The 57070-nt window shown below is 63.9% G+C and carries 53 protein-coding genes, 3 tRNA genes and 1 pseudogene (1 of these 57 only partly in view); 31 read left to right on the top strand and 26 right to left on the bottom strand.

What is annotated here, in order from left to right:
- Nucleotides 1-54: 54 nt before the first annotated feature.
- Together QNN98_RS01155 and QNN98_RS01150 are read right to left on the bottom strand one after the other, a co-directional pair.
- Nucleotides 55-711 carry a histidine phosphatase family protein gene (locus QNN98_RS01155; RefSeq protein ID WP_227925909.1) on the bottom strand — a complete coding sequence of 219 codons (657 nt, stop codon included), beginning with the start codon at nt 709-711 and terminating at the stop codon, nt 55-57.
- Nucleotides 712-2232, bottom strand: a complete 1521-nt coding sequence (locus QNN98_RS01150) for a CCA tRNA nucleotidyltransferase (protein WP_283995995.1) — start codon at nt 2230-2232, stop codon at nt 712-714.
- Between the two features lie 143 nt (nt 2233-2375).
- On the opposite strand from QNN98_RS01150, the gene QNN98_RS01145 reads away from it, so the two are divergent.
- The 6 genes from QNN98_RS01145 (at nt 2376) to QNN98_RS01120 (ending at nt 9065) form a co-directional block, all read left to right on the top strand.
- Nucleotides 2376-2906 (top strand): NUDIX hydrolase, encoded by a 531-nt coding sequence (locus tag QNN98_RS01145; protein ID WP_227912310.1) that lies wholly within the window; start codon nt 2376-2378, stop codon nt 2904-2906.
- A 72-nt stretch (nt 2907-2978) separates the two neighbouring features.
- On the top strand, nt 2979-4640 hold the full coding sequence (gene murJ, locus QNN98_RS01140) for a murein biosynthesis integral membrane protein MurJ (protein WP_283995994.1): 1662 nt from the start codon (nt 2979-2981) through the stop codon (nt 4638-4640).
- A 162-nt stretch (nt 4641-4802) separates the two neighbouring features.
- Nucleotides 4803-6296 (top strand): discoidin domain-containing protein, encoded by a 1494-nt coding sequence (locus tag QNN98_RS01135; RefSeq protein ID WP_227925913.1) that lies wholly within the window; start codon nt 4803-4805, stop codon nt 6294-6296.
- 184 nt (nt 6297-6480) lie between these two features.
- Complete coding sequence (trxB, locus tag QNN98_RS01130; RefSeq protein ID WP_227925914.1) at nt 6481-7521, top strand: thioredoxin-disulfide reductase; 1041 nt, start codon at nt 6481-6483, stop codon at nt 7519-7521.
- 26 nt (nt 7522-7547) lie between these two features.
- Nucleotides 7548-7874, top strand: coding sequence for a thioredoxin (gene trxA, locus QNN98_RS01125; protein ID WP_227912318.1), 327 nt, complete (start codon nt 7548-7550; stop codon nt 7872-7874).
- Nucleotides 7875-7880: 6 nt separating this feature from the next.
- Complete coding sequence (locus QNN98_RS01120; protein ID WP_227912319.1) at nt 7881-9065, top strand: peptidoglycan-binding protein; 1185 nt, start codon at nt 7881-7883, stop codon at nt 9063-9065.
- 143 nt (nt 9066-9208) lie between these two features.
- On the opposite strand, the gene QNN98_RS01115 is transcribed toward QNN98_RS01120, so the two are convergent.
- Nucleotides 9209-9877, bottom strand: coding sequence for a class I SAM-dependent DNA methyltransferase (locus tag QNN98_RS01115; protein ID WP_227925915.1), 669 nt, complete (start codon nt 9875-9877; stop codon nt 9209-9211).
- Nucleotides 9878-9971: 94 nt separating this feature from the next.
- Here QNN98_RS01115 and QNN98_RS01110 point away from each other — a divergent pair, with 94 nt between their 5' ends.
- Both QNN98_RS01110 and QNN98_RS01105 read left to right on the top strand, forming a co-directional pair.
- The gene (locus QNN98_RS01110; protein ID WP_283995993.1) at nt 9972-10712 is read left to right on the top strand and encodes a class I SAM-dependent methyltransferase; all 741 of its coding nucleotides are present in this window, start codon (nt 9972-9974) and stop codon (nt 10710-10712) included.
- Between the two features lie 50 nt (nt 10713-10762).
- The gene (locus QNN98_RS01105) at nt 10763-11986 is read left to right on the top strand and encodes an oxamate carbamoyltransferase subunit AllG family protein (protein WP_283995992.1); all 1224 of its coding nucleotides are present in this window, start codon (nt 10763-10765) and stop codon (nt 11984-11986) included.
- Between the two features lie 2650 nt (nt 11987-14636).
- On the opposite strand, the gene QNN98_RS01100 is transcribed toward QNN98_RS01105, so the two are convergent.
- The 8 genes from QNN98_RS01100 to rpmH all read right to left on the bottom strand — a co-directional run bounded on the left by QNN98_RS01100 (nt 14637) and on the right by rpmH (nt 20595).
- Nucleotides 14637-16040 carry a ParB/RepB/Spo0J family partition protein gene (locus QNN98_RS01100; protein WP_283995991.1) on the bottom strand — a complete coding sequence of 468 codons (1404 nt, stop codon included), beginning with the start codon at nt 16038-16040 and terminating at the stop codon, nt 14637-14639.
- A gap of 103 nt (nt 16041-16143) precedes the next feature.
- On the bottom strand, nt 16144-17031 hold the full coding sequence (locus QNN98_RS01095; RefSeq protein WP_442860315.1) for a ParA family protein: 888 nt from the start codon (nt 17029-17031) through the stop codon (nt 16144-16146).
- A 417-nt stretch (nt 17032-17448) separates the two neighbouring features.
- Nucleotides 17449-18081: a 16S rRNA (guanine(527)-N(7))-methyltransferase RsmG gene (gene rsmG, locus QNN98_RS01090; protein WP_227912330.1), complete on the bottom strand. Its 633-nt coding sequence runs from the start codon at nt 18079-18081 to the stop codon at nt 17449-17451.
- Between the two features lie 38 nt (nt 18082-18119).
- The gene (locus QNN98_RS01085) at nt 18120-18677 is read right to left on the bottom strand and encodes a Jag family protein (RefSeq protein WP_227925920.1); all 558 of its coding nucleotides are present in this window, start codon (nt 18675-18677) and stop codon (nt 18120-18122) included.
- Nucleotides 18674-19636 (bottom strand): membrane protein insertase YidC, encoded by a 963-nt coding sequence (gene yidC, locus QNN98_RS01080; RefSeq protein WP_227925921.1) that lies wholly within the window; start codon nt 19634-19636, stop codon nt 18674-18676. Before yidC ends, QNN98_RS01085 begins: the two co-directional genes overlap by 4 nt.
- Before the next feature lie 9 nt (nt 19637-19645).
- Nucleotides 19646-20017 (bottom strand): membrane protein insertion efficiency factor YidD, encoded by a 372-nt coding sequence (yidD, locus tag QNN98_RS01075; protein ID WP_283995990.1) that lies wholly within the window; start codon nt 20015-20017, stop codon nt 19646-19648.
- Nucleotides 20014-20394 (bottom strand): ribonuclease P protein component, encoded by a 381-nt coding sequence (rnpA, locus tag QNN98_RS01070; RefSeq protein WP_283995989.1) that lies wholly within the window; start codon nt 20392-20394, stop codon nt 20014-20016. Before rnpA ends, yidD begins: the two co-directional genes overlap by 4 nt.
- A gap of 63 nt (nt 20395-20457) precedes the next feature.
- The gene (gene rpmH / locus QNN98_RS01065) at nt 20458-20595 is read right to left on the bottom strand and encodes a 50S ribosomal protein L34 (protein WP_022892375.1); all 138 of its coding nucleotides are present in this window, start codon (nt 20593-20595) and stop codon (nt 20458-20460) included.
- Between the two features lie 467 nt (nt 20596-21062).
- Between rpmH and dnaA the strand changes: the two genes are divergently transcribed.
- The 12 genes from dnaA to QNN98_RS01005 all read left to right on the top strand — a co-directional run bounded on the left by dnaA (nt 21063) and on the right by QNN98_RS01005 (nt 34058).
- Nucleotides 21063-22481 (top strand): chromosomal replication initiator protein DnaA, encoded by a 1419-nt coding sequence (gene dnaA, locus QNN98_RS01060; RefSeq protein ID WP_227912338.1) that lies wholly within the window; start codon nt 21063-21065, stop codon nt 22479-22481.
- A gap of 603 nt (nt 22482-23084) precedes the next feature.
- A complete protein-coding gene (dnaN, locus tag QNN98_RS01055; protein WP_227912340.1) occupies nt 23085-24209 on the top strand; it encodes a DNA polymerase III subunit beta in 1125 nt (374 codons plus the stop codon).
- Between the two features lie 50 nt (nt 24210-24259).
- A complete protein-coding gene (gnd, locus tag QNN98_RS01050; RefSeq protein WP_283995988.1) occupies nt 24260-25171 on the top strand; it encodes a phosphogluconate dehydrogenase (NAD(+)-dependent, decarboxylating) in 912 nt (303 codons plus the stop codon).
- Between the two features lie 53 nt (nt 25172-25224).
- Nucleotides 25225-26409: a DNA replication/repair protein RecF gene (recF, locus tag QNN98_RS01045; protein ID WP_283995987.1), complete on the top strand. Its 1185-nt coding sequence runs from the start codon at nt 25225-25227 to the stop codon at nt 26407-26409.
- An 82-nt stretch (nt 26410-26491) separates the two neighbouring features.
- A complete protein-coding gene (locus QNN98_RS01040) occupies nt 26492-26950 on the top strand; it encodes a DciA family protein (RefSeq protein ID WP_283995986.1) in 459 nt (152 codons plus the stop codon).
- 296 nt (nt 26951-27246) lie between these two features.
- Nucleotides 27247-29292 (top strand): DNA topoisomerase (ATP-hydrolyzing) subunit B, encoded by a 2046-nt coding sequence (gene gyrB, locus QNN98_RS01035; protein ID WP_283996243.1) that lies wholly within the window; start codon nt 27247-27249, stop codon nt 29290-29292.
- 70 nt (nt 29293-29362) lie between these two features.
- The gene (gene gyrA / locus QNN98_RS01030; RefSeq protein WP_227912350.1) at nt 29363-32020 is read left to right on the top strand and encodes a DNA gyrase subunit A; all 2658 of its coding nucleotides are present in this window, start codon (nt 29363-29365) and stop codon (nt 32018-32020) included.
- The gene (locus tag QNN98_RS01025; protein ID WP_227912352.1) at nt 32017-32526 is read left to right on the top strand and encodes a DUF3566 domain-containing protein; all 510 of its coding nucleotides are present in this window, start codon (nt 32017-32019) and stop codon (nt 32524-32526) included. The genes gyrA and QNN98_RS01025 overlap by 4 nt, the downstream gene beginning before the upstream one ends.
- Nucleotides 32527-32638: 112 nt before the next feature.
- Nucleotides 32639-32712, top strand: a tRNA-Ile gene (locus QNN98_RS01020).
- Nucleotides 32713-32757: 45 nt separating this feature from the next.
- Nucleotides 32758-32877 carry a DLW-39 family protein gene (locus tag QNN98_RS01015; protein ID WP_227912355.1) on the top strand — a complete coding sequence of 40 codons (120 nt, stop codon included), beginning with the start codon at nt 32758-32760 and terminating at the stop codon, nt 32875-32877.
- A 67-nt stretch (nt 32878-32944) separates the two neighbouring features.
- Nucleotides 32945-33017 (top strand) — tRNA-Ala (locus tag QNN98_RS01010).
- Nucleotides 33018-33137: 120 nt separating this feature from the next.
- A complete protein-coding gene (locus QNN98_RS01005) occupies nt 33138-34058 on the top strand; it encodes a DMT family transporter (RefSeq protein WP_283995984.1) in 921 nt (306 codons plus the stop codon).
- Nucleotides 34059-34178: 120 nt separating this feature from the next.
- On the opposite strand, the gene QNN98_RS01000 is transcribed toward QNN98_RS01005, so the two are convergent.
- Nucleotides 34179-35180 carry a hypothetical protein gene (locus tag QNN98_RS01000; protein WP_227912357.1) on the bottom strand — a complete coding sequence of 334 codons (1002 nt, stop codon included), beginning with the start codon at nt 35178-35180 and terminating at the stop codon, nt 34179-34181.
- 151 nt (nt 35181-35331) lie between these two features.
- Between QNN98_RS01000 and QNN98_RS00995 the strand changes: the two genes are divergently transcribed.
- Both QNN98_RS00995 and QNN98_RS00990 read left to right on the top strand, forming a co-directional pair.
- Nucleotides 35332-35874, top strand: coding sequence for a peptidylprolyl isomerase (locus QNN98_RS00995; RefSeq protein WP_227912358.1), 543 nt, complete (start codon nt 35332-35334; stop codon nt 35872-35874).
- Between the two features lie 218 nt (nt 35875-36092).
- Nucleotides 36093-36797: a rhomboid family intramembrane serine protease gene (locus QNN98_RS00990; protein WP_331461510.1), complete on the top strand. Its 705-nt coding sequence runs from the start codon at nt 36093-36095 to the stop codon at nt 36795-36797.
- A gap of 378 nt (nt 36798-37175) precedes the next feature.
- Here the strand turns inward: QNN98_RS00990 and QNN98_RS00985 are convergent, their stop codons facing one another.
- Nucleotides 37176-37427, bottom strand: a complete 252-nt coding sequence (locus tag QNN98_RS00985; RefSeq protein ID WP_227925928.1) for a cell division protein CrgA — start codon at nt 37425-37427, stop codon at nt 37176-37178.
- A gap of 191 nt (nt 37428-37618) precedes the next feature.
- Between QNN98_RS00985 and QNN98_RS00980 the strand changes: the two genes are divergently transcribed.
- The 3 genes from QNN98_RS00980 to QNN98_RS00970 are packed head-to-tail and all read left to right on the top strand — an operon-like array spanning nt 37619 to nt 39258.
- Entirely contained in the window at nt 37619-38410 is a 792-nt protein-coding gene (locus QNN98_RS00980; RefSeq protein WP_283995983.1) for a class E sortase, read from the top strand.
- A gap of 1 nt (nt 38411) precedes the next feature.
- Complete coding sequence (locus QNN98_RS00975; RefSeq protein ID WP_227912362.1) at nt 38412-38582, top strand: hypothetical protein; 171 nt, start codon at nt 38412-38414, stop codon at nt 38580-38582.
- A gap of 4 nt (nt 38583-38586) precedes the next feature.
- Nucleotides 38587-39258, top strand: coding sequence for an aminodeoxychorismate/anthranilate synthase component II (locus tag QNN98_RS00970; RefSeq protein WP_227925929.1), 672 nt, complete (start codon nt 38587-38589; stop codon nt 39256-39258).
- On the opposite strand, the gene pknB is transcribed toward QNN98_RS00970, so the two are convergent.
- From pknB to QNN98_RS00935, 7 genes are read right to left on the bottom strand one after another with little or no spacing between them, the layout of a single operon-like run.
- Nucleotides 39255-41114: a Stk1 family PASTA domain-containing Ser/Thr kinase gene (pknB, locus tag QNN98_RS00965; RefSeq protein ID WP_227925930.1), complete on the bottom strand. Its 1860-nt coding sequence runs from the start codon at nt 41112-41114 to the stop codon at nt 39255-39257. The two genes, QNN98_RS00970 and pknB, sit on opposite strands and share 4 nt — an antisense overlap.
- A gap of 2 nt (nt 41115-41116) precedes the next feature.
- The gene (locus tag QNN98_RS00960) at nt 41117-42925 is read right to left on the bottom strand and encodes a protein kinase domain-containing protein (protein ID WP_283995982.1); all 1809 of its coding nucleotides are present in this window, start codon (nt 42923-42925) and stop codon (nt 41117-41119) included.
- Nucleotides 42922-44361: a peptidoglycan D,D-transpeptidase FtsI family protein gene (locus tag QNN98_RS00955; protein ID WP_227912366.1), complete on the bottom strand. Its 1440-nt coding sequence runs from the start codon at nt 44359-44361 to the stop codon at nt 42922-42924. Before QNN98_RS00955 ends, QNN98_RS00960 begins: the two co-directional genes overlap by 4 nt.
- Nucleotides 44358-45770 carry an FtsW/RodA/SpoVE family cell cycle protein gene (locus QNN98_RS00950; RefSeq protein ID WP_227912367.1) on the bottom strand — a complete coding sequence of 471 codons (1413 nt, stop codon included), beginning with the start codon at nt 45768-45770 and terminating at the stop codon, nt 44358-44360. Before QNN98_RS00950 ends, QNN98_RS00955 begins: the two co-directional genes overlap by 4 nt.
- Nucleotides 45770-47311 carry a PP2C family protein-serine/threonine phosphatase gene (locus QNN98_RS00945; protein WP_349643196.1) on the bottom strand — a complete coding sequence of 514 codons (1542 nt, stop codon included), beginning with the start codon at nt 47309-47311 and terminating at the stop codon, nt 45770-45772. Before QNN98_RS00945 ends, QNN98_RS00950 begins: the two co-directional genes overlap by 1 nt.
- Nucleotides 47312-47313: 2 nt before the next feature.
- Entirely contained in the window at nt 47314-47796 is a 483-nt protein-coding gene (locus tag QNN98_RS00940; RefSeq protein WP_227912425.1) for an FHA domain-containing protein FhaB/FipA, read from the bottom strand.
- A 2-nt stretch (nt 47797-47798) separates the two neighbouring features.
- Nucleotides 47799-48530 carry an FHA domain-containing protein gene (locus QNN98_RS00935; protein ID WP_283995981.1) on the bottom strand — a complete coding sequence of 244 codons (732 nt, stop codon included), beginning with the start codon at nt 48528-48530 and terminating at the stop codon, nt 47799-47801.
- 447 nt (nt 48531-48977) lie between these two features.
- On the opposite strand from QNN98_RS00935, the gene QNN98_RS00930 reads away from it, so the two are divergent.
- Nucleotides 48978-49060, top strand: a tRNA-Leu gene (locus QNN98_RS00930).
- 165 nt (nt 49061-49225) lie between these two features.
- On the opposite strand, the gene QNN98_RS00925 is transcribed toward QNN98_RS00930, so the two are convergent.
- The gene (locus QNN98_RS00925; RefSeq protein WP_227912426.1) at nt 49226-49588 is read right to left on the bottom strand and encodes a DUF5997 family protein; all 363 of its coding nucleotides are present in this window, start codon (nt 49586-49588) and stop codon (nt 49226-49228) included.
- An 80-nt stretch (nt 49589-49668) separates the two neighbouring features.
- On the opposite strand from QNN98_RS00925, the gene QNN98_RS00920 reads away from it, so the two are divergent.
- The 3 genes from QNN98_RS00920 to QNN98_RS00910 all read left to right on the top strand — a co-directional run bounded on the left by QNN98_RS00920 (nt 49669) and on the right by QNN98_RS00910 (nt 51333).
- A complete protein-coding gene (locus QNN98_RS00920; RefSeq protein ID WP_227925933.1) occupies nt 49669-50451 on the top strand; it encodes a LysR family transcriptional regulator substrate-binding protein in 783 nt (260 codons plus the stop codon).
- 47 nt (nt 50452-50498) lie between these two features.
- The gene (locus QNN98_RS00915) at nt 50499-50876 is read left to right on the top strand and encodes a VOC family protein (protein WP_229958558.1); all 378 of its coding nucleotides are present in this window, start codon (nt 50499-50501) and stop codon (nt 50874-50876) included.
- A 76-nt stretch (nt 50877-50952) separates the two neighbouring features.
- Nucleotides 50953-51333, top strand: a complete 381-nt coding sequence (locus QNN98_RS00910; protein ID WP_283995980.1) for a hypothetical protein — start codon at nt 50953-50955, stop codon at nt 51331-51333.
- Here QNN98_RS00910 and QNN98_RS00905 read toward each other — a convergent pair.
- The 3 genes from QNN98_RS00905 to QNN98_RS00895 form a co-directional block, all read right to left on the bottom strand.
- Nucleotides 51330-53060, bottom strand: coding sequence for a cation:proton antiporter (locus tag QNN98_RS00905; protein WP_283995979.1), 1731 nt, complete (start codon nt 53058-53060; stop codon nt 51330-51332). The genes QNN98_RS00910 and QNN98_RS00905 overlap by 4 nt on opposite strands.
- A 46-nt stretch (nt 53061-53106) precedes the next feature.
- The gene (locus QNN98_RS00900) at nt 53107-53883 is read right to left on the bottom strand and encodes a metal-dependent hydrolase (RefSeq protein WP_283995978.1); all 777 of its coding nucleotides are present in this window, start codon (nt 53881-53883) and stop codon (nt 53107-53109) included.
- 129 nt (nt 53884-54012) lie between these two features.
- Nucleotides 54013-54531, bottom strand: coding sequence for a gluconokinase (locus QNN98_RS00895; RefSeq protein WP_227912373.1), 519 nt, complete (start codon nt 54529-54531; stop codon nt 54013-54015).
- A 215-nt stretch (nt 54532-54746) separates the two neighbouring features.
- On the opposite strand from QNN98_RS00895, the gene QNN98_RS00890 reads away from it, so the two are divergent.
- On the top strand, nt 54747-55460 hold the full coding sequence (locus QNN98_RS00890) for a FadR/GntR family transcriptional regulator (protein WP_227912374.1): 714 nt from the start codon (nt 54747-54749) through the stop codon (nt 55458-55460).
- Nucleotides 55461-55528: 68 nt separating this feature from the next.
- Here the strand turns inward: QNN98_RS00890 and QNN98_RS00885 are convergent, their stop codons facing one another.
- Nucleotides 55529-56026, bottom strand: coding sequence for a Dps family protein (locus tag QNN98_RS00885; protein WP_283995977.1), 498 nt, complete (start codon nt 56024-56026; stop codon nt 55529-55531).
- A gap of 265 nt (nt 56027-56291) precedes the next feature.
- Here QNN98_RS00885 and QNN98_RS00880 point away from each other — a divergent pair.
- Nucleotides 56292-56741, top strand: a pseudogene (locus tag QNN98_RS00880) (SRPBCC family protein); the annotation flags it as partial.
- Nucleotides 56742-56956: 215 nt separating this feature from the next.
- Here QNN98_RS00880 and QNN98_RS00875 read toward each other — a convergent pair.
- A protein-coding gene (locus QNN98_RS00875; RefSeq protein ID WP_283995976.1) for an FAD-dependent oxidoreductase crosses the window boundary here: on the bottom strand, nt 56957-57070 show its 3' portion. It continues 1371 nt past the right edge of the window; 114 of the gene's 1485 nt are visible here — the last part of the coding sequence; the start codon falls outside the window, past its right edge; its stop codon occupies nt 56957-56959.

Raw genomic sequence — 57070 nt, 5'->3', positions numbered from 1 at the left:
ATTCCCGCAATTAATTCTGCGGGCGGATGCTGGCAGGGCCGGGAGGTCTGCTCGTCAGAGGTTCCAGCCGACCACGGCGGGGGTGCGCTTGTCCCAGCCGAGGGTGCAGACAGCTGCCGTGCTGAGGGCAAAGTGCCGGCCGAATTCCGGGGGCAGTCCCAGCCAGCGGGCCGCCAGGATGCGCAGGAAGTGCCCGTGCGCCACCAGGAGCACCTTCTCCACCGGTGCTGCCTCAGGATCGAGGTCCATCTCTGTGCCGGAACCGGCCTGCACGGAAGAGATGATCCGGTCTGCCCGGGCGGCCACCTGGGCCAGGGTTTCCCCGTTGGGAACCCCGTCCTTCCAGATCAGGTATCCCGGGTTTTCATCCCGGACCTGCCGGCTGTTGCGCCCCTCGTTGTCGCCGTAGTCCCACTCATGTGCATGCGGGACCACTTCGGCGTCGGGGTAGCCCACCAGTTCTGCGGTCCGCCGCGCACGGGCCAACGGCGAGGTGAGCACCCGGTCGAAGGTCACCGCACCTATCTTGTCGCGGGCAGCCCGGGCCTGGGCTTCTCCGTCGGCGGTCAGCGGGATGTCCGTCAGGCCCGTGTAGTTTCCCTCGCGGCTCCATTCGGTCTCGCCGTGCCGCAGCAGCCAGAGCCGGGGCAGCCGGGTCCCGGCCGGGGTCAGGTCCGGTACTGCCGGTCCAAAATTATCCCCGTTGCTCATCTATTTGTCCTTCGCGTTTGTACCTGATTCATCCTGCGCCCGCAGGGTTTCCTTTTCCGTTGTATCAGGTGCCGCGTCCGCGGACTCAATCGCACTTTCGGGCTGTGCTGCCCACCACTCCCGGAGCAGGGCGGCGGCCTCCGCTTCACTCCGGGGACCGTTTTCCATGCGTTCTTCCAACAGGAACCGGTAGGCACGCCCCACCACCGGCCCCGGCCGCACGTTGAGCAGGGCCATGATGGCTTCGCCGTCCAGGTCCGGACGGATGGACGCGAGCTCTTCCTGCTCGGCGAGGACGGCAATGCGCTGTTCCAAGTCGTCGTAGGCGAAGGCCAGGCGCTCCGCCTTCCGCCGGTTCCGGGTGGTGACGTCGGAGCGGGTGAGCCGGTGCAGCCGCTGCAGCAGCGGGCCGGCGTCGGTGACGTAGCGGCGGACGGCGGAATCGGTCCAACCGGCATCGCCGTAGCCGTAGAAGCGCATGTGCAGTTCCACCAGGCGGGACACAGCCTTCACAGTGTCATTGTCGAACCGAAGCTCCTTCATCCGCTTGGCAGTGAGCTTGGCGCCCACGGCATCGTGATGCAGGAAACTTACCGCGCCGGAGGGATCGAACCGGCGGGTGGAGGGCTTGCCGACGTCGTGCATCAGCGCCGCGAAGCGCAACACGAAATCGGGACCCGGCACCGGACCCTCGCTGTCGGTTTCAAGTTCGCAGGCCTGGCGGAGGACGGTCAGGGAGTGCTGGTAGACGTCCTTGTGCCGGTGGTGTTCGTCAATTTCAAGTTTCAGTGCGGCAACCTCGGGCAGCACGTGCTCGGCCAATCCGCTTTCCACCAGCAGGTCCACTCCGGTCCAGGGCGCCTTCCCGTTGATCAGCTTCGTCAGTTCATCCCGCACCCGTTCCGCGGAGATGATCCCGATCCGGCCCGCCATGTCCCGCATCGCCTCGAACACTTCCGGGGCCACGTCCACCTGCAGCTGCGAGGCGAAACGGGCGGCGCGCATCATCCGCAGCGGATCGTCGGAGAACGACGTCGACGGCGCCCCGGGGGTGCGCACAATGCCGGCGTGCAGGTCCCGGGCACCGCCGAAGGGATCCACCAGTTCCATGGAGGGCAACCGCAGCGCCATGGCGTTCATGGTGAAGTCCCGGCGGAACAGGTCATCCTCGAGCTTGTCGCCGAAGGCAACCTCAGGTTTGCGGGAGGACGGGTCATACGCGTCGGCACGGTAGGTGGTGACCTCCACCTGGAAACCGTCCTTGCGCATGCCGATGGTGCCGAATTCGCGGCCGATCTCCCAGAAAGTATCCGCCCAGCTCTTGATCACCTTGATGATCTCGTCCGGACGGGCGTTGGTGGTGAAGTCCAGGTCCGGGGACACCCGACCCAGGAACAGGTCACGCACGGGACCGCCGACCAGGGAAAGCTCAAACCCGGCGTCCTCAAAACGTGCACCGAGCGCCGGGATCACGTCGGGCAGCGGGGACTTCAAGGCAGAACTATCAAAAAGGTGCACCATAGTCCTTTAAGCCTGCCAGATAAAACGGTGAAGACCGACAATGGGGCGCTGCGGCAGGGCGGACACGCCGAGGGTTCCCGCTTACGCTCCGGCGGCCCGCAGAACAGTCATCATCCCCCGGGAAAGATCGTTACAGTGGGAGTATGGCCCATCCCGTACCGAGCGCCCCGAAACGGACCCCGTTGACAGCGTCAATGGGCGTCGCCGGTGCGCATACGGTACATGCCCCCCTTCCCACCGTCGAAGAGGTTTCGGCCGGCGGAATTGTGGTGGATACCTCAGCGGAGCAACTGCCGGTGGCCATCATTGCTCGGCTCAACCGCGGCGGACGCCTGGAGTGGTGCCTGCCCAAGGGCCACCCCGAGAACGACGAGGACAGCCCGACGGCGGCCATCCGGGAGATTGCCGAGGAAACCGGCATTGACGGCCGGATCCTGACCGCACTGGGCAGCATCGACTACTGGTTTACGGTCAGCGGACACCGCGTCCACAAGACGGTGCACCACTTCCTGCTGCAGGCCTGCGGCGGAAACCTGACCATTGAAAATGATCCGGACCATGAGGCCGTGGACGTGGCCTGGGTTCCGCTGGCCGAACTGGGCCGCAGGCTGTCCTTCCCCAATGAGCGGCGGATCGCCGACCTGGCCCGCGAGATCCTTCCCCGCTACCTCTGACCTGTGCGGACGGCGGTGCTGCGCCGCTCCGGTTGAGTCATTCGGGACCGGAAGTGAGAACATAGGGTCACGATGGCCGAAAAGACTATAGCCCCCAGTACCGCGCGCTCCAGCGCCGTGATGGCAGCGGGCACGCTGGTTTCCCGCATCCTTGGACTCATCCGGACCGCGCTGCTGGCAATCGCCATCGGCAACACCGGGCTGGTCTCCGACATCTTCATTTCGGCGAACGTGCTGCCGAACTTCATCTACCTGCTGGTGGCCGGCGGTATCTTCAACGCCGTCCTGGTCCCGCAGATCATCAAGGCCAGCAAGCAGCCGGACCGCGGCTCGGAGTATGTATCCCGGATCCTTACCCTCAGCCTGCTGGTGCTGGCCGGCCTTGCCGCACTCGCCACCCTCGCCGCGCCGCTGATCCTGCCACTGGTCACCTCCATGAACGCGGAGCAGCTGCCGCTGGCCGTCACGTTCGCCTATTGGCTTTTCCCGCAGATTTTCTTCTACGGCGCCTATGCCGTGATCGGGCAGACCCTCAATGCCAACGGGAAATTCGGCGCCTACATGTGGGCCCCCGTAGTGAACAACATCGTGGCTATTGCCGGCCTGCTGCTGTTCATCACGGTGGTCGGCCGGGAAGGAACCACTGAGTTCTCCCCGGATACGTGGACCAGCCAGGCCACCATGATCCTGGCCGGCAGCACCACGTTGGGCGTCGCCCTCCAGGCCGCCGTCCTCGTTTTCCCGCTGCGCCGCCTGGGCCTTGGCCTTCGTCCCTCCTTCGGGCTGCGCGGCGTCGGGCTCCGGCAGACCGGCAGGGTGGCCAAGTGGACCATCCTGACCATGCTGATCGGCAACGGGACGTACCTGGCCTACACAAAGGTGGCAACCATAGCCACCGACGCGCGGCCGGGATTCCGGGCCATGGGGCAGGAAATAGCGGGCTACGCGAACCTCGAAACGGCGGCGATGCTGTACATCATCCCGCATTCGGTCATCACCCTTTCGCTGGCCACCGTCCTGTTCAACAGCATGTCCCGCGCGTTCACCGAGAAGAATTACGACGCCGTGCGGGCCACCCTGTCACAGGGCCTGCGGGCCATCGGAGTGGCCACGGTGTTCTGCTCCGCCGTGCTGATTGTCCTCGCCGGACCCATCAGCGTCTGGTTCAGCGGCGGTTCGAATGTATCCGCCGCCCTGCAGGCCCAAGTCCTGGTGCTGCTTGCCGCGTCCGCGCCGTTCCTTAGCGCCACGTTCCTGATGAACCGCGCCTTCTACGCCAACGAGGACGCCAAAACCCCGCTGGTAATGCAGATCATCCTCTCTGCTTTCGGGTTGACGCTGGCGTTGGCGGCCGCCGCGCTGCCGGCGGACCAGATCATCTTCGGCTTGGCTATCGCCTATTCGCTGGGCAATGTCGCCGCCGTCATCGTTAGCCACATCTACCTCAAGCGGAGCCTGGGGAACTACGGCGCCGGGCAGGTGGTGGACGTGCATATCCGCTTGGTGCTGGCTGCCATGGGTGCCGCCGGCGTCGGTTCGGTCGCCCTCGGCCTGCTGGGCGGTTATGCGGTGGACGGCTTCGCCTGGCAGTCGCTGCCCTCGGCCACCGCGGTCCTGGTGGTCTGCGGCCTGCTGATGGCCGGGACCTACTTCCTGCTGCTGCGGGTACTGAAAGTTACTGAGCTCGATGCCTTCCTGAAACCCGTCCTTGCCAAACTCCGCAGGACTCCCTAAAGTCCCGACTCCGGCTTTGCGCACCGGCGCAGGTAGCATGGGAACAAAGCAGGCAGTTCAGGGCGGCGGGCTGCCGCGTACCTTGTCCGTGAATGAACATCCGAATACGCAACTGTCAGCCCGGCTGACGCAGTCTTATTGCCGTTTTCATTGGAGGAACACGTGCCACAGTCGGTAGACGTCGGGTCAGTACTGGGCGGCCGCTACAAGGTGACCGCCCAGGTGCTCGCCTCAGCGGAACAGGATCTGGTGCTGGACGGTGTGGACCAGGTGCTGAACCGTTCGGTCAGCATCCTCGTAGCTGCGCCCGTGAACGCAAGCCAGGTTTCGGCCAGCGCCCGTGAAATCGCCACCGGTGAACGCCACGGCAGTGTGCAGGTCCTCGACCTGGGCGTCAGTGACGGCCGCACCTACCTCGTGACCAACACCGCCAATGCCGTGGACCTGCTGGACCTGGTGATCGAGCGTGACGCTCCGTACGTTGAGCCGTTCTTCACCGACACGCTGGGATCGGAAATCTTCGGTATGCCCCGTTCCCGGGAGCCGGAGAAGGTGGAAGAGGACCGGTACGTAGAAGAAGAGGACCGCGCTCCCCGCCGTCCCCTGCTCTCCGGGGCGCACAAGCCCAAGCTGCCCAAGTTCGGGCGCTCCGGCGCGGTTGCCGGCACCGTTGCCGGTGCCGAGTCCGCCGCAGCGGCCCGGGACCTGGAATTCGGGTCGGCATCCGATGCCCCTGCGGAAGCGGCCACCGGCGGCGCCAATGTTCCCCCGCCGCCCGCCGCCCGCCCGCGCGGCGGGGCCGCGCGCAGCCCGAAGGTCACCAAATGGGAAGAGGAAGAGCCGCAGGCTGTCCCCGTCCCCGAGCGTCCGGCAAGGCCCGCGTCCAACTTCCCCAAGTCAATGCTGGCCTCCGGCCACTACGACGACGATCCGTACCATGCCGCCGGCTATGACGACGGCGGTGACGACACGGACGAGGACTACGACACTGACGAAAAACCGAACCGGAAGCCCGGACGCGTCCTGATCGGTGCAGTGCTCAGCCTGGTGCTGGTGCTCGCCGTCGTGCTCGCCGTGAGCCAGCTGGGCAAGATGGGCGACCTCTTCGGGTCCGACACCGAAGCCGGGCCAGCCCCCGAGGTGACCACCGAAGCCCCGGCTGCTCCCCAGGCCAGTGCCGCCCCTGCTGCCCCGGCCCCGGAAGTCTCCGGCATCACCCGGTTTGTACCGGGCAACCCGCAGCTGGACTCTGCCAACGACGCCGCCCTGCCGCAGATCATCGACGGCAACCCCTCGTCCTACTGGTCCAGCTATGTGTACGCCAGCGACACCTTCGGCGGACTGGCCCCGAGCCTGGCACTGGTAGTGGATCTGGGCGCCGAATCGGCTGTCAGCGAGGTCAAGATCACCCAGCTCAACGGCACCGGCGGCTCCTTCTCGGTGATGCTCAGTGACACCCCGGACCTGGACGGTGCGGTGCCGGTGGCCCAGAGCGGCTTCACCGGGCCCACCACCAGCATCCCCGTCCCCCAGACGGACGGCGCGCCGGCCACCGCCCGCTACGTCATCGTCAACTTCACGCAGCTGCCCCGGCTCAGCGGGGTCCAGGCTGCATATCCCTGGGGCCTGAGGATCGCCGAAATCGGCGTGTCCTAACCCGTTTCCGCCGTGCCGGTTCCGAACCGGCCGCCCGGGCCGCCGCATCGCGGAGCGGGCGTGTCCCCGGCACGGCCGTCGGAATAAGCTGGACCCGGCATTGGTTGTGCCGGGTGATCCACTCGGACCGGACTCCTGCTCCGTTCCGCAAATCAAGTTCTACAAGGAAGAGGTTCACCGCCCCGTGAGCACCGAAAACCCCGTTGCCACCGACGGCGCCGCTGCCGGCGACGTCCGGGATGTCATCATCGTCGGCTCCGGCCCCTCCGGCTACACCGCCGCCATCTACACGGCGCGCGCCAATCTGTCGCCGTTGGTCATCGCCGGCTCGGTTACTGCCGGCGGTGAACTCATGAACACCACCGAGGTGGAGAACTTCCCGGGCTTCCCCGAGGGCATCATGGGCCCGGACCTGATGGCGAACTTCGAGAAGCAGGCCGACCGCTTCGGCGCGGAGATCCTGTTCGAAGACGTGACCGAGGTGGAGCTTTCCGGCGACATCAAGCGCGTGACAATCGGCACCGGTGAAACCTTCCTTGCCCGCGCCGTCATCATCTCCACCGGCTCCGCCTACCGCGAGCTCGGCCTGGAAGACGAAAAGCGCCTCTCCGGCCGCGGTGTCAGCTGGTGCGCCACCTGCGACGGTTTTTTCTTCAAGGGACAGGACATCGCCGTGATCGGCGGCGGCGACTCTGCCTTGGAAGAAGCACTGTTCCTCACCAAGTTCGCTGCCTCCGTGACCCTGGTCCACCGCCGCGACTCGCTGCGTGCCTCCAAGATCATGCAGGAACGGGCCCTGAACCACGAGAAGATCCGCTTCGCCTGGGACTCCGAGGTCGCGGCCATCCACGGCGCTGACAAGGTCACCGGCCTGACCCTGCGCAACACCAAGGACGGGTCCGAATCGGAGCTGCCGGTCACCGGTGTCTTCGTCGCCATCGGCAATGACCCCCGCACGGACCTGGTCCGCGGGCAGCTGGAACTCACCGAAGAGGGCACCATCGCCGTCCTGGGACGCACTTCCAAGACCTCCCTGCCGGGTGTCTTCGCCGCCGGCGACGTCATCGATCCCACCTACCGCCAGGCCATCACCGCCTCGGGTTCCGGTTGTGTGGCCGCCGTCGACGTCGAACACTTCCTTGCCGATCTCGGGCCCTCGGTTCCCACCGCGGCCGAGGTTCCCACCCCGCCGTCGGAGGCCGTCTCCGAACACGCCGCCCTCTAGATTCGATCCCCCAAGGAGATACAAAAATGAGCAGTGCAAAAGCAGTAACCGATGCTTCCTTCGGCACCGATGTCCTGACGTCCGAGAAGCCCGTCATCGTGGACTTCTGGGCCGAGTGGTGCGGTCCGTGCCGGATGCTTTCCCCGATCCTGGACGACATCGCGGCGCAGTACAGCGACAAGGTGGACGTTGTGAAGGTGAACGTGGACGAGAACCCGGCCATTGCCGCACAGTACGGCATCACCTCCATTCCCGCCGTCTACGTATTCCAGGGCGGTGAGGTTGCCGCGACGTCGATCGGCGCCAAGCCGAAGCAGGTCCTGGAACAGGAATTTGCGGCCTTCCTGAAGTAAATATCCATGACTGTGCACGGCGAGAGCCTGCGGAGGCTGGATGCCGGCCGGCGCGTGGTAACGCTTCGTGAAGCGTTGCTGCGGGCCGGCGTCAGCCTGTCCTATCTGGCACCGGACTCCGTAAACGACCCTTCCATCTTCGACGACCACGTTGACGCTGCCGTGCGCGCGTTTCAGCAGAGCCGCGGCCTGATCGTCGACGGCGTGGCCGGCCCCGACACCCAGCGGGCCCTGCAGGAGGCACAGTTCCGGTTCGGGGACCGTACCTTGAGCTATGTTGAGGACGCGCAGCTGCGCGGCGACGACGTCGCCGAACTGCAGCGCCACCTGTCCCACCTCGGGTTCTACTACGGACATATTGACGGCAGCTTCGGTGTACGCACCCGCTACGCCGTGGCCGAACTGCAGCAGAACCTCGGGTTGCCCGGCAGCGGCGTCTGCGACGGGGACACCATGACCGCCATGTCGCGGGTGAACCGTGCCATTTCCCCGAGCCAGGCGTTTGCGCTGCGGGATTACGAGCGTTTGGACCGCTCCACTGCCGCACTGCGAGGACGCCTGATTTCCGTCAACATAGGCCGTTCCCGGAAAGTGTCACCGCACGTGAAGGAACGCCTCACAGGTGATCCGCTGACTGAAGTGCTCATCACCACCGACATTGCCGGCCGGGTGGAACGGATCCTGCGCGAGTTCGGTGCCCGGCTGGTTCCCCAGGCCGCCGACGCCGGTGCGGGATCGCGGTCCACCAGTCCAAGCCTGAACCTGGACATTCACTGCGACTGGCTGGACCAGCAGGCTGCGTCCGGCATTGCCGCCTACTACTGGGGCCTGCCCGGTACCGGCGAAGCCCGCTCCCCCATCGGGCATCGGGCTGCCGTGCTGCTGATGAAGGAACTCGGTGCCCGCACGGATATGGACAATCTGGGCGTCCATGCCCGGACCTGGGACACGCTCAAGCTGCCGGGAGTGCCGTCCGTCGGGTTGGATCTGGGCTACCTGAGTAACGCACACGACGCCGAGCGGCTCGCGGATCCGGTCTTCCGGCAGACCGTGGCGGACTCCATCGTGATCGGTATCCAGCGGCTGTACCTGATGGAAGAAGAGGACCAGCCCACGGGCACCCTCGCCCTGGACGACGTACTGAGGTTCAACCCGATGGAAGAGCCAGCCCGGCGAGTGTCCGGTCTATAGGCGCCCTGTCTTCCGCCTCCGGGTTTCCCCGGGAAACGCCCCTGCCGTGTTGCGGCTAGGGGCGTTTTTGCATTGTGCTCCTGCCTTCCCAACACCGCTGAGTTGAGTACACGGAATCATGCGGCGCTGGCTGCGGAACCGGGTCAGCGGCTGGATTCCAGTTCCGCCAGGACAAAGCCCTGCCGGTTTGCTTCTGCGCCCTCCGGACTGCGGTCCAGGCTGGCCACTTCCTGGAAGCCGACGCGCTGGAGCGCCGCGAGGACCTCCGGAACAGCGTGAAGGCATGCGGTCATCTCAACACTGTGTCCGTACGCATTGGTAATCCTCCGCTGTCCCGAACCCGCCTGGAATCCCAGCAGCAGCACGCCGCCGGACCGCAGGACACGCCGGAATTCACCGAAGATACCTGCCAGCTCCTCCGGGGCTGCGTGGATTATCGAGTACCACGCCAGCAACCCGTGAAAGGACCGCGGCGCATAAGGCAGCGCTGCGAGATCCGCGGCCAGGATTCGGCGGTTCGGGTGCACGTTCCGTGCGATGGCCGCCATCCCCGCCGACAAGTCGCATCCCTGGATCACCAACGGCTGCTCATTCCCCTGTGCCAGTGTGTCCAGGTAGGTGATCATCCGGCCCGTCCCGCAGCCCGCGTCTAAGACCTCCGCGCCCGCGGGCAGTAACGCCGTGAATTTCCGGATCAGCGCCAGGTCCGTATCCCGCTCGGGACCGCCCGCCCCTCCCGGAACCTGGACCACTTGGGCGTATGTGCCCGCAACGACGTCGTAGGCCGCCTTGATGATGTCCTTATCCCGCATCGGCCCAACCTACCCCGATTCCGCCGTCGCCTATAGTTCTGGGTAAGCCGCCGGCCTGCCGGAGCGGATGGGGGTCTATGTTGGGGGGAACTGCATGCCGGACCAGCTCTACGAAAATCCGCGCCTGGCCGCGATCTACGACGCCTTGGATCCAGAGCGCAGCGACCTGGGCCCCTACCTCTTCATGGTGCGCGAATTCGACGCACGGACGGTCGTGGACTTAGGCTGCGGGACCGGTGTGCTGGCGCTGGAGCTGGCCGGACTCGGGCTGGCTGTGACCGCCGTGGACCCGGCGGGCCGGTCCTTGACGGTGGCCCGCGGTAAACCCGGCGCCGAAAGGATTCGCTGGATTCACGGTGACGCCTCTGCGCTTCCGGCGGCATTCGCCGACATGGTGCTGATGACCGGGAATGCCGTCCAGGCGGTTACTGACGAACTGCACTGGGGAACGTTGCTTGATCACGTGCACCAGGCCCTGGCGCCCGGCGGCCGATTTGTCTTCGAAACCAGGGACCCCGACCATCGTGCCTGGGAAACATGGACCGAGGACTCAACCCGGCGGATCACTGCCATTGACGGGGTTGGAGAAATTGAGAGCTGGGTCGAGTTGACGGATGTCTCCCCGCCTCTGGTCAGCTTTCGCTGGACCTACGTCTTCGGCAGTGACGGGCAGCGCCTGACCTCCGATTCCACGCTCCGGTTCCGGAGTGCCGACGAGGTTCGGCTCAATCTGCAGGCCCACGGTTTCGAGGTGGAGGGCCTCCGCGATGCACCGGACAGGCCCGGCAAGGAACTCGTTTTTGTAGCCCGGAAACCCATGGGGTCCAAGTGCTAGGGACAACGCCGAAAGCTACTCTTACTCCTAATGAGCGTGCCGTTGCCGCTATGACCCGCGCTGAGCCGTTCCTCGTTGATGTACTGCCGGCCCTCGAGGCAGTGCCGGGCATGCAGCCCAGCACGATACTGGTTGCCGGTCCCTTACTGCCATGGGTCCGGTATACCGGGATTCAGAGATTGGCCGTTATCGGAGCGGCGCTCTTTGAAGGACTCGCCGCGACACCCGAAGAGGCCGACACCCGGCTGCGGTCCGGCGCTATCCGGCTTGGGTCTTGCCATGAGCACGGCTCCGTAGGGTCCCTCACCGGCGTTTGCACGGCCTCCATGCCGGTCCTTGTGGTGCGCGACGAGGCTTCCGGTACCACCACCACGTGCCGGATGAATGAGGGCCCTGGTGCTCATGCCCTGACCTTCGGTTCCACCGGGGACGCGGTGCATGCCAACCTGGCCTGGATCAGGGACAAAGTAGCCCCGGCCCTCGGTGCAGCGGTCCGTGATAGTCCCATTCCGTTGCTTCCCATCATGGCCCGTGCCCTGGCCGACGGTGATGATCTGCACGGGCGGCAGCAGTCCGCCGGACGTATCTTCCACCACGCGGTGCGCGACCGTGTGGTTGCCGGCGGCCGGCAACCGGAGGAACTGCTGTCCTATCTGGAAACCGCAGCGTTCCACTTCCTGCATATCGCCATGGCCGCCGCTAAAGCCATCTCTACAGCAGCCGAGGGGGTGCCAGGCAGCACTGTAGTCACCGCCATGGCGATGAACGAGAGGGAGTTCGGCGTGAGAGTATCGGGGGCACCCGGCGTCTGGTTCCGTGCGGCATTGCCTCCCCTCGCGCCGTTCCGCGGCGTACTGCAAGCTCCGTGGACTCCCGAGGACCTCGGTTACGGCGGCGGAGACAGCCTGCTCATGGAAACACTGGGGATGGGTGGCGCGGCCGCGGCCGCAGCCCCCTCGCTGACGCGGGTATCGGTAGGCAACGTCGAAGCCATGAAGCGCTTGACCGCCTCTCTGTATTCGGTGACGGTGACTGAGCATCCGATCCTTCGGATCCCTTCCCTTGGCAGGGGCATTCCGTGGGGGCTGGACAGCGCGGCCGTCACCGCACACGGGCTGGTTCCCCCGGTGCATTTGGGTGCCACGCTGCGTACCGGCGGGCTGGCCGGGGCCATGCTGTTCACGCCGCCCCTCCAGCCCTTCATAGACGCGACGAAGTCTTTACACGATTCCGCTAGAACGCACAACGGTACGGGGGTGGACCTGGTTGAATAGGGCCAACGCTCGTTTGTTCACACTCGCGGCGGTGCTCCTGTTGTTTGTGTGGGCATTGTTTGCGGGAGTGAACTAGATCGACGATGGGGACACTCCACCGGACTCGGCGTTTCCTGATGTTCCGCCGGGCACCGCTGTGGAGGGCATAGAGCTGGAGTGTGGATCCGGCGGGTGCTGGCGGGAAATGGTTATCCCGGTAGATTCGGCGGCAGCGGCCACAGAAATAATCAATGCCATGGACCTGGCTAAGGAGCGCTGCGGTGCCAGGAACATCCTGACATTCAGCAGGATCTGCACTGGAGCACACCACTACGGCGATGAAGTCCGCGTCTACCTCGGATAAGGCTATTAGGTAGTTGCCCTGATGCAGGGTCATGCCGTGCTGGCTCCCCCCAACATGCATCCGAGTTGAGGGTTGGTGCCACTGCGGTGTCGCATGGTCGCCGCGCGCTATGCCGGCCGGCAGTCGCTGCCATCTCATGCAGATAGAAGCCGGCGTGCCAGTCGGCGCTACATCGTTGGCCCCTCACCTGTCTCACGAGAGCTGTTTCACGTGAAACACACGCGGGGCTGTTGACGGTGTGTACCCGAGCTCGCGGGATGCTTCGGATCAGCCCCGACACCTCTCAGATAGCCGTTTCACGTGAAACGTCACATCTCGAAAGCCACAGCTGTAGCCGGCGCTGTTGGGCTGGATACTCACCTGAACTGACAATGCCAGGTGAACCAGTAGTGAGAACCGTAAGATAAACGTCTTGGGCATCGCCGTTACGCCCGCCGGCACAGTATATGGTCTGTCAGATTCAGGCATGGCTATCCGAGGCTGTTGCCTCGCGGCCAGGGCGCGGGGACGCAAGTCTCTAGCCCATAGTTAACTGGCCGACGTTATGAATCGCGTCCGTCCATGCTGGCAGCGGCGGAGCTCCCGATGGGCATACCGCCCGGGATGAGTGCGGGCTCTGGACACCTGATCGGGCCACCAACGGTAAGAAATTCGTCCCGGCGCTGAGGGCGGCATCTGAAAGTTTTGGACCCGCAAGTCGGCATTCGTTGGGAGGCAGTGCTGCGTCGAGCAATCAGCAACTGTGAGAAGAACTACGCCCGGGCAGCCCGGGGTATCCACTGTAACCGCGACCAGCCTCGGGGCAGCCTAGGGGCAGCCTGCGAAACAATCACGGTGAATGGGTAATCCGAGCACGCTTGCCCGGCGGTACGTTTCACGTGAAACAAAAGAGCAGCCCAGCAAAATACTCTCGTCGCGATAGCTCCTGTCGGCATGGCTCAGGAGACTAGCCGATACGCTTCCACCAGGGCTGCACACCCGTGACCACTCCGTGGAGTACAGCCAGGCTGGACTCACCAGAACAATAGACAGCAGCAGGCCTCACATTGCTCAAGTAACAACCCGGGAGTACCAGCCCGTACACCGGTGCTCTCAACCAGCCACATTGAAACGTGCACGAAGCGGCCGGGAAGAGGCAAAGTGCCAACCGCAGCTGAGCGCCGCCACGGCTGCCCCACTTTGCGTCCCCCGAAGCGCAGAAGTAGCAGTAGTGGCCCTTCAGCTGCCCGGTCCGGCACCGATTCACGCTTGGCCGCTACGGATGTTTCGCAGCCACGATAGGAGCAGTACCACGACACCCTAGAGGAGCAGCGTCGAACTCAGCCCGCAGCCGGGGCCGAACCGTTCATGTTTCACGTGAAACCGGCCCTTTACGCGCTGCCGAAAGCACAGTCACTGTTGCGTGACGCCGCCGTAATCGAGCGACTCGGCTACCGCGCTGATTGTGTTGGGGACGGATTGGAAGAGCGGGAAGGCCCGAGCGGTTTGAACATAGTGCGACGTTGGCCGGTGGAGCCGCACCCGGGGGGGTCCATGAACCCATGATGGAATCAACCGGTTGCGTGCGTCTCGGCGCTCTGTCCACCGACGAAACAGCGGGAGCGTCTGGCGAGCTATGCGCGATCGGCATACTAAGCGGGGAGGACAAGCCCTTCACCCGGCGAGCCATCGACAGCCGAGATTCACCTGGAGGATGCCATGAGTGCAGGGCTGCTCTCTACACACCGACCGGCTCGATGCAGCCTTGCCCCGGCCTGGGCCGGCTCGACCGAGGAAAATTGTTTCACGTGAAACGGACCGAAATTCTAGAGGCGGCGCCGCCAACGTTCGGACTTGCCGCGGGCGGCCTGCCCGGGTAGTGGTCAGGGAGGTGCGGACGGTAGGCCCCGAGCGGGCCTGGGGGCCCAAACCTTCCGCCAAATGCGTGAACTAATGAGGCACAGGGCGCATGATGGCCACATGCGCGCTGCACCCCTGACACCGCATTCTCGGTGGCAGGAACAGCTACTCCCCACCGTCGCCGCTCCTATACAACCCCTGGGGTGACGGGACTGAAGGAAACCGCGTGGCACCGTTGGCCGCTAGGCCGACGGATGCCCCAAGGTATCTTCACGTGGCCCGCATGGGTTTCACGTGAAACATGCTTTCGGCGCACCGCGCCGCGGCTCACAATCGGCACGGTAAACGAAAGTACCAAGGCCCTGGGCAATCCCGGCGTGGGACAGGATAGGGGCCGATGTTCCACGTGGAACATCGGCCCCTATTGGAGCGATCCAGCCGTTCGACTGCTAGCGGCAGTTCCTGAGGTCAATCAACCGTCGGGGTAAGTACACCCATGATGCGGTTCAGGTCGTCAACGCTGGCAAACTCGATGCTGACTTTTCCCTTCCGGGCACCTAGGGTGATCTTCACGTTGGTGTCGAGACGGTCCGAAAGCGAGGTAGCCAGGTAATCCAGGCGCTCGTGGCGTGCTCCAAGCTTCGGCTTCGCTGACTTTGCCGGCTTGCGGATCCCGTCAGCCAACGAGACGATCTCCTCGGTGGCCCGCACGGAGAGTCCCTCAGCAACAATTTTCTGTGCCAGCTTCTCCATTTCCGCCGGGTCTCCCAACCCAAGGAGTGCGCGTGCATGGCCAGCGGATAGGATGCCCGCGGCCAATCGGCGCTGCACGAGCGGGGGCAGCTTCATCAACCGAAGTGTGTTGGTTACCTGTGGACGCGACCTGCCAATTCGGTCAGCCAGCTCCTCGTGCGAGCATTCGAAATCGTCCAGGAGCTGCTGGTAGGCCGCTGCCTCTTCCAACGGATTCAGCTGGCTGCGGTGGAGGTTCTCCAGGAGGGCGTCACGGAGCAGGTCCACGTCCTGCGTGGAACGGATAATGGCTGGCACTGCGTCCAGGCCGGCCGCACGGGATGCACGCCAACGGCGCTCACCCATAACCAACTCGTACGGGTGCTCTGCATCATCCTCGGGTGACGGCCGGACGACGATCGGCTGTAGTACACCGATTTCCCTGATGGAGTGAACAAGTTCGGCCATGTCGTCTTCATCGAAGACGGAGCGGGGCTGTTTGCGGTTGGGATGAATGGAATCGATGGCAAGCTCGGCAAAGGTCGCACCAGGCACCTGCACCAATTCGGTACTGGACTGCGGGTCTGAGCCCAATGTTTCACGGGAAACATCCGAACCTACCGCCGTTTCATCCGCGCTGACGGCAGATTCCTGCGAGATAGCGGCGCCAGACGCGGCGTCGGACTCTGTGCGGGCTTGGACGGCCTTCATGGGGCCTTCCGGCGCCTCACCGGCCTCGCTACGTGACTGCCGCGCAGCGGCACCCCGGGAGGCCTTTACTGCGCGCTTAGCTGCAGCAGTGCCACTCGCGTCCGTCGCCTTCGGTCGGACGGAAGGAACAGTGGCAACCTCCTCCGCCGCCCCCTGCGCCCCGGCTGCACGAGCTGCCGTACGCGGTGCCGAACTGCGCGTGGTGGACTTTTTGGCCGGCCCACGCAGTGCTTCTTTGTTTATGCCCGCTCCACGCCGCGGCCCGGCGGCTGAAGACGTACGGGGCTCGTCGGCTGCGGCGAAAAACAGGTCAACAGGACGTCCGGCAGCAACGGATCCCTGGGTGGAGGTTGCAATTTCTTCCGGCTCCGCACTGCTAGGAATCAAAGCTCCCAGACCGCGGCCCAAACCACGACGCTTTTCGGCCATGGGTAAGTCCTTCCCTTATGCACACTTCAAGCTGCATGGATTGATTGTGAGAGTAGTCTAAGGCGCGGCGCCGTGCTGGCAGCCGAACCGACTCGGGGTGTCCCTAAGCGCGCTGGGCGATTTCGGCGGCTGCCTCAAGGTATGAAAGCGCGCCGCTCGAGGACGGATCGTAAGTCATAACGGTCTGCTGGTAGCTCGGCGCCTCGGAAATGCGCACGGACCGGGGAACAACGGCGCCCAGAACCTGCTCCGGGAAGTGCTCCCGAACCTCTGCGGCAACCTGCGCCGCCAAGTTGGTCCTGCCGTCGTACATGGTCAGCAGAATAGTGGAAACAACCAGATCGGCGTTGAGGTGCTTCTGGATCATCTCAATATTCTTGAGCAGCTGACTTAGTCCCTCGAGGGCGTAGTACTCGCACTGGATCGGAATCAGGACCTCGCGGGCAGCAACAAAGGCATTCACCGTAAGGAGCCCGAGGCTGGGCGGGCAGTCAATGAAGATATAGTCGAGGCGTTCCAGCCCCTGCTTCTCCCGCTCCGCCGCATATACATCGATGGCCCGGCGGAGACGCTGTTCCCGCGCGACGAGTGAAACGAGCTCGATTTCGGCGCCGGCAAGGTGGATCGTCGCCGGTGCGCAGATGAGGTTGCTGATGTCAGGGCACGGAGCAACAACGTTGGCCAGCGGCAGATCGTCAATCAGGACGTCGTAGATGCTCTCTACCTCGGCGCGGTGGTCAATCCCCAGCGCCGTGGAGGCATTTCCCTGGGGATCAATATCAATCACCAAGACATTTTGCCCCGCAGTGGCCAAGGCCGCGGCAAGGTTCACCGTGGTAGTGGTCTTCCCCACGCCGCCTTTTTGATTACTCACGGTCATAATCCGGGTCTGTGCCGGCCGCGGCAGGACGCGTCCCCGCAACTTGTCGCGCCGGCGGTTCTCACTGGCCAGTTCCCGCGCCAGCGGCGTGCTCTCGTCCATCAAATCCATAACGTCTACCGATGTCGACACAGGAGCGGCTTCACCGGATACACCACCTTCGATAGCTTGGGGCGCCGGCACCGGTTCGGCCTCGGGGGCCGGCACAAGTTCGGCACTGCTTTCAGTTTGGGCGGGCTCCTGCGGCTCCGGGACCACTGTTTCACGTGAAACTTCAGCACGGGGAGCTGCAGCAGCTTCTGGAGCTGCAATCAATTGCGGTTGCTTCCTGCCGAAAGAGGCGGACAGGGCCGAACCGAGTGCGGCGAAAGGAGGAATTCGTTTTGCGGCAGAATCGCGCACACTCACCTGGTCATGCTCACTTTCCAACATAAAGCGTTAAGGCATTAGTTCATCTAGCCTATCCGCTTGCCGGCCAATCTCCGTGACCGGCGAGGGTGTGTGCATCCAGCGGCGGTGTCGCGCGGGTCACCCTACGGAAATACGCACAACAGTGGTGGGTTCTTCTAGGAGGTCGGCGCCTGCCGTGACGACGGCTGTGTCCCGCCCGCCGAGCTTCCGGATGGCCTTGGCGGCCTTCTGGACCTCCTCTTCGGCGCTGCGTCCCTTGATGGCCAGGACCTGGCCTTTTCCGTGCAGCAGGGGCACAGTCAGACCCGCCAATCCGCCCAGTGCGGAGACGGCCCGGGCTGTGGCCACATCCACGTTCACATCGTCGACTACCTGCTCTGCACGCCCGCGGAGAACCCGTACGTTGTCCAGCTCCAGGTCTTCAATGACCTCGTTCAGCCAGATCACGCGCCGCTCCAACGGCTCGATCAGGGTCATGGAGATGTCTGGGCGGGCTATGGCCAGGCACAGCCCGGGCAGTCCTGCGCCGCTGCCTACGTCTGCAACGGACGCGTTCGCCGGGATGAGCTCCGCGACCACGGCGCAGTTAAGCACGTGCCTGCTCCACAGCCTTGGAACCTCGCGGGGGCCCAGGAGGCCGCGCTCCATCCCTGACGTTGCGAGGTGCTCCACGTACCTTCCGGCCAGGTCCAGGCGGTCACCGAAGATCTTCCGGGCGGCATCCTGCTCTGCGGGCGTTGATTCAACCACTTACTTGATATTCCTTGTCTGCGCTGCGGGCGGGATAACTAGGATGCAGGCAGGGAAACGACGATGTGGCGGTCTGCGCCTTCACCCTCGGATTCGCTGGCCAGTCCAAGGTCGGCCACTGCGTCGTGGACTATCTTCCGCTCGTAGGCGCTCATGGGTGCCAGGGCCACGGCTTCTCCGGCGGCCTTGGCCCGCTGCACCGCGTCCTCGGCAATGGACTGCAGCTGCTCGCCGCGTTCCGTCCGGTACCCGGTAATGTCCAGGACCAGGCGGGACCGGTTCTCGGTAGCCGTCAGCACCGAGAGACGCGCCAGTTCCTGAAGGGCCTCCAGCACTTCCCCGTCGCGTCCCACCAAAGCCTGCAGCGCGGCGTCGTCGCCCTCTTCACTGACGATGGAGATGTAAGTGCGTCCGTTGCGGACCTCAATGTCGATATCTCCGTCGATATCGGCAATATCCAGGAGCTCTTCCAGATAGTCCGCCGCGACGTCGCCCTCTTCTTCGAGTCGTCCGCCGCGTGCCGTTACCGGCTCGGATACGACGTCGTCAGCTGCCTCAGCCGGTACCGCGGGATCATCAATGCGCTCGGTGCTCATCTCTTTTTCCTGTTCTTCCGCTGGGGCTGGACACGCTGGACCTTGGCGGCGGCAGGGACCTCAACGGGTTCCGCGCCCTTCTTCTCACCCAGCAGCGGCGTCATAGGCAGGCCCTTGCGGGCGCGGCGCTCAGCAAGTGCCTTGGCGGCCGGCGAACCCGGGGTGGGCATGCGGCGGATTACGAAGAACTGCTGCCCCATGGTCCACAGGTTGGTGGTGGTCCAGTAGATGAGCACACCGATGGGGAAGTTGATGCCGCCGACACCGAACACGAGGGGCAGTACGTACAGCATCATCTTCTGCTGGCGCATGAAGGGGCTGGCCAGGGCTTCTTCAGACATGTTCTTCGACATGATCTGCTTCTGCGTAATGAACTGCGAGGCCGTCATGGCCAGGATCATGATGATCGAAAGCACCACCACGGAGAGGTGCCCCTCGTCGCCGAAGCCGTGCAGCAGCGAGGAGGACAGCGGTGCGCCGAGGATCGTGGCCTCGTCAAACTGCTGGATTGCCTGGGAGGAGAGGGCGCCGATGTGCTCGCCGCCGGCACTGGCCTTGGATACACCGTTGAGCACCTGGAACAGGGCGAAGAAGAACGGCATCTGGATCAGCATGGGCAGGCAAGCCGCAAACGGGTTGGTCCCGTGCTTCTTGTACAGGGCCATCTGTTCCTGCGTCATCGCCTGGCGCGACAGCTGGTCCGTTTTGCCCTTGTACTTCTGCTGCAGCTTACGCAGGTCCGGCTGCAGCGACTGCATGCCGCGCTGCGCCTTGATCTGCTTGACGAAAACCGGGATCAGCGCGGCGCGGATCACGATCACCAGACCGATGATGGACAGCATCCATGTCCAGCCGGATGCGGCATCCATCCCGAGGAAAACGAAACCCTCGTGGAAGATCCACATGATCCATGACACTACCCACTTAAAGGGGAACAGTATCGTCTCGAAGAAACCCATTTACTCTCCTCAGGCCGCCGAGCGGCTGTCTTCGTCAGCTGGAATCACGGGATGATTCAGCACAATGATCCTCGGGACCTTCTTTGTGTCCCAAATCCGGTGTCCCTCAGGTACGTGGTCCACCCCTCCGCCGTTCCACGGATGGCAGCGGATCAGCCGTCGGAAAGCCAGCCAGGAACCTTTAACGGCGCCGTGGACTGTGACTGCTTCGAGGGCGTAGGCGGAACATGAGGGGAAAAAGCGGCAGACCGGACCGTACAGCGGCGAGACGGTCTTCCGGTAGGCAATCAGCAGCCCGGTGAGGACTGCGCGGGGGAGGTTCCAGACGAACCGGGCAACAGCAATCAAGGCCCTCAACGGATATGATCCGGAGTCCCTCATTGCTGGCTCATCCTCCCTGTCTGGCTTGTTCGCGGCTTCGCGAGTTTGGCTATACAGGCGTTTAGGGCGCCCTGATAGTCGGCACTGAGGTCCTGCCACGACGCCGACGCTGATGCGGGCAACGCCCTCACCACCACATCCAGTCCGGACGGGTGGATTGCAAGACCCTGCGCGGCCGCTTCCCTCAGTCTTCTCTTAACGAGGTTGCGTGTCACCGCGTTCCCGACGGATTTGGACACAATGAAGCCTATGCGGGTCGGGTTCTCACCGGTAGGAACCGCATATAGCACTACGTTCCGGCGCCCACTTCGGGCACCGGAACGTACAGTACGGGAAAAGTCCGTCGATACCCTTACCCGGTTCCTTACGGCCAGCATTGGGACCACCTGGAATCCGGGATAGAGCTGCTGTAAGGCAGCATCGACAAACTTTGAGGTTATTTAGGCCGACAGTTCGGTACGGCCCTTGCCACGGCGTGCAGAAAGGATGGCACGGCCGGCACGGGTACGCATGCGAAGGCGGAAGCCGTGCTTCTTGGCACGACGGCGGTTATTCGGCTGAAAAGTCCGCTTGCTCACGGTAGTTACTCCAAGACAATCTTGAGTCGCGCCGGCACTTGTTGCGACAAGGGGGAAGAACAAGCGGCGCTTTTTTCATGTGTCTGTCTGTACTCGCCCGGACCTGGACCCTGATTTCCAGAACCCCTGCAGGGCATGTGTGAGTACAGATAGCAGACACAAAGGACTACTCAACGTTAGGTGAGACCGGGGCACCAGTCAAACCGGCGGTACACCGGTTGTGCACCGCGGTTTTTCAACACCTGTGGACAACTGCTGTGGGTATCCCCGCTCATCCGTCCCTGTGAAACAGCCGACAGGCCCGTGAACCAGCGGAATTCCAGCTACCACGACGGGAAATCATCCTCTAGGCTTGGCGTCGGGTACTTTATCCACTATCTGTGCATAACTCTGTGGATGAAGTGCCGGGATCCCCGCCGGGATCCCTGGTTTTCTTAGACCGCCGCGAGGCGTCACGAGAGGTTTTTGTGGGTACGGACGAAATCAACGATGTTGGCAGCTCTTGGCGCAAGGTCATTCGGACCCTGGAGACCGACGACAGGGTCACCCCACGACAGCGCGGATTCGTTGTGCTGGCGCAGGCCCAGGGCCTCATCGGCACCACCCTGCTGGTCGCCGTCCCGAATGAGTTGACGCGGGAAGTACTGCAGACGCAGCTTAAGAACATCCTCGATGAGGTCCTGCGCGGCGTCTTCCAGGCGGACATTCAGTGCGCGTTTGTTATCGATGCGGACCTCACACCCGTTGTCGAGGCTGAGCCCGAACCCGAGGAAGAGGCAGCGGCGCCCAGCCCGGTACCGTCCGGGGAAAGCGCCCCTTCACCTACTCCGCCCAGCACCAGCCAGGAATTCGGCCGGCTCAATCCGAAGTATGTCTTTGAAACCTTCGTGATTGGTTCATCCAACCGCTTTGCCCACGCCGCCGCCGTGGCCGTGGCGGAAGCACCGGCCAAGGCCTACAACCCGCTCTTTATCTACGGCGATTCCGGGCTGGGCAAGACCCACCTGCTGCACGCCATCGGCCACTATGCACGCCACCTGTACACGGGCATCCGGGTCCGGTACGTCAACTCGGAAGAATTCACCAACGACTTCATCAACTCCATCCGGTACGACGAAGGCGCCAGCTTCAAGCAGCTCTACCGCAACGTGGACATCCTGCTGATTGATGACATCCAGTTCCTGGCCAACAAGGATGCAACGCAGGAGGAGTTCTTCCACACCTTCAATGCGCTGCACAACCACAACAAGCAGGTGGTCATCACCTCCGACCTGCCGCCCAAGCAGCTTTCCGGATTCGAGGAACGCATGCGCTCACGGTTCGAATGGGGCCTGCTCACTGATGTGCAGCCGCCGGAACTCGAAACCCGCATTGCCATCCTCCGGAAAAAGGCCATTGGAGACAGCCTTAGTGCCCCGGACGACGTGTTGGAGTACATCGCCTCCAAAATCTCCACCAATATTCGCGAGCTTGAAGGCGCCTTGATCCGAGTCACTGCGTTCGCCAGCCTGAACCGCCAGCAGGTCGACGTCGGACTGGCAGAGATTGTGTTGAAGGACCTGATCACCGACGACGGCGCGCAGGAAATCACTGCCGCGTCCATCCTCGGGCAGACGGCGGCGTACTTCCAGATCAGCCTGGAGGAACTGTGCAGCAAGTCGCGGACGCGCACCCTGGTGACCGCGCGGCAGATTGCCATGTACTTGTGCCGGGAGCTCACGGACATGTCCCTGCCGAAGATCGGCCAGGAGCTTGGCGGGCGTGACCACACGACCGTGATCCATGCGGACCGGAAGATCCGGGAACTGATGGCTGAACGCCGCGCCATTTACAACCAGGTCACGGAGCTCACCAACCGCATCAAGCAGCAGCAGCGCGAGGCCTGATCCGCCCGGTTTCCAGAGCCCCGCAGGGGCTCGAATTAACATTTGTGGACAAGGGTGTGGATAACCCGGTGGACAACCCGTGTTTACCCACACTTCCCTGTGGATACGCGGAACCCTCGAAAAGTTTCCAACACCCCCGCCGCCAACCGCTGCAGAGGATCCACAGGTTATCAACAGGCTTAAACAGCCGGGATGCGGGGACACCGCGGGTTATCCACAGTATCCACAGGAGTTATTAACACTACGGACCTTAAGCAATTCGGTTCCACCAAATAACAACTAAGCTCAAGACCCCTCGGACCAACCAGCCATCCGGCAGCTCAAAAACATCAAAGACGAACATGCACCCGTGCTGCCGCCTGTTGAATCACAAACCCGGTACATCGTTGGCCGGGACCGGGCTAAGCTGTCACAGAGTATGGTTGTCATTCGCATGCATCCGCCTCCAACCCATCCACAGATGGAGGGATGAGGGCGGACACAGGCAGTGGCGGACATGCCACCCCACCAAGTTCCACACATGTTCCACCACGGAACTCACCTCGAGTTCTGAAACAAGTTCAGTTGTACTGAGAAGTACGTTGCGAAAGGCGGCACCCTTCAGTGAAGTTCAGAGTTGAGCGGGATGTCCTGGCAGAGGCCGTCACGTGGACAGCACGATCCCTGTCCCCGCGCCCGCCGGTTCCTGTCCTTTCGGGGCTGCTTATCAAAGCCGAAAACGGTTCCTTGAGCCTGGCCAGTTTCGATTACGAAATCTCGGCCCGGTTGCAGATTCCTGCCGATGTCAGCGAAGAAGGCACCATCCTGGTCTCCGGCCGCCTCCTTGCGGAGATCTGCCGCAGCCTGCCATCCGCCCCGGTGGAGGTCGAGACCGACGGCGCAAAGGTGACGCTGACCTGCCGCAACAGCCGCTTCAACCTGGCCACCATGCCTGAGGCGGAATATCCGGAACTTCCCGCGCTTCCCGAAGTCAGCGGCGTAGTCGACGGCGATGCCTTCGCGCAGGCTGTTTCCCAGGTCATCATCGCCGCGAGCCGGGATGACACGCTGCCCATCCTGACCGGTGTCCGGATGGAAATTGAAGACGATCTCATTACGTTCCTGGCAACTGACCGTTACCGGCTGGCCCTGCGTGAACTGGCCTGGAAGCCTACGGTTCCCGGCATCTCCACCAGTGCGCTGGTCAAGGCCAAAACCCTCAACGAAGTTGCCAAGACACTTGGCAGCGCCGGCGACCTGAACATCGCGTTGTCCGAGGACAGCGAACTGATCGGCTTTGAAAGCGGAGGCCGGCGGACCACGTCGCTTCTGGTTGACGGCGACTACCCCAAGATCCGGTCGCTTTTCCCGGAAAACACCCCCATCCACGCCACCGTGGAAACACATGCCCTGGTTGAGGCGGTCCGCCGCGTATCCCTGGTTGCCGAGCGCAATACTCCGGTGCGCCTTGCCTTCACCGACGGCCAGCTGACACTCGACGCCGGCACCGGCGAGGATGCGCAGGCCTCCGAAGCGCTTGAGGCCGCACTTGTCGGTGACGACATCACTGTTGCCTTCAACCCGCACTACCTGAGCGAAGGCCTTGGTGCCTTCCCCAGCAAATACGTCCGCTTTTCCTTCACCACACCTCCCAAACCGGCGGTCATTTCGGCCCAGGAAGAGCTCACCGGCGAGGACCAGGCCGACTACCGGTACCTGTTGATGCCGGTGCGGCTTCCCAACCAGTAAGGCCTCGGTCACCGGATCCGCTGCCCGGGAGCCCAATCAGAGGAGCAGAAATGCACATCGGCCTCATCGGACTCGGGAAAATGGGTTACGGAATGCGTGCAAGACTGCGCCGTAACAATGTGGATGTAACAGGATTTGACAGGGACCCCGTTCATAGTGACGTGGGATCGCTGGCGGAAATGGTTGCCGAGCTGCCGGTTCCGCGGATTGTGTGGGTCATGGTTCCGGCCGGTGATCCCACGGACGGAACCCTCGCCGAGCTTTCGGAGGTACTCGAAACCGGAGACCTGGTGATCGACGGCGGGAACTCCAGGTTCAGTGATGACCGGGAAGCCTCCCGGCTGCTGGGCCTGAAAGGGATCCGTTTCCTGGACTGCGGCGTTTCCGGGGGTATCCGGGGCCAGGACAACGGGTACGGGCTGATGGTCGGCGGCGCGGCCGAAGATGTGGATCGGGCCATGCCTGTCTTTGACGCCCTCCGCCCGGACGGTGACCGGGCGGAAAGCTTCGTCCACGCCGGCCGTACGGGTGCCGGGCATTACGCGAAGATGGTCCACAACGGGATTGAATACGGGCTGATGCAGTCCTATGCAGAGGGATATGAACTCCTGGCAGCCAAAGACATCATCGAAGATGTTCCGGGTATCCTCGGGGCTTGGCAGCAGGGAACGGTGGTGCGGTCCTGGCTGCTGGAGCTGGCGGTCAAGGCACTGCAGGAGGACCCCGGACTAAGCGGAACCGCCGGCCGGGCTGATGATTCGGGGGAGGGACGCTGGGCTGTGGAAGAGGCCGTGGCCTCGGGCATCCCGGCTCCTGCGATCACGGCCGCCCTGTATGCCAGGTTTGCCTCCCGGCAGCAGGACGCGCCGGCCATGCGGATGGTGGCCGCACTGCGCCGCCAGTTCGGCGGCCATGAGGTGCACAAAGTTGTCCGCCCGGATCCGGACCTGCCGAGCGCGTAAGGTAAAAAGACCGGAACCAACTGAGACCTACAGGATGGGAGAGCACGGAACCGATGTACGTTGACCATCTGTCGCTGACCGGTTTCCGGAGTTATCCCCAGCTGGACGTGCGGCTCGAGCCCGGCGTCACCGTGTTTGTCGGGCCAAACGGAACAGGTAAGACCAACATCGTCGAAGCCATCGGTTACCTGGCCACACTCTCTTCCCACCGGGTCAGCGCAGATGCGCCGCTGGTGAACTTCGACGCCGGTCAGGCACTGGTCCGGGCTCGGCTGGTCCGCGGTTCCCAGGCCACCTCGGTGGAATTGGAACTCAACCCTGGCCGCAGCAACAGGGCGCGGATCAACCGTGCCAATCCGGTGCGGGCCCGCGACATTCTCGGCCTGTGCCGCACTGTCCTTTTTGCCCCGGAGGACCTGGCCCTGGTCAAGGGTGATCCGGGCAGCCGCAGGCGGTTCCTCGACGAACTCATTGTTTCCCTGGTCCCCCACCATGCCGCTACGCGTGCCGATTATGAACGGGTGCTGAAACAGCGGAACGCGCTGTTGAAGTCGGCGCGCGCCACGGGCCGTTTCACTGCAGCGCACGAAGCCACGCTCGAGGTATGGGACCAGCACATGGCCGAGGCGGGCGCACGGCTGGTCGCTGCCCGGCTGCAGGCACTGGAACGGCTGCAGCCGCATCTGCAGGCGGCCTACCGGGACCTGACAGACGGTTCAAAGGAGGCGAAGGCGGTTTACCGCTCCACCTTGCAGGGAGCGGTAAACGACGACGGCGCGGTCGAAGGTGCCCAGGACCCCGATGAGCTGTACGCCCTCGGCACGGAGGAACTGACCGAACGCTTCCTGCAGGCCTTTGCCGCCAACCGGCGGCGGGAGATTGACCGCGGCATTTCGCTGGTCGGCCCGCACCGGGACGAGCTGGAACTCATCCTCGGGCAGGCCCCGGCCAAGGGGTATGCCTCGCACGGAGAAACCTGGTCCTTTGCCCTGGCCCTTCGGCTGGGTTCCTACTACCTGCTGACCAGCGACGATCCCACGCCCGGGGCCGGGCCCATCCTGATCCTCGACGATGTATTTGCCGAACTGGATGTGCAGCGCCGGCAGCGCCTTGCCGGAATAGTTGCCGGAGCAGAGCAGGTGCTGGTTACCGCAGCGGTGGGAGATGACATTCCGGAGGCGCTGGCAGGGCGCATCATCACGGTGGTTCCCGGAGGCATCAGTGTGCCCGTCGCCTGACACGGGCCAGCCGGATCCCGGGCGTCCGGGCGCGGACAATCCGGACGAACGCCCCGATGCCGCACGCGAACAGCTGAATCGCATGCGCCAGGCCGCACTTGCCCGCGGCAACCAGCGCACGCCGGCAACCCGGCGCAAAACAGGGAAGCGGCAGCAGGGCCCGTTCATCCCGGGCGAATATGTAGGCCGGGACCCGCAGGGCTTGGGCAAGGTGTTCACCCGGTTCGTCAGCGAACGCGGTTGGAACTCCCCCGTTGCCGTCGGATCGGTGATTTCCCGGTGGGAGGAATTGGTGGGAAGCGAGGTCAGTGCCCACTGCAAGCCCGAGTCCTTCCAGGACACCACCGTCCAGGTCCGCTGTGATTCCACGGCCTGGGCCACGCAGCTGCGGTTGCTCCGTGATGCCCTGATTGCCCGCTTCGACTCCGAACTGGGTCCCGGCGTCGTTACCAAGATCGAAGTGATCGGACCCGCGGCACCCAACTGGCGCAAGGGCTTGAGAAGCGTCAAGGGCCGCGGCCCCCGTGATACCTACGGATAAATCCCGGCCGCAGGCCCCGCCGTGATCCACGCCACCCGGCCCTTCTCCGGCAGCGTAATTCGAAGCCTTGCAGGAGCCGGTCAGGGGCTTTGGGACCCCCGGACCGGTATCCGGCCTTATCCGGGGCGGTGCGGTTGGCTGCAAACCGTCATTAGTGGCCTGCCAGAGGGTGTTTTGGGCAGGTTTACGGCTCGCAGCGCGGTAGAATTGACGGTGGAGATGCCTGTCCGCTGGGGAGGCTTCAATTCTGACGAACACAAGAGGAGTCGACAGCACCTGTGGCTAACGACAATGAGATGGACAACTCAGAGGTAACACCAGAGGACCACACCGCCCCGGAAAACTCCACCCCCGTGGAATACGGCGCGAATGAAATTACGGTCCTGGAAGGCCTTGAGGCAGTCCGTAAGCGCCCGGGCATGTACATCGGTTCCACCGGCCCCCGAGGGCTGCACCACCTGGTGTACGAAGTGGTGGACAACTCGGTTGATGAGGCCCTGGCTGGCTACTGCGACCACATTGAAGTGGTGCTGCAGGCCGACGGCGGCGTCAGAGTTACTGATAACGGCCGCGGCATCCCCGTAGACATGCACCCCACCGAGGGCATCCCCACCGTCCAGGTGGTTATGACCATCCTGCACGCCGGCGGCAAGTTCGGCGGCGGCGGGTACGCCGTGTCCGGCGGCCTGCACGGCGTGGGTATTTCAGTGGTCAACGCCCTCTCCGAACGGGTGGAAACCGAAGTACGCCGGCAGGGCTACACCTGGCACCAGAGCTTCGCGAACGGCGGCCACCCCGTGGGTGAATTGCGCCGGGGCGAGGCAACCGAGGAAACCGGCACCACCCAGACGTTCTACCCGGACCCGGAAATCTTCGAAACCACCGAGTTCGACTTTGAAACCCTGCGTGCCCGCTTCCAGCAGATGGCCTTCCTGAACAAGGGCCTGCGGATCCGGCTCACCGACGAGCGGACGCTCGAAGAGGAAACCGAGGAAATCACCGAGGCTCCCGACGGAGCCGAAGACGCGGCGCCGAAGCACCGCATGGTGGACTACCTGTACGCGGACGGCCTCCTGGACTACGTCAAGCACCTGAACTCCTCGAAGAAGGTTGAAGTAGTCCACGACGACGTCATCGCCTTTGAAACCGAGGATTCGGATAAGAAGATGGCCGTGGAGATGGCCATGCAGTGGACCACCGCTTACTCGGAGAGCGTCCACACCTACGCGAACACCATCAACACGCATGAAGGCGGAACGCACGAAGAAGGCTTCCGCGCCGCCATGACGTCGCTGATCAACCGGTACGCCCGTGAGAAGAACATCATCAAGGAAAAGGATGACAACCTCACCGGCGACGACATCCGCGAAGGCCTGACCGCAGTCATCTCGGTCAAGCTGGCCGAACCGCAGTTCGAGGGCCAGACGAAGACCAAGCTCGGCAACTCCGAGGTCAAGGGCTTTGTTCAGCGTGTGGTCACCGACCAGCTCGGCGATTGGCTTGAGCGCAACCCCGGCCCCGCCCGCGACGTCATCCGCAAGTCCATCCAGGCCTCGCAGGCCCGGCTGGCTGCCCGCAAGGCGCGTGAATCCACCCGCCGGAAAGGCCTGCTGGAATCCGGCGGCATGCCCGGCAAGCTGAAGGACTGCTCCTCCAAGGACCCGTCCAGGTCCGAAATCTACATCGTGGAAGGTGACTCGGCCGGCGGCTCCGCCGTCCGCGGCCGCAACCCCGAGACCCAGGCCATCCTGCCGCTGCGCGGCAAGATCCTCAACGTGGAACGGGCCCGCCTCGACCGGGCACTGAGCAACGCCGAAGTCCAGGCCATGATCACCGCCTTCGGTGCCGGCATCGGTGAGGACTTCGACGTCGAAAAGGCCCGCTACCACAAGATCGTGCTGATGGCCGATGCAGACGTTGACGGCCAGCACATCACCACACTGCTGCTGACCCTGCTGTTCCGTTATATGCGTCCGCTGATCGAAAGCGGTTACGTGTACCTGGCCCAGCCGCCGCTGTACCGGATCAAGTGGTCCAACCACGCCCACGACTACGTCTACAGCGACCGGGAACGGGACGACGTGATTGCCCGCGGTCTGGCCAACAACCAGCGCCTGCCGAAGGAAAACGGCATCCAGCGTTACAAGGGCCTGGGCGAAATGGACTACACCGAGCTCTGGGACACCACCATGGACCCCGAGCACCGCACGCTGCTGCAGGTCACCATGGACGACGCAGCCGCCGTGGACTCGGTCTTCTCGGTCCTCATGGGCGAAGACGTCGAATCCCGCCGCAGCTTCATCCAGCAGAACGCCAAGGATGTGCGCTTCCTGGACATCTAGCGGATTCGCCCAGCCGGCCCCCGCTGCCGGCGAATATGGACTTTAGCGACATAGAACGGAAGCAGAACCAATGAGTGATGAGACTCCCGAGGTAACCGGGGACACGGCTCCCCTGGCCGGGACCGCACTGACCGACAGGGTCGAGCAAATCGACCTGCAGACCGAGATGCAGCGTTCCTACCTTGACTACGCCATGGCTGTCATTGTGGGACGTGCGCTGCCCGACGTGCGCGACGGGCTCAAGCCCGTGCACCGCCGCGTCCTGTACGCGATGTTCGACGGCGGGTACCGCCCGGACCGTTCCTTCAACAAGTGCGCCCGTGTGGTGGGCGAGGTCATGGGCCAGTACCACCCGCACGGCGACTCGGCGATTTATGATGCCCTCGTCCGCCTGATCCAGGACTGGACCATGCGCTACCCGCTGGCCCTGGGCCAGGGCAACTTCGGTTCGCCGGGTAACGACGGCGCTGCGGCGCCGCGGTATACCGAAACGAAGATGGCGCCGCTGGCCATGGAAATGGTCCGGGACATTGACGAGGAAACCGTCGATTTCCAGGACAACTACGATGGCCGCAACCAGGAACCGACCATTCTTCCCTCCCGGTTCCCGAACCTCCTGGTCAACGGTTCCTCCGGCATTGCCGTCGGCATGGCCACCAACATCCCGCCGCACAACCTGCGCGAGGTTGTGGACGGTGTCCAGTGGTACCTGCAGAACCCGGACGCACCGAACGATGTGCTGCTTGAGGAACTGATCCGGCGGGTCAAGGGCCCCGACTTCCCCACCGGCGCGACCATCCTGGGCCACAAGGGAATCGAGGACGCCTACCGCACCGGCCGCGGCTCCATCACCATGCGTGCCGTGGTGAACGTGGAGGAACTCCAGGGCCGTACCTGCCTGGTGGTCACCGAACTCCCCTACCAGGCCAACCCGGACAACCTGGCCGTCAAGATTGCCGAACTGGTCAAGGACGGCAAGATCACCGGCATCGCCGACATGCGCGATGAAACTTCCGGCCGCACCGGCCAGCGCCTGGTGATCGTGCTCAAGCGTGACGCCGTGGCGAAGGTGGTCCTGAACAACCTGTACAAGCACACGCAGCTGCAGGACAACTTCGGTGCCAACATGCTGGCCATCGTGGACGGGGTGCCCCGCACGCTGAGCCTGGACGCCTTCATCCGGCACTGGGTGACCCACCAGCTCGAAGTGATTGTCCGCCGCACCCGGTACCGCCTGCGCAAGGCCGAGGAAGCTGCGCACATCCTGCGCGGCCTGCTCAAGGCCCTGGATGCCCTCGACGAGGTCATCGCCCTGATCCGGCGGTCCTCCACGGTGGAAGATGCACGGACCGGCCTGATGGGCCTGCTGGAAATCGACGAAATCCAGTCGCAGGCCATCCTCGATATGCAGCTGCGCCGCTTGGCTGCCCTGGAACGCCAGAAGATCCAGGACCAGCACGCGAAGCTTGAAGCTGAAATCGCCGAATACAACATCATCCTGGCTTCCGAAGAACGCCAGCGTTCCATTGTCAGCGAGGAACTGCAGGAAATCGCCGACAAATACGGTGACGACCGCCGCACCAAGATCCTCATGGGCTATGACGGCGACATGAGCATGGAAGACCTCATTCCCGAAGAGGAAATGGTGGTCACCATCACCCGCGGCGGCTACGTCAAGCGCACCCGCAGTGACAACTACCGGCAGCAGGCCCGGGGCGGCAAGGGCATCAAGGGCGCCCAGCTGCGCGGGGACGACGTCGTGGAGCACTTCTTCGTCACCACCACCCACCACTGGCTGCTGTTCTTCACCAACCTTGGCCGGGTTTACCGTGCCAAGGCCTACGAACTGGCCGAAGCCGGGCGGGATGCCAAGGGCCAGCACGTGGCGAACCTGCTGGCCTTCCAGCCGGACGAGCACATTGCCCAGGTCCTGGCGCTGCCGGATTACGACGCCGCCCCGTACCTGGTGCTGGCCACTAAGCGCGGCCTGGTGAAGAAGACCCGCCTGGCGGACTACGACACCAACCGCTCTGCCGGCGTTATTGCCATCAACCTCCGCGACGAAGACGAATTGGTTTCCGCCCAGCTGGTCTCCGAAACCGATGACCTGATGCTGGTTTCGCGGCTGGGCCAGTCGCTGCGCTTCACGGCCACCGACGACGCGCTGCGTCCCATGGGCCGTGCCACCTCCGGTGTCACGGGCATGAAGTTCCGTGAGGATGACGAACTGCTGGCGGCCGACGTCGTCACCGAGGACTCCTTTGTCTTCACCGTGACCGAGGGCGGCTACGCCAAGCGCACCAGCGCGGACGAATACCGGGTCCAGGGCCGTGGCGGCCTGGGTATCAAGGTGGGCAAGTACGCCGAGGACCGCGGCCATCTGGTCGGTGCCATGGTGGTCCAGGAAGAAGACGAGGTCCTGGTGGTTATGCAGGGCGGCAAGGTAGTCCGGTCCTCCGTGACCGGTGTGCCCGCCAAGGGCCGCGACACCATGGGTGTTATCTTCGCCAAGCCGGACAAGAATGACCGGATTATCGCCGTTGCGCGGAACTCCGAGCGCGACTTGGCGGTTGAAGAGGACGAAAACTCCGAAGACGGAACATCAGGCACGGCACCGGTAACCGCCGGAACCGAACCTGTGGGGGCCGCAGGCGATGAAGTACCGTTGTCTACAGACGAAACGGCTGGGCGCGATGCACAGTCAGCACAAGATGGAGGTAACGAGTGAGCTCGACCAACTCAAGCCCTAGGTCGTCCTCGGGCGCCGGGCCGCGGGTGAAGACCCCGGCACGGCCGGCCCAGCGCCCTGGGGGAGGTCAGAGCGCAGCGGGGAACCGCCAGCCGCTGGTGAAACCCGTACCCAAGGCCAAAGCCCGCAAGGCCCGGCTGCTGGTCAGCAAGATCGATCCCTGGTCCGTCCTGAAGATGGCGTTCCTGCTGTCGGTTGCACTGGGCGTTGTCACCGTGGTGGCAGCCATTGTGCTGTGGACCGTGCTGGACCTGACCGGCATCTTCGACCGGGTTAACACCCTGCTGGGCGAGATTGCCGGCAGCGAGTCCGGTGGCTTCGACCTCCGGGACTTCGCTTCCCTAGGCCAGGTGGTGTCCTTCGCGACCATCATCGCCGTGGTGAACGTGCTGCTGCTGACGGCACTGTCCATGCTGGCCGCCGTGCTCTACAACATTGCCTCCACGCTGGTCGGCGGCATTGGTGTGACCCTCACCGACGACTAGTGTTTTCCGGTTCCGGACGCGCTCCTGCAGCCGCTCCGGAACCGGAAAACAGCCCGATTTGTTCTTCCGGGCAAAGGTACGGTAGAGTCATATCTCGGCCCGAAGAGGTTCGGGGCGTATAGCTCAGGCGGTTAGAGCGCTTCGCTGATAACGAAGAGGTCCCAGGTTCAAGTCCTGGTACGCCCACGGAACACCTTGCAAAAGGTGGACCGGAACGGCAAGGAGGATTCCATGAAGAAGTTGCTGACAGTCATGGCAGCGGCTGCTGCTGGAGTCTTCGCCTATAAGAAGTGGCAGGAAACTGCCGCTGAGAAGACAGTTTGGAAGGAATCGACCGACAAGGTCGGCTAACCGCCAAAAGGTCGAATCTGGTAACCCGGCCGGTAACGGTGGGTTATACTGGATAAGTTCTCATTTCGGGGGCATGGCGCAATTGGTAGCGCACCTGCTTTGCAAGCAGGGGGTTCGGGGTTCGAGTCCCCGTGCCTCCACCGAAAGAATAGACAGAAGGTCCCCGCTCCTCGGAGCGGGGACCTTCTGCGTTAAGCCGCTGTGACTCCCGGAAACAGCCCGGCGCCGGTGCAGGAGCAGCGCTGCACTACTGTTGGCCTGTGAATATTTTCCTGGCCGCAGTGGGTGTCCTGGGCGTATCCGCGTCCGGACCCATCATGGCCGCTACGGCTGCCCCAGCCCTTGCCATCGCCTTCTGGCGCAATGCCCTGGGCGCGGTACTCATGGGCGGTCCCGCAGCTTTGGGACGGCGCCGGGAATTCGCACGGCTTGGGGCACGCGAGTACCGGTGGACTGCCGTTGCGGCGGTGGCCCTGGCATTTCACTTCGCCTGCTTCATCACTTCACTGCAGCTGACGTCCGTGGCCGCGGCTACGGCGCTTGTCTGCCTCCAAGCGGGGTGGATCGCCCTGTTTAATGTGCTGCGCGGTATCCGGGTTGCGCCTGTTGTGCTGGCAGGGCTGGCCGCCGCCTTCGCCGGCGTTGTGGTGATTTCCGGCTTTGACCTGGGCCTTTCGCGGGAGGCACTGATGGGCGATGTCCTGGCGGTGGCCGGCGGTGCCCTCGCGGGTGTCTACACCATCGCAGGCGGAAAAGCCCGTGAGTCCATGTCTACGGGCACGTACACCACTCTTTGCTACGGAGCATGCGCCGTGCTGCTCCTGGCGCTCTGTGCGGTCTTCCGGCAGCCGCTGGTCGGCTTTCCGCCGGCGGCGTGGCTGGGGATCCTCGGTGTAACCGTGGTAGCGCAGATCCTGGGCCACTCGGTGTTCAACCACCTGCTGGCGGTCATCAGCCCGTTGGTGGTTTCCATGATTATCCTGCTGGAGATCCCCGGCGCGGCCATCCTGGCGGCGGTGTTCCTGCACGAGCAGCTTCCGGCGGGAACATACGCCGGGCTGGGCCTTATCCTCGCCGGATTAACGGTGGTAGTGGCCGGGCAGGGCAGGGCACGACGCCGGCCCGGCACCGAACCTATCCCCCCGGCACCGCCGGCCCTGGGCGGAGACGTGCAACCCTAGTTGGGAGAGCAGCCCGGCGCACAAGGCCGGAACCAAAACAGGGAGGTCCCCGCCGCAGCGGGGACCTCCCTGTCTTTTTCCAACCGGTGTTGCTACTTGCGGTGTTGCTACTTGCCGGTGTTACTTCTTGCCGGTGTTGTTATCTGAGTGGGCGCCTGAAGGCTTGGCAGCTTCCTTGGCCTCGCCCGCGGCTTCCTTGCTGTGCTTGCCGGCTTCGGATGCCTTGTCGCCGGAACGGGAGGCAGCACGCTCGGCTGCTTCCTTGATACTGGCGACCGTTTCCTTGGTCTCAGAGGAGGCAGCCGCAGCGTTCGTGCCGGCCTTCTCGGCCGGAGTGGAGGCAGCCGCAGCCTTCGGCTTGGGCACCTCGACCGGTGCCGGCGTCGCCGGCTCAGCGGGCTTGGCCGTGGAGGCTCCGGAGGATGTCCCGGTAGCCGCCGGTGCCGGAGCCGTGGCGGGAGTGGTGGCAGCAGCCGGCTTCGGTGCGGGGGTCTTCCAAGGATCCTCAACCGGACGCGAGGCACGCCAGGCAGCTACGCCGGCGGTGACGGCAGCGGCGATGATGCCGAAGACCAGCCACCCCTTGCCGCCGCCCTTCTGGTTCTTGCGGGCCTGCTTGGCAGCCTGGGCTGCAGCCTTCTGTGCGCGCTTGAGCGCCTTCTTGTTGCCCGTGACCTTGGAAACCGCGGTCTGTACAGGAACGTTGGCTGCCGTCAGGCTGCGCGAAACGCTGTCCGCGGCCACACCGATCCGGGTGGAAAGCGCCGGGAGGTAATCGTCGACGACGCGGTCCTTCGCGGTGTTCAGGGCCGGTGTAGCCCGGTCCAGGGTGCTCTGGATGCGCGGAGCGGCTTCATCCACAGCGTGGCTGATCCGCGGCCCAACCTTCTCAAGCCCGCCCTGGATGCGGGGCGTTACGGTGGCTACGCCCTGGGCAAGCTCGTCAGCAGCACGCTTGATACCGTCCTGGATCTTCGGAGATGCGGTTTCGATCCCCTTCTCAATGCGCGGAACGGCCCAGCCCTTGGCTGCGTCCACCTTGGGCGAAGCCCAGTCGCGGGCCGTTACGAGGCCAGCAGCCACATTGGCTTCAAGGTCATGGGTGATGCGGTCCTTCTTCAAAACTACCTCCCGGGATAGTGTCGTTTCAGCCTTAGCCTACGTGTTCGAGCTGATCTCTGCTATCGGAGGCCGCGGCAGGCGGCGGTTTTCACTGTGCGCTGAACCTGCCGGTTTCCGCCCCTGTGCGCAAGCGCCGTGGAAGAATGTTGTTATGACTGCTATTCCTACAGCAAAAGCGACCATCCACACGTCCATGGGCGATATCCGTATCAACCTGTTCGGCAACCATGCCCCCAAGACGGTCAAGAACTTCGTTGGCCTGGCCACCGGTGAGATCGAGTGGACCGACCCGGCAACGGGTGAAAAGACGAGCCGCCCGCTCTACGACGGTACGATCTTCCACCGCATCATCAAGGATTTCATGATCCAGGGCGGCGATCCCCTGGGCCGCGGCACCGGCGGACCCGGCTACCAGTTCGACGACGAAATCAACCCCGACCTTGATTTCGCCACCCCGTACAAGCTGGCCATGGCCAACGCCGGCATCCAGATGGGACGCGGCACCAACGGTTCGCAGTTCTTCATCACCTCGGTGCCCACCACGTGGCTGCAGGGAAAGCACACCATCTTCGGTGAGGTTGCCGACGACGAGTCCCGCGCATTGGTCGACCAGCTCAATGCGGTCTCCACCGACGGACGCGACAAGCCGACCGAAGACGTGGTTATCAACAGCATTACCGTCGAGCAGCTCTAACCTGTTCGAAGGGTGCCCCGGCCGGACTATCCGGCCGGGGCCTTTCGTCAATCCGGGAGTTTCGAGCAATGTCATATGGAGTGCCGGCCGGAGCGCCGGCGTCGCAGGTTCCAGTGTGTCCGCGCCATCCGGACCGGGTCAGCTATATCCGCTGCCAGCGTTGCGGACGCCCGGCCTGCCCTGAATGCCAGCACAACGCCGCCGTAGGCGTGCAGTGCGTGGATTGCTTTGCCGAACAGAACCGGAAGCAGCCGGCCTACCGCACCGTGTACGGCGGACGCACGGCCCCGGCTGCCGGGACGGGCAAACCGGTAGTAACCATCACCATCATGGCGATTTGCGCCGCCGCCTTCCTCCTGCAGCTGGCGGTCCCCGGCTTTACTTCCGACTTCTGGTACCGGCCGGTCTACACGGACTATGAGCCGTGGAGGATGCTGACGTCTGCCTTCCTGCATTCAGCAGGCGGCTTCGTCCACATAGCTTTCAACCTCTATGCGCTGTGGTTCCTGGGCCGGACTCTGGAGCCGATGTTCGGCCGGGCGCGCTTCGCCCTGCTCTATCTGATCTCGGCCGTAGGCGGCTCGGTGGGCGTTATGTACCTTGCCGACCCCGGAACACCTGTCGTGGGAGCCTCGGGAGCGATCTTCGGGCTCTTCGGTGCACTGTTCGTGGTGATCCGCCAGCGGAGGGGTGAACTGCGTTCCCTGGTGATCCTGCTCCTGCTTAACCTGGTGATGGGCTTTGTCTTCCCGAATATCGCCTGGCAGGCCCACGTGGGTGGACTGGTGACCGGGGCGGCCTGCGCGGCCATCATTGCCTATGCGCCCCGGGGTAAGAACCGGACGGTTGTCCAGTTCCTGGGGCTGGCGGCCATAGCCCTGCTCCTGGTGGTGGCAACCATCCTTTGGCCGTCTCCCGTGTAGCGCTTGCCTGCCCGTGCGTGCCCGCTGTCCTTGTGACGGCGGGCACTGTGCGTTAAGGCAAAGTTATCCACAGAGATACCCACAGTGTTAATAACTAACAAGGGTGTAGTTTCTCCCCCGGACCGGCGATCCACAGGGTTATCCATAGCCTGAACGGACTTACACACATGTAATTCCACAGCTGTGGATAACCTGGATCCCTTTGTTTGCGCGGAAGTTGCGGAAGTAACCCACAGAGTTACCCACACCTGTGGATAACTCCGTGCACAACCTGTGAACAACAGGAAAACCGGGGATAACGACTTCGGACCAACAGAAAGGGCCCTCCGGCTGCGAGTGGCAGCGGGAGGGCCCTTGAGGTTGCGAGGCTGAACGGAGTCAGCGCCAGCGCGTAGTCATTAGGAAGCCCACAATGGCAATACCAAAGCCCACCAGAATGTTGGCGGCACCCAGTGACGGGACGGGGAAGCCTCCCTGGGTGATGTAGTAGGTGATGATCCACAGCAACCCGATGATCATCAGGCCGAACATCACCGGCTTGTACCAAACGGGGTTCGGCTTGGCTGCGGAATTAACACGGGGCTCGGCAGCGGGGCGCGGCGGCTTCTTGCGGGACTTGGACTCAGGCACGGATCCTCCTGGCAGAACCGGCTCTGCGGATGCCGGCGGTTTGTTGGTGGCGGTCTCAGGGGCGGGGACAACACTGCATGGCTGCAGGCGCTGCATGGCACGGCCTCCCGTTCCTGATTATCCTAGCGAATTACCGGGGCAGAGTATCCTTGGGCACACTAAGCTTCGAAGACCATCCCGCCGAGGAGCGTATGGACCAGTCCCCAGCAGTCCGCGAGGAGCACCGCCCACGCTCCCGCCCGTCCCCCGCGGGCGGCCCGGCACGCATGGTGGTCCACGTCCTAGGGGAAATCCTGGTGACCCTGGGAGTTATCCTGGGCCTGTTTGTGGCCTGGCAGCTGTGGTGGACTGATCTGGAAGCAAACAGGTCCCAGCAGGAGGCCGTGCAGGACCTGTACAAGGATTTTGACCTGCCTCCTGAGGACGCGCCGGCCCCCGCGCCGGCCGGCTACGGCGAACCGGTAGTGATGGAACCACCGGCTGATGAGGGAACCACTTTCGCGGTGGTATACGTTCCGCGCTTCGGGGAGGACTATGCGGTGCCGGTCAGCTCGGGTGTGGGTACCCGGGTCCTGGACACGCTGGGACTGGGCCACTACTCCGCCACGGCCATGCCCGGCGGGGTTGGCAATTTTGCGGTGGCCGGACACCGGCAGAGCCACGGCAAGGCCCTGGACGCCATCCACACATTGGTACCCGGAGACCGGATCTATGTGCAGACAAAGGACGGGTACTACAGCTACGTGTACCGCAACACGCAGTTTGTCCTGCCGGACCAGGTCGATGTTTTGGCACCGGTGCCTACAAAACCGGAGGCGGTCCCCACGGAACGGTTCCTCACGCTGACCAGCTGCAATCCCCGCTTTGGCTCACAGGAACGGATCATTGCCTACGCACTGATGGACTCGTGGCAGCCTCAGTCTGCCGGGCCGCCTGCAGAGATAGCAGACGCCGTCGCCGCTAATGTGCAAGGAGGTCGCTAAAATGTATGCATGGCTCTTCCGACGCCTGCCCGGCCCGCTGTGGGTCCGGATTTTCCTTTCCGCGGTGCTTATTGCCGCAGCTGTGCTGGTGCTCATGGAGTTTGTTTTCCCATGGCTTGCAGAGACCAGCCTTCTTCCATCCTTCACGGAGTCAACGATTGGCGGTTCCTAGCACTATGACCACGCGCATCCTGGTGATCGACAACTATGACAGCTTTGTATACACGCTGGTGGGCTATCTGCGGGAACTTGGAGCGGAAACCACGGTGGTCCGCAACGATGACTTGGACGCGGCACAGGCACTGGAACTGGCGGCAGGGCACAACGGCGTGCTGGTGTCCCCCGGTCCGGGGACCCCGGCCGAAGCCGGTGTGTCCATTGACCTGATCCGCTGGTGCGGGACCACCGGAACCCCCATGCTCGGCATCTGCCTGGGGCATCAGGCCCTGGCCGAGGCTTTCGGGGGAACGGTAACGCACGCTCCGGAACTAATGCACGGCAAGACCTCGTTGGTGGAACATGGAGGTGAGGATGTGTTCACCGGGCTGAACAGCCCGCTGACCGCCACCCGCTACCATTCCCTGGCGGCCGTAGCGGACAGTGTGCCGGCTTCGCTGCAGGTAACCGCCCGCACCGCCAGCGGCATCATCATGGGCCTGCGCCACACCGAGGCGCCTTTGTCCGGGGTTCAGTTCCATCCCGAGTCCGTCCTCACGGAGGGCGGCTACCAGATGCTGGGAAACTGGTTGGAGTCCTGCGGCCTGGCCGGCGCCGCCGCCCATGCATCGACCCTCAGCCCGCTGATCTCCCGCACCGGCCGACCGGCGCAGGAACCGAACGCCGCCTAGCGCTGGGCGGCGCTCGGAGACGGGCTGGGGGACGACGGCGAGGGGGACGGGCTGGGCTCAGCCGGGGCCTTCGCTACGTTCACCACAATGCTTGTCCCCGGCGCGACCTCGGTTCCCGGCATAACGCTCTGTGAGAGCACAATACCCGGGGCAGCTTCGGTGGACTCCACCTCCACCAGCTTCGGCGTAAGCAGCAGCGTGGGATCCAACAGCGTGGCTTCAGCCTGCTCACGTGTGAGGCCGGCCAGATCCGGGACCACCACTTTGCCGGTGGACACAATGATGTTCACCTCGGTACCAGCGGGCACTCGCTCCCCGACAGCGGGTTCCGTCCCCAGCACACGCCCCTCGGACATGGTGGAACTGTTGTCGGTTTTGGTGGCCCCGCCCTTGAGGTCCAGCTCGCGCAGCGCATCACGGGCACCGGACTCGGTCATTCCGATCAGGTCGCCCGGGATCTCTGCCGTGGAGGGTCCCTTGGAGATATAGAGCGTGATGTCCTCTTGCAGATGGGCCATTGCACCGGCGGCGGGGGAGGTTCGTATTGCCAGCCCGTCCTGCACGGTATCGCTGTACTCCTCGCTGATGGACGGCGCACGGAAACCGGCGTCCACTATCGCGTTGAAGGCATCGGATTGCGACATCGCTTCCACAAGGGGGACCGAGGCCGTGGTGGGAGCCGCGGGCTTGGCGTTAAGCACGTTCCAGCCCACAACCCCGGCCGCGCCCAGGACCAGGACAAGGAGAATGACGAAAACGGTGGTCCAGGCACGCCGCCGTGCCTTTTGCTGCGGCTCGCGCTCCCCCGTGGAACCGATGTTCAGGACCGGACGATCCGCGTCTTCCTCGGCAGTAAGCGAACCGCCCGCCAGAACCTTGGCCATGGCGCGGGTACGCGGTTCCTCATCCTGCGGATCAGCCGGATGTACGGCATGCGGGGGCACCGCAATCGCCTGTGTGGCAGCCGTGGCGGGTCCGCCGTCGCGCACCGCCAGCAGAGCTTCGCGGAACTCGCGCGCCGTTTGGTAACGGTGGTTCCGGTCCTTGGCCAAACCGCGTTCCAATACGTCGTCCAGGGCCGTTGAAACCTCGGGGTTGAGGCTGCTGGGCGCCACGGGCAGCTCGCGGACGTGCTGGTAGGCAACTGACACCGGGCTGTCACCGGTGAACGGCGGCCTGCCGGTGAGCAATTCGAAAAGCAGGCAGGCGGCGGAGTAGAGATCGCTGCGTGCGTCCACTGTTTCACCGCGTGCCTGTTCCGGAGAAAGGTACTGGGCGGTGCCGATCACTGCCTGGGTCTGCGTCATGGTGGCAGCTGAATCCGCCATGGCACGGGCGATGCCGAAGTCCATGACCTTCACGCCGCCGTCGACCGTAACCATCACATTGGCGGGCTTGATGTCGCGGTGGACAATCCCGGAACGGTGGCTGTAATCCAAAGCGGCCAGGACGCCCAGGACATACTCCACCGATTTGTCGATGGTGAGCTCGTCCGCCTTCAGGAGGTCCCGCAGGGTCCGGCCCGGCACGTATTCCATCACGATATAGGGCAGCCGGACATCGTCGCGGGTAGACGCTGACTCCTGGTCCCCGGTGTCGTAAACCGACACAACGGAGGGATGGTTCAGCCCCGCGACTGCCTGCGCTTCACGCCGGAAACGGGATTGGAACAGTGGATCCCGTGCCAGGTCCGGGCGCAGCACCTTGATGGCGACAGTCCGGCCCAGGCGGATATCCCGGCCAAGGTAGACGTCGGCCATGCCGCCGCGTCCGATCAGTTCACCGACCTCGTAACGTCCGTTCAGGACGTTGTCGGTGTTGAGGGTGGGTTGCCCTCGAAGGAAATCTGCGCTCATGGTTACTGGTTGCCGGTCGTGGTGCTGGGATCGGACTGGGCGGTGTCGCCGATGCTGGCGCCGCCGTTGGTGGAGGGTGACGGGGCGGTGGGAGAGGGCTGTGCCGGGGCGGGTGCAGGTGCCTGCGCAATGAAGTAGGTCACCGGGGAGCCCTGGGGTACCGCAGCGCCTTCGCTTGGGTCCACGCGGGTGACCGTGCCGGCCCTGGCGTTTGACGGCTCGCTGCCGCCGTTCCTTGCCACCAAACCGGCGTCGGCGATCCGCTGGCGTGCAGTCGCTTCGTCAAGCCCCGTCAGCGACGGTACCGAAACAAGTTCCGGTCCGGAGGAGTAGACGACGGTCACCGCAGACCCCGGTACGAGGCTGCCGGAGGGATTAACCTCAATGACCATTCCCTCGGGAACATCGGCGTCGGAAACCGGGAGCCGGTTGACCTGCAGTCCGAGATCCAGCAGTTCCGCGTAGACATCATTGACCGGCCGGCCCGCGTAGGCGGTGGAGTCAACGAAGATTTCCTCATCGCTGGGAGAATCCGACGGCGTGGACGACGGCGACTTGGACGGCGACTTGGAAGGCGAAGCGCTCTTGGACGGGCTGGCAGCGGAGGAACTGGCGGCCGGATCCGGGTCTGCATTGTCGTCTGAACCGGTCAGGACGAAGAAGGCCACCACACCGGCCAAAATGAGTACCAGCAGGGCAATCAGCGGAATGGTCCACGGGCTGCGCCCGCGCTTTTCTTCCTCGACGTCACCGTTATCGTCGGCGCCGTCGTAGTCGACGTCGTCGTCGTCGGTCCACTCACGGGACGCGGCGAGCTGGCCGGTGGAGGCATCGCCCGCTACCGTGGCGCCGGCAACGGTGGGCAGTGCCGACGTGGACGGTGCCGTGTCCACCACGCGCGTGGCAGCAGTGCCCGCCGTGGGCACCGGGGCCGTCACGGCGCCGGATGCGAACAGCAGCATTCCGGGCACAGCGGTCTCAGCTGCCTTGATGTCGCCGCGGCGGATGGCCGCAACGGCCAGGGCGAGGGCTTCGGCGTCGGCCGGGCGGTCCGCCGGGTCCTTCGCGAGCATGGACATGATCAGGGCGCGGACCGGCTCGGGAATGGACTCGGGCAGCGGCGGCGGGGTGTCGTTGACCTGGGCCAAGGCGATGGCGATCTGGGATTCGCCGGAGAACGGACGGCGTCCGGCCAGCAGTTCGTAGCCGATCACGCCGAGGGCGTAGATGTCGCTGGAACCGGTGGCCTGCTGTCCTGTCGCCTGCTCCGGGGCGAGGTACTGGGCGGTGCCCATCACCTGGCCGGTGGCGGTCAGGGGCACCTGGTCGGCGATGCGGGCAATCCCGAAGTCGGTGATCTTGACCTTGCCGTCGGGCATGATGAGCAGGTTGCCCGGCTTGACGTCGCGGTGGACCAGTCCCTGATGGTGGGCAACGGCCAGGGCAGTGGCGGTCTGGCCGATGATGGACAGGGTCCGGTCCGGCGATAGAACCTTGTCGCGTTCGATGATGGTGGAAAGCGGCTGTCCGGGGACAAGCTCCATCACGAGGTAGGCGGAGCCCTCTTCCTCGCCGTAGTCAAAGACATTGGCAATGCCGGGGTGGTTCAGCAGCGCCGTATGCCGGGCCTCCGCACGGAAGCGGTTGAGGAATCCGGGGTCGCCGGTGTACTCCTCCTTGAGGATCTTAATGGCAACAATGCGGCCCAGGACCAGGTCCCGTGCCTTCCAGACCTCGCCCATACCGCCGATGGCAATACGGTCGGTCAGCTGGAACCTGCCGCCTAAGGTGATACCCGATGTAGGCCTCACTTATTCAACACCGCCTCTAGGAGTTTCTGCGCGCTTGGAGTGGTCAATTGGGCACCGGTCGTCAGGTCCACGTCTTCCATGACGACGGAAATGACAACTTGGGGATCGTCGGCGGGTGCGAAGCCGGTGAACCAGGCGTTGTCGCCCCGGCCCTCCACCTCGGCAGTGCCGGTTTTCCCGGCCACCTTTACGCCGGGAATACGGGCGGCACTGGCGCTGCCGTTATCCACAACACCCACCATCCATTCGGTGAGTTGCCGAGCAGTGTCAGGACTGATGGAGGTGTTGAGCTTGGTGGGCTTCGGCTCGTCAATCACGGACAGGTCCGGTGCACGAACGCTGCGGACCAAATTGGGGGTCATTTGCTCGCCGTTGTTGGCGATGGCAGCGGAGATCATGGCGACCTGCAGCGGCGTAGCCGTGACGCTTCCCTGACCGATGGAGGATAGTGCCAGCTGGGCCTGGTCCTCGTTATCCGGGAAGTGGCTGGGAACCACGGGTGTGGGAATGGTCAGCGGAGTGTCAAAGCCGAACTTCTCTGCCTGTGCCGCCAAGTTGTCCTGCCCGAGTTCAAGGGCCACCTGGGCAAAGACCGTGTTGCAGGACTGCGCCAGGGCAAATGCGAAGTCGGCCTCGGAGCGGGAAGAACACGCACCCGTGACAAAGTTCGGCAGGTAGGTATTGGTTCCCGGGAGCAGGAATTCCTGCGGATTCGGAATCACGCTGTCGGCGTCGTACTTTCCCGATTCCAGGGCTGCGGCCGTGTCTACCAGCTTGAACACCGAGCCGGGAGCCAGCAGCGATTCGGTGGCCGGATTGATGTACGGAGACAGTCCGGGGATGGAGGTGAGTTCAGCCATGGTCGATTCGATCAGGCCGGTGTCGTGCACAGCCAGTGCATTCGTGTCATAGGTGGGCTTGGAGACCATGGCGAGGATGTCGCCCGTCTTCGGGTCCATCATCACGATGGAGCCCTTCTGGCCGTCCGGAATGAGGTCATAGGCCAGCTGCTGCAGTTCCGGATCAATGGTCAGCTCCACTGAAGCGCCCTGACTCTGGGCCCCGGAAAAGACCTGGACCAGCTTGTCGTAGAACTGCTGCGGGCTGTTGCCGGAAAGTTCTTCATTCATCGCCGTTTCCAGCTGGGAGGTGCCGTTGAGGTTGAAGAAGCCGGTCAGCTGCGAATACAACTCAGGGTTGTTGTAGACCCGCTGGTAGTTAAACTCATCATTGGAAGGAACCGACTCGGCAACGGCCTTGCCGTCCACCAGGATGGAGCCGCGGTTCTCGCCGAAATCCCGGTAAATGGAACGCCGGTTGTCAGTATTTTTGTTCAAGTCCTCAGCCGCGAAGAACTGCACGTAGGTCAGCGACCCGAGAATGAGCGCGAACATTGCCAGGGCTACTACCCAGCTGTTCCGGATGGCCTGGTTCATTCGACTCCTTCCTTAGGGGTGCGCCGGCCGCGTGCAGAAGCACCGATCGGGGATTCACTCATGGCCGGAACCATGTCCGTGGACACCGGTCCGGAGGCCACTGGGCGCCTGGAAGCGTCCGAAATCAGCAGCAGCAGGGCCACAATGATCCAGTTCGCCAGCAGCGACGAACCGCCGGCGGACATGAACGGCGTGGTTAGGCCGGTCAGCGGGATCAACCGGGTAACACCGCCAATGACCACAAAGCACTGCAGCGCAATGGTGAACGAGAGCCCGCACGCCAGCAGTTTTCCGAACCCGTCTTTGGTCCCCAGAGCGGCACGGAAGCCCCGGGATACGAGAAGTACATACATGAGGACAATCGCGAAGATGCCGATCAGGCCCAGTTCTTCGCCCAGGGCGGCAATGATCATGTCACTGTTGGCGAAGGTCACCAGATCCGGGCGGCCCTGGCCCAAACCGGTGCCGATCAGTCCGCCGCTCGCCAGTCCGAAGAGACCCTGAACCACTTGGTAGCTTCCACCCACCGCGTTGTAGACCTCGGGGTCAAAGGCGTTGAGCCAGCCGTGGATACGCTGCTGAACATGGCCGAACAGCTGCAGGGCAGCAAACCCGCCTACGGCGAGCAGGCCCAGTCCGATGACCACCCAGCTCACCCGGCTGGTGGCGACGTAGATCATCGCCATGAAGAGTCCGAAGAAGAGAATGGATGAGCCGAGGTCCCGCTGGAAGACCAGCACTCCGATGCTGACCAGCCACGCCACGATCATGGGCCCCATGTCCTGCATGCGCGGGAACTGCAGGGGACCGACCTTGCGGCCGGCCAGGAGGATCAGATCCCGGTTGGTGGATAGATACCCGGCGAAGAATATAGCCAGGGTGATCTTGGCGATTTCGCCGGGCTGGAAGGTACCCACACCAACATTGATCCAGATCCGTGCACCGTTAATGGTGGTTCCGAGCGGCGTCAGCGGCAGCAGGAGCAGGATGGCACTGACGATCAGCGAAATATAGGTGTAGCGCCGCAGGATCCGATGATCCTTGATCACGAACATCACGGCGATGCCCGCGGCAACGGCCACGGTGCTCCACAGCAGCTGCCGGTCCGCTGCGGTGTCGCCGTTGGTGATGTCCAAGCGGTGGATCATTGCCAAACCTATGCCGTTGAGGGCGGTGACAATGGGAAGTATTACCGGGTCGGCATATTTCGCCCGGAAGCGCAGGACCAGGTGGAAAACAACCACCAGGGCCATCAGCGTGCCGCCCTGCACCCAGAAGTCGGAGTCGAACCCGCGGTCCTCATCCAGGCCGACGATCATGTTGGCACCCACCCCGACGAGCAGGGCGACCAGCAGGAGCAGGGCTTCTATGTTGCGGCGGGGTTTGGCAACGGTCAGGAGATCAGACATTACTGCTTACCTCCGCAGGCACTGTTGGCCGCAGCGTCGGGCTGCGCCGTGGAAGTGGGACCCGGTGTGGAAGTGGACGGCGTGGAGCTGGGTCCCGGCGCCGGATCCACAGGAGGACACATGACAGCCTTGGCAGTGTCCCGCAGATCCTCTACGATCCGGTCGGCATGCTCGAGGTCCCGCGCGGGAAGAGTGTCTTCCACCCGGTTGCGGTGGTACTCGGAAAGGCTGTCCACGGGAATGTCGGAAATATCCGTGACGTGGGAAAGATGGATGGGCCCGATGGTCTGGGAAACACCGTTGAAGACGGCCACCCGGTTGTCATAGGAGCCCACGTAGTAACGGGTCTGGGTCCACGTGTACCCGAGCCACATCACGGCCGCCAGCAACAGGGCCAGTACGGTGAGGAAAGCCGGGAGCAGCCAGCGGCGCCAACCGGGCCGCTTTGTGTCCTCCGCAGCGAGCCCCGGCGACTGTGCGTCGTCGGCCTTGTGCGTCAGCATGCGGGCGGCGCGGCGCTCGGCCGAGCGCTTAGTGACAATGGGAATCTGGCCGGTTTCGGTGGCCAGCGATGCTGCACCCACCAAGACATGGGGGCGCGAGGAGAGGTCCTGCCGGATCAGCTCCGCGCGTTCCTGCAGACTTTCGTCGTCTTCTTTATCTTCGCCGGAAGAATCGGCCTCGTCCTTGCCTTCGGTCACGGCCGGTGCCGGGGTACTCACGGCAGGGGCTGCCGAGATGGTTGCTTGACGGGGACGGCCCGGCCCGGCGGGCAGCTCTGTCATCGCAGCAGTGGACGGAGCGGACCCGGCGTCGGGATCATCATCGATCTCGATCACCGCAACAGTGACGTTGTCCGGGGAACCGCCGGCGAGGGTCAGTTCCACCAGCGTGTCGACGCACTGCTGGAGGTTGGAGGTGCCCCGCAGGACGCCCTCGATATCGGAGTCGCGGAGCACGGCGGTGAGGCCGTCCGAGCACAGCAGCCAGCGTTCGCCCGGTTCCACATCGAAAGTGGCCAGGTCCAGTTCAGGGCTCGCGTCGACGTCGCCCAGTACGCGCATCAGGACGTTCTTATGCGGATGGACCTCAGCTTCTTCGGGCCGCAGCCGGCCCTCGTCGATGAGGCGCTGGACGAAAGTGTGGTCGATGCTGACTTGGCTGAACTCGCCGTTCTTGAGCCGGTAGGCGCGGGAATCGCCGATGTGGGCCAGGGCCAGCCGCCGGTCATGGAGCAGCAGTGCCGTGACGGTGGTGCCCATGCCGGAGAGCTGCGGGCTTGTGGTCACCAGTTCGGAAAGGAGGGAGTTTGCGGCCTGGATTTCGTCCGCAAGGACGGTCAGGGGCTCGTCCTCCTGGACCCGGCTGTCCAGATGCACCAAATCCAGCACGGTGGAGGCAGACGCGACGTTTCCGCCGGCGTGGCCGCCCATTCCGTCAGCGACCACTGCAAGGTACCGCCCCACATAGGCGGAGTCGTCGTTCTTGAAACGAACCATGCCCACGTCGGAACGTGCTGCATATCGAAGGACCAAAGCCACGGTCAGGGCCTCAGCTCAATGACCGTTTTGCCGATTCGGACAGGTACGCCGGGTTCCACGGGCAGCGCCCGGGTGAGCTGGCTGCCGCCCAGATAGGTGCCGTTGGTGGAACCCAGGTCCTCGATGAACCAGCGGCTGCCCTGCGGGAACAGGCGTGCGTGGCGGCCGGAAGCGTAATCGTCCTCAAGGACGAGGGTCGCTTCCTGTGCGCGGCCGAGCAGGATGGGACTGGCGGCGAGGTCCAGGGTGGTGCCGCGCAGCGGACCTTCCGTGACAACGAGTTCCCGCGGCGTGACCTTGGCCGGGGCCGGGGCGCGCTTCTCCAACTCGGGGTTCCGGCGCATCTGCCGGGCGGTGGGGGTTCCGGTCCGGTTACGGCTGCCCACGGCAAGGTCGCGGCGGATGGCGCCCACTACGGAGATCACCATGATCCACAGGACCAGTAGGAAGCCGTACCGCAAAAGGGTTTCGGTCAGTTCGCCCAGCACTAACGTCCTCCGGCCCGGACAGGCAGCAGCCGGAAGACTATCCGGGTACGTCCCATGGCAATGGTGGATCCGTCGGAAAGCACTGCTTCACCCTGAACTTTCTGGCCGTTGACGAAGCTGCCGTTGGTGGAGCCCAGGTCAATGGCGCGGCTTGCACCGTTCTCGGTGCGTATTTCCAGATGCCGCCGGGAAACACCGGTGTCATCCACAAGAATGTCGGCCTCGGAAGAGCGTCCCAGGACCACCGACGGCGCATTCAAGGAATAACGCTGTCCGTCAATGTCCAGGACCGGCTGCACCCGGGCCGAAGGGCCTTGCCGGGGTGCCGGCGGCTGCGGAACCCTGGGCGTGGCTGAGGGGGATTTCTCGGTGGCGGAATCCACTTCCAGTACCCCGGACTTCAATGAGGCGTCACGGGTGAAGGATACCCGGACGGGACCCTGCAGGCTGTAGGACTGGCTGTGCGCGTGCTTAATGACGACGTCGCACAGTTCTTCCGCCAGCGGTGCACCCCACTGCTGGGCCTGTGTGAAGTCCGAGCTGGACAGCCGCACCGTGAAAACGTTGGGAGCCAAGGTGCGTCCCTGCCCGAGGACCATGGAGCGCTCATCAAGCTCCCGGCGCAGCGCAATGGCCAGTTCCAGCGGTTCTACCCGGCCTGAGGAGCCGGACGTGAAAGCGCCGCGGACCATCTTCTCGATGCCGCGTTCGACATTGTCGAGTAAGCCCATGTCCGTCTCCTTCCGCGTCCTGTCCGGTGAATAGCCACGCCTGCCACCCGTCTCCCGGCGCCGGGGCGCCGGGCGGAATGAACCGCCGGGACTGCGTTGGGACTGGTTCCGGCAGGTCACAGGTACATACGTCCACTTCGATACTACTGGGGAGCGCTGATAAATGTCTTACCGCGCCTCCCGGTACTCCGTGTCCGTCAAGCCCCCGAGGGATCTTTGCGGTGCGTTTATTGGAAGTATCCGGACCGCGCACCTGGGCACCCGCTGCGGCCCGTCCCACACCCGGATCCCTGCAATGACGCGGATTTCGGGGCTGCCGAAGGGGCGTTTAGGTGTTTCGCCAAAATGCCGGTATGCTTGATTCTGCTGTTCCCGAGGAAACGCAACGCAGATGGTCTCAGGAAGATTTGAGATCATTCGCACATAGCTTCCGAGGGAAACCATTTTGCGCGAGTGGCGGAACGGCAGACGCGCTGGCTTCAGGTGCCAGTGTCCGAAAGGGCGTGGGGGTTCAAATCCCCCCTCGCGCACAGATAGGAATGACCCCGGCTCACCAGCCGGGGTCATTTTTTATGCCCGGGTGCGGTGATCCAGCCCGGTGCACGTATAGAAACGGTGCATCCGCAGGACACAGAGCACAAAGGAGGGGACCGCCTGGCAGCAGGCGGTCCCCTCCTTTGGAAGCAGAGCGGTACTTAGGAGCGTTCGGCCTTCTTCGCCTCTGCGTCCTTGACCCGCTGGGTTTCGGCGCGGACGGCGGCAAAACTGGCCCGCTCTTCCACGAGCCAGGCCGGGGGCTGGGCGAGCAGTGCCTTGATTTCCTCGGTGGTGAGCGGCTCCGTAATGCCGGACCGGGTCAGGCCGCCAATGGAGATGTTGAGCTTCTGGGCCACCACCGGCCGCGGGTGCGGCCCGTTGCGGCGCAGTTCGCTGAGCCACTCCGGCGGGTTGGACTGGAGTTCGTCAAACTGGGCGCGTGAAATGGGCCCGTCCTGGAAGTCCTGCGGCGCAGCGGGCAGGTAGATGCCCAGTTTCTTGGCTGCCGTGGCAGGCTTCATGGTTTGGGAGGATTTCTCGGTGGTCATATTCCAAGGGTATCCGCACGCCGCCGCCCGGGTCGGTGGGCTAAGGTGTTCTGATGCCCACAGACACTTCAGCTCTTCAGAACGGGGCGACTCCACGGCCGCTGACCGTGGCCTATGTTCCGGGCGTGACCCCGGGTAAATGGATTACCCGCTGGCAGGAACGCAAGGACCAGGAACTGCGGACGTTCCAGTGTGAGGAAGTTGCCGCTGTGGAGGAACTGTCCTCCGGCCGCGCCGATCTCGCTTTTGTACGCCTTCCCGCTTCCGGCTTCACACGTCCGGAGGGGCTGAACCTCATTCCGCTCTATGAGGAGCAGCCGGTTGCCGCAGCGGCGAAGGACCACCCCCTTACGGCGTTCGACGAGGTTGAACTGGCAGATCTGGACGGCGAAACCCTCCTGGACGTGGCAGAAATGGGCGGAGCCGCCGTCGCCCTGGAAGTAGTGGCGGCGGGCAGCGGCGTCGTTATCCTGCCCATGTCGGTGGCGCGGCTGTATTCGCGCAAGGATGTCACGGCCCGCCCCGTGAACGGGGTGCCGCCCACGAGGATCGGCATCGCGTGGCTGCAGGAACGGGACGGCGATGACGTCGAAGAGTTTGTGGGCGTGGTGCGGGGGCGCACTGCCAACAGTTCCCGCCAGCCTTCTGTCCTCGAAGAGCAGAAAACGACGGCGCGGCAGCGGACGAAGGCACGCCAGTCCCGCAGCGAGGGCAAGCCGGCGGCCAAGTCCGGCGGCCGCACGGCAGGCAAGGGCGCCGGCGGCAAGGGAAAAGCCACAGGCAAGGGTGCCGCCAAGGGTGCAGGCAAGAGCGGCAAACCGCGTCGCAGCCGCTGACTTGTACCGCGTACCGCTCCGGACGGATTTGGCGGTACTCTTCGCGGATGCGAATCAAGATGAGCAGTATCCACGTGCTGGACCCGCAGCGGGCCTACGGGTTCTACACGGGGACCCTCGGCATGGAACCCCTGATGGCCATGCCGGAGTACAACCTGTTCATTGTGTGCTCCCCGGAGGAACCGGGAGGGCCAGGGCTCCTGCTTGAACCCAGCGAAGATCCTGTGGCGGAAGCCTACCGGGCCGGGTTGTACGCACAGCAGCTCCCGGTCCTGGTGCTTGGTGTCCGGGATGTGCAGGCGGAGTACGACCGGCTCAGCGGCCTGGGGGTGGAGTTCATCGGCGAACCGACCCTGGATGCAATGGGCACGCAGGCTGTTTTCGACGACGGCTGCGGCAACTACATCCAGCTCCACCAGGACTGATGATGGTAGGTTTGCAGCGATTTAGAGCTGCCCCGTGCGGGATAAAACAGCTAACCGAGGACAAGGCAGGGGAGTTATGGATCCGGAGGCCGCGGTAACTCTCGGTGTTGCTGCATTCGGGCTGTTGGTCATGGTCCCCGGCCTCCTGGTTTACTCGGGACGCTTTAGGCACTACCGCGCCGGTCTTAACATCCTGTGGACGGGAGAACCCGCGCTGGCCAGCACTTATATTGGTGCAGCTTTTGCGCTTTTCCCCGTGACGCAGTTTGTTATTCAGCCCAACGTTTATCCGCTTATTGGCCTGGTCTTCCTTCCTTTGTACTTCTTGATTGCGGTAATCGGCATACTTGGTAACTTTTGGATGCCGCGGCCCCTGCAGCCCAAATGGATCAAGGAAGAGAAACCCCGGGAGAAACAGGAACAGACAATCCGCGCGGCTGATCCCCGGAAGTCCTAGCGTTCGCCCAGCCGCGGGCGCAGCCGTGATTCCTCCAGATCCAGCAGGCGCTGCGCCTCCGCCAGCGTCCGGGATGCGTAACGCCCTTCGCGCCGGGCCACCAGCAGCCGGTCACGTTCGGCTTCCACGACGGCGCGGCGAAGCCGGCGGTACTGCAGCTGCGGCGTCGCCTCCTCGCTCATGCCCAAGGCGCGTACCCGTTCCCAAGCCAGTTCGCTGCGCAGGAAGGTGCTCTGCCGGACCCGCTCCACCACATCCGGATCAACTTCCTCCCGCGCACCCAGGCATTCCGCCGGTTCTTCCAGAATCGTCAGTCCGGCGCCGCTGAGTTCATCCAGGAGTTTGGCCAGTTCCCGCTGGTCTGCCGCGACGTCGCGTCCCTGGACACCCAGGACCCGGATCACCCACGGCAGGGTTCCACCCTGCAGAAGCAGGGTGGCCACAGCCACGGTAAAGGCAATCAGCACCAGCTGTTCGCGGTACGGGGTCTGTTCCGGCAGGGACTGGGCGGCGGCCAGCGTCACCACTCCGCGCATGCCGGACCAGGAAATCACTACGCCGCCGCGCCAGCCCAGACCCTCGCGGCGCAACTGTTCGACGTCGGCCCGCCGCCGTCGATACAGCAGCTCAGCGCGGCGATGGCGCCTGCGTTTGCGCTCATTGGTGAAGCCACCGGCCTTGATGCGGTCCAAGCCCAGCCGGAACCGCTGGGTCCGCAGGTCCTGGTACCGTACTTTGGCCCGCAGCACGTAGATCAGCGGAGTGACCCAGGCGAAACGGACCAGGACCAGCAGGCCGGTGGTGATCAGTCCGATCAGCACGGCGTCCCACACCGAAAGCAATGCCGTGTCCACGTTTTCCACCAAATGGCGCAATTCAAGGCCCATCAGCAGGAATACGCCGTTTTCGAGCAGGAACGAGATGGTGCGCCAGTTGATGCTGTCATTGATCCGCACCTGCGCCGTGAACGCTGAAGCGCTGCGGTGTCCCGTGTATAGCCCGGCAACCACCACGGCCAGCACACCCGAGGCGCCCACTTCTTCGGCGGGAATGAACGCCACAAACGGCACCACAAAGGAAATAGCGGTGTCCAGCACCGGGTCGTGCAGCTTGGAACGGAGAAAGACTGTGGCGGCGCCTACCAGCAGTCCCACGGCAATGGCCGTGATGACGGCAAATCCGAAGTCTCCGATGCCTGCCCAGATGCTCGACAGCCCACCGGCCGAGGCAGCCACGGCGGAGCGCAGCAGCACCAGCGCCGTGGCGTCATTGACCAGCCCTTCGCCCTCCAGGACGGTCACCAGCCGCGGCGGCAGTCCCAGCCGCTTGCCGATCGCAGTGGCGGCGACGGCGTCGGGCGGGCTGACGACGGCGCCCAGGGCCACGGCGGCTGCGAAATTCAGGTCCGGGAGCAGCACATAGAGCACCGTCCCGGTGGCGAAGGCGGACACGAGCACCAGGAACACCGAGAGGGAGGAAATCGCGCCGATGTTCCGCCTGAAATCGACCACGGGCACGTTGACAGCCGCCGCGTAGAGCAACGGCGGCAGCACACCCATCAGGATCCACTCATGCGGAACGGAGAACGGCGGCACGCCGGGGGTATAGGACAGGGCAAATCCCACAACCACCAAGATGATGGGAGCCGCGATGCCGAGACGTTTGGAGAAAGCCGCTACGGTCACAATCACCGAAACGCCTACTACTGCGAAGAGAGCCAGTTCCACACTTCAACCCTAGCCCTGCACACAGGGAAGGCTGCAGCCGGGGCGGCTAGGTGTACGGTGACCAGCCGGTGACTGCGCTCAGAGCCGCCATGGTGACCCCGAAGATCGCATAGACAGTGACCGGAACCATGATGGCCCATTCCCGCCAGGAACCGGCCGCTCCGATCAGGGGGAGCGAGAAACTGCCGCTGCTGCGCCAGAGCTTGTTGACCACCGGGAAGCGGGCCAGGGAACGCGGACGTTTGATCCGCAGCGGCCACAGGACCATCACGCCCTGGTGGGTCAGCAGATCACCCAGGATATGCACGGCTACACCCAGGCCCACGGCAACTGGCAGCCAGTCATTGTTCTCCGGTGCGTACACGGCAATGAAAACGGAAAACGCCAAGGCGAGGAACCAACTGCGGGCCGGTCCGCCGGCGATCTTCAGGGCCTTGAAAGCGAAACCCATCAGCAGGACGGACAGGATGCCCGCACCCAGCGCCACCGAACCGAAGACGGGTACGTCCGCCGTCACCTTGCCCAACGCAGTAGCAAGGGCAACAAACACGGCAAGCCCGAGGATCGAGTGCGTCCCGCGCCGGTGCCCCCCGCTGATGGTTTCGGTGAGGCGGGCCAGGATCTTGGTAATCGGCGGCAGTGAATGGGCTATCGTGCCGCTGTGGTGGTCAAGGTCCGGCAGCAGTGCCGCACCGGCCGTCAACAGGGCACCCGTCACCACGCCCAGCGGTGTGACCGGGTACCAGCCAAGGGCGTGCGGGGCAGTGGAAGCAACGGCAACCCAGGCCGCGGCGCCGCTAGCGGCATGGTGGCCACCCATCATGGTGTAAGAAATCCTTCGAAAGGGCGGAGCAGGCGCCGGTGATAAAGGGCGGAAAAATAGAAAGCTTTCTATTTTTCCACGGTTTCGGGCGGCAGCGGTTCACGGCGACGCCGCCGTGACGATGGCGCCTCAGGCGACGGCGTACCCCAGGTGCCGCAGTACCGTGTCCACTATTTCCGCCGGAGACGAAGTGATGTCCAGGCGGAGGCCGTCTTCGTCCGGTGCCAGCGGCTCCAGGGTGCTCAGCTGGGACGGCAGCAGAGAGGGCGGCATGAAGTGGCCGCTGCGGGTTTTCATGCGTTCTTCCAGCACTTCACTGCTGCCGTCCAGATGGACGAAATGGACGGTGCCGGGCGCCTGGGCGAGCACGTCGCGGTAGGTCCGTTTGAGGGCCGAGCAGGTCACGATGGTGCACCGGCCGTTGCCGGCCTGGGTGCCCATCCAGTCCCTGATCGAATACAGCCACGGCCAGCGGTCCTCATCGTCCAGCGGGGTTCCAGCGGACATCTTGGCAATGTTGGCCGGGGGATGGAATTCATCGGCCTCGGCGGCGATCCAGCCGAGCCGCTTGGAGAGCAGATTGGCGATGGTGGTTTTACCGGAGCCGGAAACACCCATAATCACGAGGTGCTGAGCGGTGGAGGCCATTTCCAACTCCTTGGAGGACGCCGTTGTCGAGGGTTTTGTGAATGCTGAAAGCAATTCGTCACAAAGGTATCACCAAACGCCGCGACGCTATGGGGAGGAGCACTGGACAACTAGGGTGAAGCGAGGTCTGCGGCATCGATCCGTCTTTTGGGGTTGTGTGCAGCCCGCAATGCCAATTGATGCCGTGTACGGAATATAACAGGAATGATGCAGACATGAGTGAACGCGCCGCACCCGCTCCCCAAGCAGCGGTGGTCCTGAACGGCAGAATCATAGAGGTGCTGGGGCAGGACATAGTGTCCGGCGTACTGATGCCGGGGGACCGGCTGACCCTGGAAGGACTCCAGCAGGAATTCGGTGTTTCCCGGACCGTGGTTCGGGACTGCATGCGGATCCTCGAATCGATGAACCTGGTGTACTCCAAGCGCCGCGTGGGCATTGTGGTTCTGGAACCCGGGTTGTGGAACGTGTTTGATCCGCGCGTCATTAAGTGGCGGCTGCAGGGTCCGGGGAGGACGGAGCAGTTCCGGACCCTGACTGAACTGCGGGTGGGTGTGGAACCAGTGGCTGCCGCGGGCGCCGCCCGCCGGGCCTCCGACGTCGACCGGGCGCGCTTGGTGGAACTCGCGGCAGAGCTGCGCCGGCTGGGCGAAGCCGGGGAACTGGAAGGTTTCCTGCAGGCTGATATTGAATTCCATACACTGTTGCTGCGCGCCAGCGGCAACGATATGTTCGCTTCGCTGCAGGAAGTGGTTGCCGCGGTCCTGACCGGCCGCACCATCCACAAAATGATGCCGCCGCACCCCACCGAGGAAGCGTTGAGCGGGCATGCCCTGGTGGCCGCAGCGGTTGCCGGCGGCGACGACGCCGCTGCGCTGGCGCATATGGCCGGACTGCTGGAGGAAGTGCGCCTGGCCGTCTCAGGCTGACCGGCCGGGAATGCAAAAGACCCGCACCTCCGTGGGAACGGCGGCGCGGGTCCTCAGCGAACCAGTGCTTAGCGGGTGGCCTCGAGGTTGCTGTCCTCGGGCGTTACCACCTGTGCCGTGGCGGAGATGTTTTCGGCATCCACCATCCAGGCGTACTGCTCCAGCTTGGCAATGAAGCCGTGCAGGATGTCGGCGGTGGTCGGATCCTCTTCATCCACCTGGTCGTGGACGTCGCGCATGGTCTTGACGACGGCGTTCAGCATCGCCACCACGTGCGTCACGGTGTCGCGGGTGTCCACGAGGCCGGCGGGGAACGGCGGCAGGGTGGTGCCCGAAGCGACGGCTGCGCTGCGGCCGTCCGGAACGGCCCAAAGTGCGCGCATCCGTTCCGCCAGCTCGTCGGTAAAGGTACGTGCGTCTTCGATGATTTCGTCCAGCTGCAGGTGCAGGTCGCGGAAGTTCTTGCCCACCACGTTCCAGTGGGCCTGCTTGCCCTGCAGATGCAGTTCGATCATATCGACCAGGACCGCCTGCAGGTTTGTGGCCAGCTTTTCTGATGCCTTCATGTTTTCCTCCGATGGTGACGAAAAATGAGTACTTCTGCACCTGCCGGGATGCCGGTTCCGGTTCCGGTGCGCCGGCGGGTGGATCGCTTCCCACCCTAACCCGGGCCGCCGTGCCGGACCAGAACCTGCGGAACCCGCAGATGCCAATATAAGCAACCTTACCTTCCGCTTGAACCGGTTGGTGCTGCTGTGTACGGTGAGGAGAACGGGGCTGCTGGTAAAGGGGCCCGGCCAGAGGCAGGATTCGCACTACCGGAGGGACAATATGACCACCGTAGAAGAGTCAATCGACGTAGCAGTACCGGTAACCACTGCCTACAACCAGTGGACCCAGTTTGAGTCGTTCCCGCACTTCATGAACGGCGTAATCTCGATTACCCAGCTTTCGGACACCACCAACCACTGGGTGACCAAGATCGGCGGCACGGAGCGGGAGTTCGACGCCGAGATCACCGAACAGCATCCGGATGAGCGCGTCGCCTGGAAGAGCACGGACGGCAAGTCCCACGCCGGCGTCGTCACGTTCCACCGGTTGGGCGATGCCCAGACCCGGGTCACCGTGCAGCTGGACTGGGACCCGGAAACCCTGGTCGAAAAGCTGGGCTCCGCCGTAGGAGCCGATGACCGGCAGGTGAAGTCCGATCTTAAACGCTTCAAGGAATTCATTGAAAGCCGCGGGTCAGAGACCGGTTCTTGGCGCGGCAACGTGGACGCACCAGGAAACGCTGCCACGGGTTCCGGTGGTCCCGCCGCGGCGCCCGCCGCTCCGGCAGCCTCCACCAGCACCGAACGCCTTGCTGCCGCGCCGGAAGCCGATCCGGCCATGGACGATCCCGAATCGGGCGGTCCCCGCGCCGGCTTCTAGCCGGACACAAAAACTGCGGATGCCGGTACGGCATCCGCAGTTTTTGGCTTAACCGGCCGGACAGGTCAGGCCGGGTCAAGATCCTTCACGGAAGGCCCTTCGAGCAGCGCGCCTTGGGCGCTGAAGCGCGAACCATGCAGCGGGCAGTCCCAGGACTGTTCAGCATCGTTCCAGTTCAG

This window comes from Arthrobacter sp. zg-Y1143 (assembly GCF_030125565.1).
In the GTDB taxonomy this organism is placed as follows: Bacteria; Actinomycetota; Actinomycetes; order Actinomycetales; family Micrococcaceae; genus Arthrobacter_B.
This window is presented reverse-complemented; position numbering and strand designations above follow the sequence as displayed.

Coding starts and splice junctions, on each gene's coding strand:
- QNN98_RS00980 (WP_283995983.1), top strand. CDS start 37,619: ATGGACCAGTCCCCAGCAGTCCGCGAGGAGCACCGCCCACGCTCCCGC.
- QNN98_RS01015 (WP_227912355.1), top strand. CDS start 32,758: ATGAAGAAGTTGCTGACAGTCATGGCAGCGGCTGCTGCTGGAGTCTTC.
- QNN98_RS01085 (WP_227925920.1), bottom strand. CDS start 18,677: ATGAGCACCGAGCGCATTGATGATCCCGCGGTACCGGCTGAGGCAGCT.
- gnd (WP_283995988.1), top strand. CDS start 24,260: ATGCACATCGGCCTCATCGGACTCGGGAAAATGGGTTACGGAATGCGT.
- QNN98_RS01115 (WP_227925915.1), bottom strand. CDS start 9,877: ATGCGGGATAAGGACATCATCAAGGCGGCCTACGACGTCGTTGCGGGC.
- QNN98_RS00975 (WP_227912362.1), top strand. CDS start 38,412: ATGTATGCATGGCTCTTCCGACGCCTGCCCGGCCCGCTGTGGGTCCGG.
- QNN98_RS01145 (WP_227912310.1), top strand. CDS start 2,376: ATGGCCCATCCCGTACCGAGCGCCCCGAAACGGACCCCGTTGACAGCG.
- yidC (WP_227925921.1), bottom strand. CDS start 19,636: ATGGGTTTCTTCGAGACGATACTGTTCCCCTTTAAGTGGGTAGTGTCA.
- recF (WP_283995987.1), top strand. CDS start 25,225: ATGTACGTTGACCATCTGTCGCTGACCGGTTTCCGGAGTTATCCCCAG.
- QNN98_RS01040 (WP_283995986.1), top strand. CDS start 26,492: ATGCGCCAGGCCGCACTTGCCCGCGGCAACCAGCGCACGCCGGCAACC.
- gyrB (WP_283996243.1), top strand. CDS start 27,247: ATGGACAACTCAGAGGTAACACCAGAGGACCACACCGCCCCGGAAAAC.
- QNN98_RS00995 (WP_227912358.1), top strand. CDS start 35,332: ATGACTGCTATTCCTACAGCAAAAGCGACCATCCACACGTCCATGGGC.
- QNN98_RS01150 (WP_283995995.1), bottom strand. CDS start 2,232: ATGGTGCACCTTTTTGATAGTTCTGCCTTGAAGTCCCCGCTGCCCGAC.
- QNN98_RS00910 (WP_283995980.1), top strand. CDS start 50,953: ATGGATCCGGAGGCCGCGGTAACTCTCGGTGTTGCTGCATTCGGGCTG.
- QNN98_RS01100 (WP_283995991.1), bottom strand. CDS start 16,040: ATGGCCGAAAAGCGTCGTGGTTTGGGCCGCGGTCTGGGAGCTTTGATT.
- QNN98_RS00920 (WP_227925933.1), top strand. CDS start 49,669: ATGCCCACAGACACTTCAGCTCTTCAGAACGGGGCGACTCCACGGCCG.
- murJ (WP_283995994.1), top strand. CDS start 2,979: ATGGCCGAAAAGACTATAGCCCCCAGTACCGCGCGCTCCAGCGCCGTG.
- QNN98_RS00970 (WP_227925929.1), top strand. CDS start 38,587: ATGACCACGCGCATCCTGGTGATCGACAACTATGACAGCTTTGTATAC.
- QNN98_RS00885 (WP_283995977.1), bottom strand. CDS start 56,026: ATGAAGGCATCAGAAAAGCTGGCCACAAACCTGCAGGCGGTCCTGGTC.
- rnpA (WP_283995989.1), bottom strand. CDS start 20,394: ATGCTGGCCGTAAGGAACCGGGTAAGGGTATCGACGGACTTTTCCCGT.
- QNN98_RS00895 (WP_227912373.1), bottom strand. CDS start 54,531: ATGGCCTCCACCGCTCAGCACCTCGTGATTATGGGTGTTTCCGGCTCC.
- QNN98_RS01105 (WP_283995992.1), top strand. CDS start 10,763: ATGACCCGCGCTGAGCCGTTCCTCGTTGATGTACTGCCGGCCCTCGAG.
- QNN98_RS01120 (WP_227912319.1), top strand. CDS start 7,881: ATGACTGTGCACGGCGAGAGCCTGCGGAGGCTGGATGCCGGCCGGCGC.
- yidD (WP_283995990.1), bottom strand. CDS start 20,017: ATGAGGGACTCCGGATCATATCCGTTGAGGGCCTTGATTGCTGTTGCC.
- QNN98_RS00950 (WP_227912367.1), bottom strand. CDS start 45,770: ATGTCTGATCTCCTGACCGTTGCCAAACCCCGCCGCAACATAGAAGCC.
- QNN98_RS01095 (WP_442860315.1), bottom strand. CDS start 17,031: ATGGATTTGATGGACGAGAGCACGCCGCTGGCGCGGGAACTGGCCAGT.
- QNN98_RS01110 (WP_283995993.1), top strand. CDS start 9,972: ATGCCGGACCAGCTCTACGAAAATCCGCGCCTGGCCGCGATCTACGAC.
- QNN98_RS00900 (WP_283995978.1), bottom strand. CDS start 53,883: ATGATGGGTGGCCACCATGCCGCTAGCGGCGCCGCGGCCTGGGTTGCC.
- QNN98_RS00955 (WP_227912366.1), bottom strand. CDS start 44,361: ATGAACCAGGCCATCCGGAACAGCTGGGTAGTAGCCCTGGCAATGTTC.
- QNN98_RS00935 (WP_283995981.1), bottom strand. CDS start 48,530: ATGGGCTTACTCGACAATGTCGAACGCGGCATCGAGAAGATGGTCCGC.
- QNN98_RS00915 (WP_229958558.1), top strand. CDS start 50,499: ATGCGAATCAAGATGAGCAGTATCCACGTGCTGGACCCGCAGCGGGCC.
- pknB (WP_227925930.1), bottom strand. CDS start 41,114: ATGAGCGCAGATTTCCTTCGAGGGCAACCCACCCTCAACACCGACAAC.
- gyrA (WP_227912350.1), top strand. CDS start 29,363: ATGAGTGATGAGACTCCCGAGGTAACCGGGGACACGGCTCCCCTGGCC.
- QNN98_RS00890 (WP_227912374.1), top strand. CDS start 54,747: ATGAGTGAACGCGCCGCACCCGCTCCCCAAGCAGCGGTGGTCCTGAAC.
- trxA (WP_227912318.1), top strand. CDS start 7,548: ATGAGCAGTGCAAAAGCAGTAACCGATGCTTCCTTCGGCACCGATGTC.
- QNN98_RS00925 (WP_227912426.1), bottom strand. CDS start 49,588: ATGAAGCCTGCCACGGCAGCCAAGAAACTGGGCATCTACCTGCCCGCT.
- QNN98_RS01155 (WP_227925909.1), bottom strand. CDS start 711: ATGAGCAACGGGGATAATTTTGGACCGGCAGTACCGGACCTGACCCCG.